This window comes from Chlorogloeopsis sp. ULAP01 (genome assembly GCF_030381805.1).
In the GTDB taxonomy this organism is placed as follows: domain Bacteria; phylum Cyanobacteriota; class Cyanobacteriia; order Cyanobacteriales; family Nostocaceae; genus Chlorogloeopsis.
In genome coordinates, this window is the sequence record NZ_JAUDRH010000011.1 from 115343 (window position 1) to 173013 (window position 57671).

40 protein-coding genes and 1 pseudogene (1 of these 41 cut by a window edge) are annotated in these 57671 nt (G+C 41.7%); 20 read left to right on the forward strand and 21 right to left on the reverse strand.

All coding sequences use genetic code 11. From position 1 onward, the window contains the following. Positions 1 to 38 precede the first annotated feature (38 nt). The 11 genes from QUB80_RS21675 to QUB80_RS21725 all read left to right on the forward strand — a co-directional run bounded on the left by QUB80_RS21675 (position 39) and on the right by QUB80_RS21725 (position 15746). Positions 39 to 1673 (forward strand): ferredoxin--nitrite reductase, encoded by a 1635-nt coding sequence (locus tag QUB80_RS21675; RefSeq protein WP_289791586.1) that lies wholly within the window; start codon positions 39 to 41, stop codon positions 1671 to 1673. 252 nt (positions 1674 to 1925) lie between these two features. After that, positions 1926 to 3251 (forward strand): CmpA/NrtA family ABC transporter substrate-binding protein, encoded by a 1326-nt coding sequence (locus QUB80_RS21680; RefSeq protein ID WP_289791587.1) that lies wholly within the window; start codon positions 1926 to 1928, stop codon positions 3249 to 3251. Positions 3252 to 3364: 113 nt separating this feature from the next. Further along, the gene (gene ntrB, locus QUB80_RS21685) at positions 3365 to 4207 is read left to right on the forward strand and encodes a nitrate ABC transporter permease (protein WP_289791588.1); all 843 of its coding nucleotides are present in this window, start codon (positions 3365 to 3367) and stop codon (positions 4205 to 4207) included. A gap of 83 nt (positions 4208 to 4290) precedes the next feature. Next, a complete protein-coding gene (locus tag QUB80_RS21690; protein WP_289791589.1) occupies positions 4291 to 6279 on the forward strand; it encodes a nitrate ABC transporter ATP-binding protein in 1989 nt (662 codons plus the stop codon). Positions 6280 to 6346: 67 nt separating this feature from the next. Further along, positions 6347 to 7186, forward strand: a complete 840-nt coding sequence (locus QUB80_RS21695; RefSeq protein ID WP_289791590.1) for a nitrate ABC transporter ATP-binding protein — start codon at positions 6347 to 6349, stop codon at positions 7184 to 7186. Positions 7187 to 7318: 132 nt separating this feature from the next. After that, positions 7319 to 8836, forward strand: coding sequence for an MFS transporter (locus QUB80_RS21700; protein ID WP_289791591.1), 1518 nt, complete (start codon positions 7319 to 7321; stop codon positions 8834 to 8836). Positions 8837 to 9629: 793 nt separating this feature from the next. Further along, positions 9630 to 11906 carry a molybdopterin oxidoreductase family protein gene (locus QUB80_RS21705; protein ID WP_289791592.1) on the forward strand — a complete coding sequence of 759 codons (2277 nt, stop codon included), beginning with the start codon at positions 9630 to 9632 and terminating at the stop codon, positions 11904 to 11906. Between the two features lie 268 nt (positions 11907 to 12174). Then, positions 12175 to 12627 (forward strand): phosphate-starvation-inducible PsiE family protein, encoded by a 453-nt coding sequence (locus tag QUB80_RS21710; RefSeq protein WP_289791593.1) that lies wholly within the window; start codon positions 12175 to 12177, stop codon positions 12625 to 12627. A 206-nt stretch (positions 12628 to 12833) separates the two neighbouring features. Further along, complete coding sequence (locus tag QUB80_RS21715; RefSeq protein ID WP_289791594.1) at positions 12834 to 13295, forward strand: nitrate reductase associated protein; 462 nt, start codon at positions 12834 to 12836, stop codon at positions 13293 to 13295. Positions 13296 to 13438: 143 nt separating this feature from the next. Then, entirely contained in the window at positions 13439 to 14041 is a 603-nt protein-coding gene (locus QUB80_RS21720) for a DJ-1/PfpI family protein (protein WP_289791595.1), read from the forward strand. Positions 14042 to 14372: 331 nt separating this feature from the next. After that, positions 14373 to 15746 carry a PrsW family glutamic-type intramembrane protease gene (locus QUB80_RS21725; protein WP_289791596.1) on the forward strand — a complete coding sequence of 458 codons (1374 nt, stop codon included), beginning with the start codon at positions 14373 to 14375 and terminating at the stop codon, positions 15744 to 15746. Between the two features lie 274 nt (positions 15747 to 16020). Here the strand turns inward: QUB80_RS21725 and QUB80_RS21730 are convergent, their stop codons facing one another. The 3 genes from QUB80_RS21730 to QUB80_RS21740 form a co-directional block, all read right to left on the reverse strand. Next, positions 16021 to 16665: a hypothetical protein gene (locus tag QUB80_RS21730; protein WP_289791597.1), complete on the reverse strand. Its 645-nt coding sequence runs from the start codon at positions 16663 to 16665 to the stop codon at positions 16021 to 16023. Positions 16666 to 16816: 151 nt separating this feature from the next. Beyond that, on the reverse strand, positions 16817 to 18391 hold the full coding sequence (locus QUB80_RS21735; protein ID WP_289791598.1) for a CHAT domain-containing protein: 1575 nt from the start codon (positions 18389 to 18391) through the stop codon (positions 16817 to 16819). Between the two features lie 155 nt (positions 18392 to 18546). Beyond that, entirely contained in the window at positions 18547 to 20880 is a 2334-nt protein-coding gene (locus QUB80_RS21740; protein WP_289791599.1) for a PP2C family protein-serine/threonine phosphatase, read from the reverse strand. 454 nt (positions 20881 to 21334) lie between these two features. On the opposite strand from QUB80_RS21740, the gene QUB80_RS21745 reads away from it, so the two are divergent. Further along, a complete protein-coding gene (locus QUB80_RS21745) occupies positions 21335 to 21607 on the forward strand; it encodes a hypothetical protein (protein WP_289791702.1) in 273 nt (90 codons plus the stop codon). A gap of 556 nt (positions 21608 to 22163) precedes the next feature. Here the strand turns inward: QUB80_RS21745 and QUB80_RS21750 are convergent. After that, complete coding sequence (locus QUB80_RS21750; protein WP_289791600.1) at positions 22164 to 22517, reverse strand: NAD(P)H-quinone oxidoreductase subunit M; 354 nt, start codon at positions 22515 to 22517, stop codon at positions 22164 to 22166. A 1314-nt stretch (positions 22518 to 23831) separates the two neighbouring features. On the opposite strand from QUB80_RS21750, the gene QUB80_RS21755 reads away from it, so the two are divergent. Then, positions 23832 to 24110, forward strand: coding sequence for an Npun_R1517 family heterocyst differentiation transcriptional regulator (locus QUB80_RS21755; RefSeq protein WP_289791601.1), 279 nt, complete (start codon positions 23832 to 23834; stop codon positions 24108 to 24110). A gap of 559 nt (positions 24111 to 24669) precedes the next feature. Here the strand turns inward: QUB80_RS21755 and QUB80_RS21760 are convergent. The 4 genes from QUB80_RS21760 to ctpB form a co-directional block, all read right to left on the reverse strand. Next, entirely contained in the window at positions 24670 to 25365 is a 696-nt protein-coding gene (locus QUB80_RS21760) for a response regulator transcription factor (RefSeq protein WP_289791602.1), read from the reverse strand. Between the two features lie 182 nt (positions 25366 to 25547). Continuing rightward, positions 25548 to 26234, reverse strand: coding sequence for a GAF domain-containing protein (locus QUB80_RS21765; RefSeq protein ID WP_289791603.1), 687 nt, complete (start codon positions 26232 to 26234; stop codon positions 25548 to 25550). Between the two features lie 584 nt (positions 26235 to 26818). Beyond that, positions 26819 to 27784, reverse strand: a complete 966-nt coding sequence (locus tag QUB80_RS21770) for a glycosyltransferase family 2 protein (RefSeq protein WP_289791604.1) — start codon at positions 27782 to 27784, stop codon at positions 26819 to 26821. 127 nt (positions 27785 to 27911) lie between these two features. Continuing rightward, positions 27912 to 29252 carry a carboxyl-terminal processing protease CtpB gene (gene ctpB / locus QUB80_RS21775; protein ID WP_289791605.1) on the reverse strand — a complete coding sequence of 447 codons (1341 nt, stop codon included), beginning with the start codon at positions 29250 to 29252 and terminating at the stop codon, positions 27912 to 27914. A gap of 305 nt (positions 29253 to 29557) precedes the next feature. Between ctpB and QUB80_RS21780 the strand changes: the two genes are divergently transcribed. After that, positions 29558 to 30283: a YdcF family protein gene (locus QUB80_RS21780; protein ID WP_289791606.1), complete on the forward strand. Its 726-nt coding sequence runs from the start codon at positions 29558 to 29560 to the stop codon at positions 30281 to 30283. A gap of 216 nt (positions 30284 to 30499) precedes the next feature. Here QUB80_RS21780 and QUB80_RS21785 read toward each other — a convergent pair whose 3' ends face one another. The 9 genes and pseudogenes from QUB80_RS21785 to QUB80_RS21835 all read right to left on the reverse strand — a co-directional run bounded on the left by QUB80_RS21785 (position 30500) and on the right by QUB80_RS21835 (position 42280). Then, positions 30500 to 32875: a single-stranded-DNA-specific exonuclease RecJ gene (locus QUB80_RS21785; RefSeq protein WP_289791607.1), complete on the reverse strand. Its 2376-nt coding sequence runs from the start codon at positions 32873 to 32875 to the stop codon at positions 30500 to 30502. A gap of 244 nt (positions 32876 to 33119) precedes the next feature. After that, entirely contained in the window at positions 33120 to 33755 is a 636-nt protein-coding gene (locus QUB80_RS21790) for a GNAT family N-acetyltransferase (RefSeq protein WP_289791608.1), read from the reverse strand. Positions 33756 to 33873: 118 nt separating this feature from the next. After that, positions 33874 to 34710, reverse strand: coding sequence for a PD-(D/E)XK nuclease family protein (locus tag QUB80_RS21795; RefSeq protein WP_289791609.1), 837 nt, complete (start codon positions 34708 to 34710; stop codon positions 33874 to 33876). A 208-nt stretch (positions 34711 to 34918) separates the two neighbouring features. Further along, positions 34919 to 37273: pseudogene (gene hsdR, locus QUB80_RS35080) on the reverse strand (EcoAI/FtnUII family type I restriction enzme subunit R). 231 nt (positions 37274 to 37504) lie between these two features. Then, positions 37505 to 38923, reverse strand: coding sequence for an ATP-binding protein (locus tag QUB80_RS21815; protein WP_289791613.1), 1419 nt, complete (start codon positions 38921 to 38923; stop codon positions 37505 to 37507). Further along, positions 38920 to 40179 carry a restriction endonuclease subunit S gene (locus QUB80_RS21820; protein WP_289791614.1) on the reverse strand — a complete coding sequence of 420 codons (1260 nt, stop codon included), beginning with the start codon at positions 40177 to 40179 and terminating at the stop codon, positions 38920 to 38922. Before QUB80_RS21820 ends, QUB80_RS21815 begins: the two co-directional genes overlap by 4 nt. Before the next feature lie 60 nt (positions 40180 to 40239). Further along, complete coding sequence (locus tag QUB80_RS21825) at positions 40240 to 40479, reverse strand: type II toxin-antitoxin system HicA family toxin (RefSeq protein WP_289791615.1); 240 nt, start codon at positions 40477 to 40479, stop codon at positions 40240 to 40242. Then, complete coding sequence (locus tag QUB80_RS21830; RefSeq protein WP_289791616.1) at positions 40479 to 40697, reverse strand: type II toxin-antitoxin system HicB family antitoxin; 219 nt, start codon at positions 40695 to 40697, stop codon at positions 40479 to 40481. The genes QUB80_RS21825 and QUB80_RS21830 overlap by 1 nt, the downstream gene beginning before the upstream one ends. Before the next feature lie 59 nt (positions 40698 to 40756). Continuing rightward, positions 40757 to 42280, reverse strand: coding sequence for a class I SAM-dependent DNA methyltransferase (locus QUB80_RS21835; protein ID WP_289791617.1), 1524 nt, complete (start codon positions 42278 to 42280; stop codon positions 40757 to 40759). Between the two features lie 680 nt (positions 42281 to 42960). Between QUB80_RS21835 and QUB80_RS21840 the strand changes: the two genes are divergently transcribed. The 5 genes from QUB80_RS21840 (at position 42961) to QUB80_RS21860 (ending at position 50672) form a co-directional block, all read left to right on the forward strand. Then, the gene (locus tag QUB80_RS21840) at positions 42961 to 44835 is read left to right on the forward strand and encodes a TnsB C-terminal domain-containing protein (protein ID WP_289791618.1); all 1875 of its coding nucleotides are present in this window, start codon (positions 42961 to 42963) and stop codon (positions 44833 to 44835) included. Between the two features lie 4 nt (positions 44836 to 44839). After that, positions 44840 to 45694 carry an AAA family ATPase gene (locus QUB80_RS21845; protein WP_289791619.1) on the forward strand — a complete coding sequence of 285 codons (855 nt, stop codon included), beginning with the start codon at positions 44840 to 44842 and terminating at the stop codon, positions 45692 to 45694. Beyond that, complete coding sequence (locus tag QUB80_RS21850) at positions 45648 to 46208, forward strand: TniQ family protein (RefSeq protein WP_289791620.1); 561 nt, start codon at positions 45648 to 45650, stop codon at positions 46206 to 46208. Before QUB80_RS21845 ends, QUB80_RS21850 begins: the two co-directional genes overlap by 47 nt. A 121-nt stretch (positions 46209 to 46329) precedes the next feature. Then, positions 46330 to 47445: a hypothetical protein gene (locus QUB80_RS21855; RefSeq protein WP_289791621.1), complete on the forward strand. Its 1116-nt coding sequence runs from the start codon at positions 46330 to 46332 to the stop codon at positions 47443 to 47445. After that, positions 47418 to 50672 carry a hypothetical protein gene (locus QUB80_RS21860; RefSeq protein ID WP_289791622.1) on the forward strand — a complete coding sequence of 1085 codons (3255 nt, stop codon included), beginning with the start codon at positions 47418 to 47420 and terminating at the stop codon, positions 50670 to 50672. Before QUB80_RS21855 ends, QUB80_RS21860 begins: the two co-directional genes overlap by 28 nt. Before the next feature lie 151 nt (positions 50673 to 50823). Here QUB80_RS21860 and QUB80_RS21865 read toward each other — a convergent pair whose 3' ends face one another. Beyond that, a complete protein-coding gene (locus QUB80_RS21865; RefSeq protein WP_289791623.1) occupies positions 50824 to 51126 on the reverse strand; it encodes a hypothetical protein in 303 nt (100 codons plus the stop codon). A gap of 220 nt (positions 51127 to 51346) precedes the next feature. Here QUB80_RS21865 and QUB80_RS21870 point away from each other — a divergent pair, with 220 nt between their 5' ends. Further along, on the forward strand, positions 51347 to 51607 hold the full coding sequence (locus tag QUB80_RS21870) for a helix-turn-helix domain-containing protein (protein WP_289791624.1): 261 nt from the start codon (positions 51347 to 51349) through the stop codon (positions 51605 to 51607). An 18-nt stretch (positions 51608 to 51625) separates the two neighbouring features. On the opposite strand, the gene drmC is transcribed toward QUB80_RS21870, so the two are convergent. The 3 genes in view from drmC to drmA are tightly spaced (at most 5 nt apart) and all read right to left on the reverse strand, a layout consistent with a single transcriptional unit that may run on beyond the window. Further along, positions 51626 to 52423 carry a DISARM system phospholipase D-like protein DrmC gene (gene drmC, locus QUB80_RS21875; protein WP_289791625.1) on the reverse strand — a complete coding sequence of 266 codons (798 nt, stop codon included), beginning with the start codon at positions 52421 to 52423 and terminating at the stop codon, positions 51626 to 51628. 5 nt (positions 52424 to 52428) lie between these two features. Then, on the reverse strand, positions 52429 to 54291 hold the full coding sequence (gene drmB, locus QUB80_RS21880; protein WP_289791626.1) for an MrfA Zn-binding domain-containing protein: 1863 nt from the start codon (positions 54289 to 54291) through the stop codon (positions 52429 to 52431). Then, positions 54288 to 57671, reverse strand: partial view of a DISARM system helicase DrmA gene (drmA, locus tag QUB80_RS21885; RefSeq protein WP_289791703.1) — the 3' portion only. The gene runs 153 nt beyond the window's last position; the window shows 3384 of its 3537 coding nt (coding positions 154-3537); its start codon lies beyond the right edge, outside the window; its stop codon occupies positions 54288 to 54290. Before drmA ends, drmB begins: the two co-directional genes overlap by 4 nt.

Below are 57671 nucleotides of genomic sequence, written 5' to 3' on the forward strand. Positions count from 1 at the left end.
TTTTTTTGGAAGCAGCAAATTGCAATGAGAATTTACTCATGACAAACGCAGCAACTACCACAGCCAGCCTCAATAAGTTCGAGAAATTTAAGGCAGAAAAAGATGGACTCGCCGTCAAGGCTGAGATTGAAAAATTTGCCTCTTTAGGTTGGGAGGCAATGGACGAAACGGATCGCGATCATCGCCTAAAGTGGGTGGGTGTGTTCTTTCGCCCAGTCACACCAGGTAAATTTATGATGCGGATGCGGATGCCCAACGGGATTCTCACTCATCATCAAATGCGAGTGTTAGCAGAAGTAGTGCAGCGTTACGGCGATGACGGCAGCGCTGACATTACTACTAGACAGAATATCCAATTAAGAGGCATCCGTATAGAAGACTTACCGGAAATCTTTAACAAATTTCATACAGTCGGCTTAACCAGTGTGCAATCAGGGATGGATAACGTCCGCAACATTACTGGCGATCCAGTAGCGGGATTGGATGCGGATGAGTTATTCGACACTCGTGAGTTGGTGCAACAAATTCAAGACATGATTACCAATAAAGGCGAAGGTAATTCAGAATTCACCAACCTACCACGGAAATTTAATATTGCCATTACCGGTGGACGAGATAATTCCGTTCACGCAGAAATTAACGATTTGGCTTTCGTGCCAGCCTTTAAAGATGACACGGGGACAAGGGGAGGTGGAGACACGGAGAATATTTTTGATAATTTCTCCGCGTCTGATTCACTCTCCACTTCCCAAAAAATCTTTGGCTTTAACGTTCTAGTCGGAGGCTTCTTTTCTGGCAAACGCTGTGAAGCAGCCATTCCTCTAAATGCGTGGGTACTGCCAGAAGATGTAGTTGCCTTGTGTAGGGCGGTTTTGGAGGTTTTTCGCGACTGCGGTTTACGCGCCAATCGTCAAAAATCCCGCCTGATGTGGCTAATTGATGAATGGGGTTTAGAAAAGTTTCGCCTAGAAGTCGAGAATCACTTGGGTAAGTCATTATTGCCCGCAGCGCCAAAAGACGAAATTGATTGGGAAAAACGCGATCACATTGGGGTACACAAGCAAAAGCAACCAGGATTAAACTATGTCGGCTTGCACGTTCCTGTCGGTAGGTTAACCGCCGATGATATGTTTGAAATCGCACGTCTAGCAGAAGTGTACGGTAGCGGTGAAATCCGCCTCACAGTTGAGCAAAATGTAATTATCCCCAATATTTCTGACTCACGCTTGGTGATGTTTTTAACAGAACCGCTGCTAGAGAAGTTTTCAATTACCCCTAAACAATTAACGCGATCGCTCGTTTCTTGTACCGGCGCACAATTTTGCAACTTTGCCCTCATTGAAACAAAGCAGCGTGCTTTAGCAATGATTAAAACCCTAGAAGAAGAGCTAGAACTCACTCATCCAGTGCGAATCCATTGGACTGGTTGTCCTAACTCTTGCGGACAGCCCCAAGTAGCAGATATCGGCTTGATGGGAACCAAAGTCCGTAAAAACGGCAAAACAGTAGAAGGGGTTGACATCTATATGGGCGGCAAAGTTGGCAAAGAAGCACATTTGGGAACTTGCGTGCAAAAAGGCATTCCCTGCGAAGACTTACAGCCTGTATTGCGAGACTTACTCATTCAGAACTTTGGGGCGAAACCGAGGCAAGAAGCTTTGGTGAGTCATTAGCTAATAGTTCATGGCTAATGGTTAATTGCAATCAACAATTAGCAATTAACCACTAACAATGTACTAACCACTGTACGGGCGGGTTTAAAAGATAAATTATCAGTTTGAACGGCAAGATTATCAACAAAACCCGCACGGCAGTCGCTACAACGGAGCGGAGCCGGAGACTCCGAAAGCTCCGGGGAACCTCCAAGGGCGCGCTGCCTCCTCTACTAACTACTAACCACTATCCACTATCCACCACCAACACAAATGAGCAGTTTTTCGAGAAGAAAATTTATTATTACTACAGGTGCAGCCGCAGCAGCTTCTATTTTGGCTCACGGTTGCTCCTCCAGTAACTCTAACTCAGCTACAACAAGTAATGGCACACCTTCCGCCGTACCTGCTGCTAATTCAACTGCTGTAGCTAACGCTCCCAAAGTAGAAACAACCAAAGCTAAGTTGGGATTCATCGCTCTCACTGATTCTGCTCCCTTGATTATTGCCAAAGAAAAAGGTTTCTTTGCCAAGTACGGCATGACAGATGTTGAAGTGAGCAAGCAAAAATCCTGGCCTGTAACCCGTGATAACTTAAAAATTGGCTCGGCTGGTGGCGGCATTGATGGCGCACACATCCTCAGCCCCATGCCCTATCTCATGACCATTAATGATAAAGTGCCGATGTATATCTTGGCACGGTTAAATACTAACGGTCAGGCTATCTCTGTTGCCAATAAATTGAAAGACTTGAAAGTTGGTTTACAGAGTAAAGGGCTAAAACAAGCTGCCGATCAAGCCAAAGCCAATAAACAAGCCATGAAAGTTGCAATGACTTTTCCTGGTGGCACCCACGATTTGTGGATGCGCTATTGGCTCGCAGCTGGCGGCATCGATCCCAATCAAGATGTGGCTTTGGAAGCAGTACCACCCCCACAAATGGTGGCAAATATGAAAGTCGGTACTGTCGATGCCTTTTGTGTGGGAGAGCCTTGGAACGCCCAATTAGTAAGCCAAAATTTGGGTTATACAGCCTTGGTAACAGGTGAGTTGTGGAACAACCATCCAGAAAAAGCCTTTGCTATGCGCAAAGATTGGGTTGATAAAAATCCTAATGCTGCCCAAGCACTGTTGATGGCAATTATGGAAGCCCAACAGTGGTGTGATGCGAGTGAAAACAAAGAGGAGATGTGCAAAATCTGCTCCGATCGCAAATACTTTAACGTTGCCGCCGCAGATATTTTAGAACGGTCTAAAGGCAATATTGACTATGGCGATGGACGCAAGCAACAAAACTTCCAATATCGGATGAAGTTTTGGGCTGATAATGCCTCCTATCCTTACAAGAGCCACGATACTTGGTTTTTAACAGAAGAAATTCGCTGGGGCTATTTACCACAAGATATCAAGATTAAAGAAATAGTAGACCAGGTGAACAGAGAGGACTTGTGGAAGAAAGCCGCTAAAGCCCTTGGTGTTGCTGATGCAGAAATTCCTACCAACACTTCTCGCGGTGTAGAGACTTTCTTTGATGGTGTCAAATTCGATCCAGAAAAACCAGAAGCATACTTAAAAAGCTTGAAAATCAAGAAAGTCTAATTATCACTTTCAAGGCTAGACAATTAGCATATTTACTAATGTCCTAGCCCATTTATTTGGTTTGTAAAAATATCTCAACAAGTCCACTGGATCGCAATTGGAGAATTAGGATCATGGCTGCTATTCTTGGAAGTCGTACTATCAGAAAAAAGAACCGTAGCAATTTTAATAAATTAGTATCTAGAAAAATCATTCCTCCCTTAGTAGCCATCGCTATTTTTCTGGTAATTTGGCAATTACTATGTTTAAACCCTAACTTTAAATTACCAGGGCCAATAGAAACAATTTCCGAAACATGGGATCCTTTTATAATTAATCCATTTTTCGATAATGGTGAAACTGATAAAGGCTTAGGTTGGCAAATACTTAATAGCCTTGGCAGAGTTGGTTTGGGCTTTTCGTTAGCTGCGGTTGTCGGTATTGTATTGGGAATTGTGATTGGCGCTAATAAATTACTCAATAATGCAGTAGATCCCATTATCCAAGTCTTGCGAACTGTACCACCTCTAGCATGGTTGCCAATTTCCTTGGCAGCATTTCAACAGGCAAATCCTTCAGCTATTTTCGTGATTTTTATTACATCCATTTGGCCAATTTTGATTAACACCATAGTAGGTGTGCAACACATTCCCCAAGACTACATCAATGTTGCCAGGGTGTTACGGCTCAAAGGAGTCAAGTATTTCTTTAAAATAGTTTTTCCTGCCACTGTTCCTTATATCTTTACAGGATTGCGAATTGGTATCGGTTTATCTTGGCTAGCAATTGTAGCTGCGGAAATGTTGGTTGGTGGTGTAGGAATTGGTTCATTTATTTGGGATGCCTACAATACAACAACAGAAACCAATTTAAGTGAGATTATCATAGCTCTCATCTATGTCGGCTTGGTTGGCTTATTTCTAGATAAATTAGTCGCTTTTGTCGCTAGCAAAGTTGTAGCAGTAGAACAGAAATAGTCATCATTAGTCAATAGTCATTAGCTAAAAATAAATGACAAAACACAAATAACAAATGACCAATGACAAAGGACAAATGACCAATGACTACTTTTGTTGAAGTTGACCATGTTGACCGTGTATTTGATATTCCCAATGGTGGTAAATATATCGCCCTAAAAAATATTGATTTAAAAATTCCGCAAGGGGAATTTATTTCCCTGATCGGACACTCTGGTTGTGGTAAATCCACCTTGCTTAATATCATTGCAGGTTTAGATCAAGCAAGTGTTGGCGGTGTGACTCTAGAAGGGCGGGAAGTCAAAGAGCCAGGGCCAGACCGGATGGTAGTATTTCAAAACTACTCGTTGCTCCCCTGGTTAACAGTTCGGGAAAATATTGCTCTGGCTGTGGATGAAGTGTATCAAGATAAGTCAAAGGGCGATCGCCGCAGTATTGTCGAAGAGCATATCGACATGGTGGGGCTGCGTCATGCAGCCAAAAAACGTCCCAGCGAGTTATCTGGTGGGATGAAACAACGGGTGGCGATCGCTCGCGCCCTAGCCACGCGTCCTAAGTTGTTACTGCTAGACGAACCCTTTGGGGCATTGGATGCCTTAACACGGGGTAGCTTGCAAGAACAATTAATGAAAATTTGTAATGAACACAACGTTACCTGTGTGATGGTGACACATGACGTGGATGAAGCTCTATTGTTGAGCGATCGCATTGTCATGCTCACCAACGGGCCAGAAGCTCATATCGGGCAAATTCTGGAAGTACCTATCCCCCGCCCCCGCCAGCGTTTGGAAGTAGTCAATCATCCCAGCTACTACAATCTGCGGAACGAAATGATTTACTTCCTCAACCAGCAAAAACTCCTCAAAAAACGCAAAGCTGGGCAGACTCAAACACCAGCAGTTATATCCTCTGGCGGTTTAGAAAAAGTCAACCTAGAAATTGGCTTTATGCCCCTAACTGATGCTGCACCCTTAATTGTGGCAAAAGAAAAGGGCTTCTTAGCTGCTTATGGATTAGAAACAGTCACCCTTAGCCGCGCAGCCAATTGGACGGAAATCGCCAAAGGTGTTGCTACTGGTAAATTAGATGCCGCTCAGATGCTTGCTGGTATGCCCCTTGCCCTGACTTTAGGCGCTGGTGGCAAAACACCCATCCCCGTAGTCAACGCTCTGAATCTCTCCCGCAACGCTAACGCCATCACCTTAAGCAAGAAATTGTACAGCGAAGGTGTCAGAACCCTAGCTGACTTAAAAGCTGCGATTAACGCCTCTCCCGATCAAATTCTGACTTTGGGAATAGTGCATCCAACGGCAATGCAGAATTTAATTCTGCGTTACTGGCTAGCTGCTGGTGGCATAGATCCTGATCGGGATGTCAGCCTGACGGTAGTGCCACCAACGCAAATGGTTGAGCAACTCAAAGCCGGCACTATTGACGGTTACTGTGCTGGGGAACCTTGGAACTCTCTTGCTGTTCATGAAGACGTAGGTTTTGTTGCCGCCACCGCTTTGGAAATTTGGTCGGGACAACCGAAAAAAGTGCTGGGAGTACGGGAAGATTGGGCGCAGAAATACCCAGAAACTTATATCGCTCTAGTCAAAGCACTGTTAGAAGCCTGCAAATACTGCGACGATCTCCGCAACCGCGAAGAAGTTTTGGAATTAATTTGCCGCCCTGAGTACCTTGATATCAATCCTGCTTACGCCCGTCCCGGTTTTACCGATCCCTACGATCGCGGCGATGGCACAAAACCGCAGGAACTAAGAGCATACAACCAGTTTTATCTCAATCAAACCAACTATCCAAACCGTACTGAATTGCTGTGGATGGTTACCCAAATGGCGCGTTGGGGCTTAGTACCCTTTCCTAAAAACTGGGTGGAAGTGATTGAACGAGTCTGCCGCACAGATGTATTTGGAGCGGCTGCACGCGATCTCGGCTTGCTCGATATCGGACAAGATGACCCTATTCACTTGTTTGATGGTAAAGTCTTTAACCCTTCTAAGCCGATAGAGTATCTCAACAGTCTGGAAATTAAACGTCAGATCCGTGTTGAAGAAGTATTTATTTAGTCATTAGTTAATGGCTAATGGTTAATAGTTAATCGCAATTAACAACCAACAATTAACAAATTACCTCATGCGAACCATCAATAAAAATAATCAAATCAATCAACAGCCAATCCAAAAAGTAGGAAATTTTCTGGAGATTGAGGGTGTAACCAAAATTTACCCAACTCCGGATGGCCCTCATACAGTGCTGGATGGAGTTAATCTCAAGGTTAGTGAAGGCGAATTCATTTGTATTATTGGTCACTCTGGCTGTGGTAAATCTACGCTGCTCAATATGGTGTCTGGCTTCAATACACCTACTGATGGTGTAGTCTGCTTACAAGGCAAGCCGATCGCCGAACCAGGACCAGATCGAATGATGGTATTCCAGAATTACTGTTTGCTACCTTGGCTGAGTGTCTTTGAGAACGTTTACTTAGCTGTTGATTCTGTATTTCCCAAAAAAACCCAGGCAGAAAAACGAGCGATCGTTAAAGAACATTTAGCAATGGTAGGGCTGACAGAAGCGGCTGAAAACAAACCTCATCAGATTTCTGGTGGGATGAAGCAGCGAGTCGCGATCGCCCGCGCCCTCGCAATCCGTCCCCAAGTTTTGATTCTAGATGAACCCTTCGGGGCATTAGATGCCATCACTAAAGAAGAATTGCAAGAAGAACTCCTGCAAATCTGGCGCGAACATCAAGTCACAGTGTTGATGATTACCCATGACATTGATGAAGCTATTTTCTTGGCCGACAGAGTTGTGATGATGACTAACGGCCCTGCTGCTAATATCGGTGAAGTCTTAGAAATTCCCTTTTCCCGCCCCCGCAATCGTCGCCGCATCATGGAAGATCCCCAGTACTACAACTTGCGGAATTATGCCCTTGACTTCCTATACCGTCGCTGCGCTCACCCTGAAGAGTAGTTTTAACGATTTCTAAGGATCTTACGCTTTGTTTCAGAAATTTTGTTCATAAATCTAGAAAAAATCCAGCTAGGGTAATTGCTCTATCGCTCCTAGATATCACTGTGTATTTTTTCACTTAGGAAGGCTTGCATGCTTAAAGGATTATTGTCATTTCAAGGCCGTTACCGCATCTTGCATCTGACTTGGTTTGCATTCTTTTTATCATTTGTAGTTTGGTTTAACTTTGCTCCATTTCAAACAGCAGTCAAAGAAGCGATCGGCTTAACTGAAGGACAAGTCAGAACTATTGCTATCTGTAACGTCGCCCTTACCGTACCAGCACGTATAATAATTGGTATGGTTTTAGACAAATATGGCCCGCGAATTACTTACTCACTGCTGCTGATGTATGCAGCTATTCCCTGTCTTGCCTTTGCAATGGCACAGAACTTCAGCCAGTTGGTAATTAGCCGCTTGGCGTTGAGTATTGTTGGTGCTGGTTTTGTGATTGGCATTCGTATGGTTGCCGAATGGTTTCCGCCCAAAGAGATTGGCATAGCTGAGGGAATCTATGGTGGCTGGGGTAATTTTGGTTCAGCAGCTGCGGCTTTTACCTTGCCTTCTATTGCTGTAGGAACAGCATTTCTGGCTGCCGGACAAATTAACTGGCGTTTTGCGATCGCTCTGACTGGAATTATCGCTGCTATCTACGGAGCTATTTATCTACTCAACGCCCAAGATACTCCCTCTGGTAAGGTCTATCAACGCCCTAAGCGCCACGGTGGGATGGAAGTTACTAGCCGCAGAAGTTTTTGGCTACTGATGTTGATGAATATTCCCCTCGTCGGCATTTTAGGCGTATTGGCTTGGCGGATTGCTCAAATTGGCTTACTCAGTCAAAGTCAATTGCTGATTGTCTACCTGCTGTTAGTTGGTTTGTACCTGTTCCAAGCCTATAAGTGCTGGGATGTCAATCATGAATTGATGGCAGGTAAGAAGCGTTATTCCCCTGATGATCGCTATGAGTTTTCTCAGGTTGCTTTACTGGAACTAACTTACTTTGTCAATTTTGGTTCTGAGCTTGCAGTTGTTTCCATGCTTCCCGGATTTTTTGAGACAAGCTTCAGTCTCAACAAAGTGTTAGCAGGAATGATTGCCGCTAGCTATGCATTTATGAATTTATTTGCACGTCCCGGTGGTGGTTGGGTTTCTGATACCTTAGGCAGTCGCAGATGGACAATGACTGTATTGACTGCTGGCATGGGGATTAGCTATCTGCTGATGAGCGGAGTGAATAGCAATTGGTGGCTACCCTTAGCAATCTTTGTAACTATGGCTTGTTCTTTCTTTGTTCAAGCTGGGGAAGGTTCAACCTTTGCGATCGTACCTTTGATTAAGCGACGAGTGACTGGTCAAATTGCCGGAAATGTCGGTGCTTACGGCAATGTAGGAGCCGTGGCTTACCTTACTCTATACAGCTTTTTACCTCCTGGTGAAGTCGGCAATCGAATCTTTTTCCAAACTTTGGGAGTTGCTGCTTTGATTGTTACTTTCTTGTGCTGGTTCTTTCTTAAAGAACCAAAGGGTTCTTTTGCTGAACATCATGAAGGTGAAGCGCCTGAATTAGCAGCAGAAAGACTTCCCATTCTCAACAAGGAATTAAAGTAGGGTAAAAGCGCCAATTTTCAGTTTGAACATAGTATGGGAGCATACCTAAAATTCCTTGGAATTTATCTAGGAAATGCTCCTTATAATATTAAGTTTATAAATTAAATTACAAAAATTATTTTTTAGACTATCAATTCAAGCAATCAGTTTTAGTAAAATATTTCCTCAGATTTTAATTAATTATTCATCACTTTTTATATCTAATTTCTTAGAAATATTTAACTATTCAGTTAGATATAAATAAATTACATTTTTGTTGATAGTGACGAAAAACAATCTAAAATCAGGCTTTTAAAGCTGTATATACTTACAATCTGTACTTAATTATTTAACTATTTCTACTGAGTCGTTAAGATGAGTAATAACTATCTAAATAATATAGTAGGTTATGTAAGTTTTGATTTTAGTTAGGCTAATTAATATTGCGATCATACAGAATTATAAGTATATTTTAAAAATTATGTATAACTAATTTTTATTGATTAAATAATATAAATTCAGACTAAAAATTACCTCTTAACTCAAAAATTGTATCACAGGAAACATTTTATGTGGTTGACTTGCTCTTTAATTTAAGTAAATATACTTTTGCCAGTAATTAATCTAATTTAAATAAACTAAAATTTTCCAAATTAATCTTTAAATGAATCAACTTCTAGATAAATATTTCAAGTTTTTTTTAAATAAATTGAATTGAATATAAAAGTATTGGAAATACAGCAGTTGTTCAAAACTTTCATTTACAAAACTTGACTTCAGTATTTAAATAAACAAGGAACATGGTGCGATTACCATGACTGAAATTACCAAAACTCTGTGTCCTTACTGTGGTGTAGGCTGTGGATTAGAAGTCTCCCCACCAGCGCAACCAGGCAAAGCAACTTATCGAGATAATCAAGGAAATCCAATTTGGCGGGTACGGGGTGATAAAACCCATCCATCCAGTCAAGGAATGGTTTGTGTCAAAGGTGCTACGATCGCTGAGTCTTTAGACAAAAACAGACTGCAATACCCAATGGTACGAGAATCCTTGGATGGGGAGTTCCGACGTGTCAGTTGGGAGGAAGCTTTTGATATCATCACCAAGCGTATTCAAACAGTGCGTTTCACCCAAGGGCCAGAAGCCATATGTATGTATGGTTCGGGGCAATTTCAAACTGAAGATTACTACATAGCCCAGAAACTTTTGAAAGGATGCTTGGGCAGCAATAATTTTGATGCCAACTCTCGCCTGTGTATGTCTAGTGCTGTGGCTGGGTACATCCAAAGCTTTGGCTCGGATGGGCCTCCTTGTTGTTATGAGGATTTAGAGCTAACCGACTGTGCCTTTTTAGTTGGTACTAACACAGCAGAATGCCACCCTATCATTTTCAACCGACTGGAGAAATACCACAAAAAGAATCGCAAAGTCAAAATGATTGTGGTTGATCCCCGACGCACACCCACAGCAGAAGCCGCAGATCTACATCTAGCTATTCGTCCTGGCACAGATATCGATTTGTTGAATGGGATTGCTCATTTATTAATGCGTTGGGGCTATATTGATGCTGGTTTTATTGATGAATGTACCAGTAACTTCTCTGCTTATGCTGAGGTGATTCGGCACTACTCTCCAGAAGTGGTAGCTCATCAATGCGGCATCAGCGTTGAAGATTTAGAAACAGCAGCTCGATACTGGAGTCAAGCCCAGCGCGTACTTTCTCTGTGGTCAATGGGTGTGAATCAGTCCTCAGAAGGTACAGCGAAGGTTAGAACTATTATTAACCTGCACCTGATGACCGGACAAATTGGCAAGCCAGGAGCTGGGCCTTTTTCGCTTACAGGTCAGCCAAACGCGATGGGAGGAAGAGAAGCCGGGGGTTTGGCACACTTGTTGCCTGGTTATCGATTGGTGAAAAATCCCCAACACCGTGCTGAAGTTGAAGACGTTTGGGGACTAAAGCGAGGACAGATTTCACCTACTCCAGGAATGAGCGCTTGGGACATGATTATGGGGTTGGAAAACGGCTCTGTAGGCCTATTGTGGATTGCTGCTACCAATCCGGCGGTGAGTATGCCGGATTTGAAACGAACTCAAGCAGCGTTGATGCGATCGCCTTTTACCATTTACCAAGACGCTTATTACCCAACAGAAACATCTGCCTATGCCCATGTCTTATTACCAGCAGCGCAATGGAGTGAGAAAACTGGCGTGATGACTAATTCCGAACGAACAGTAACACTGTGTCCGGCATTCCGCCGACCGCCAGGAGAAGCGAAAGCAGATTGGGAAATTTTTGCCGAAGTTGGTCGTAGGTTAGGTTTTGTGGGCGAGTTCGCTTTTGCTAATTCTGCTGAAGTTTACGCGGAGTTTGTCAAACTAACACGCGATCGCCCTTGCGATATGACGGGTTTGAGTCACGAGCAATTACAAACACAAGGCCCTACTCAATGGCCGCATCCGGAAGGGGACACGGGGACGCGGGGACAAGGAGACACGGGGAATGAAGAGGACGCGGGGACGAGGAGACGCGGGGAAGCGGGGAAAGAAAACTCCCTTTCTTCTCGCCAAGGCAAGCGGCTTTATACAGATTTGCGTTTTCACACTCCTGATGGACGTGCTCGGTTTGGAGCGTATCACTCACGGGGGCTGGCAGAACCACCAGATCCGAATTACCCCTTTGTGCTGACGACTGGACGGCTTTATGGACATTGGCACACCCAAACACGCACCGGTCGAATCGAAAAAACTCGCCAAATGCACCCTGAACCATTTATTGAAATTCATCCCCGTGATGCTGCTGTTTTAGGAATTAGTGATAACCAATTTGTAGAAGTGCGATCGCGCCGTTCCCAAGCTAAGTTTCCAGCCAAAATTACTAAGGCGATCGCTCCTGGTACAGTGTTTGTCCCTATGCATTGGGGGGCGCTGTGGGCAGACAATGCAGAAGCCAACGCTCTTACTCATCCAGAATCTTGCCCTGATTCCCTCCAACCAGAATTAAAAGCTTGTGCGGTACAGCTAGTACCAGCTAATATTGAGCTAACAGTTACAGAAATTTCACAGAGGGTTTATCAGCAAACCCATTGAACAAAGAACTTACAATACAGAATTTTAGAAGCCAGAATGACTGCACACCACTTACAAAGTAAGGTTTTCAAAGAAGAATCAGTAAATTCACCAACACTCTATAGGTAACAACTTCTCAGCCTCTATAGAATAAAGAATATTCTTGATTCTGACTTCTGACTTCTTTTTTCTAACTTCTCACCTAGTGCAACCCCTATAATGATAAGCTGCTAGCTAGGTAAACCCCTTCTTTCTGAATAAAATTTTTATCTAAAACGGGGTCTAGCAGATGCGGAAACTCTTTAAGCAAGTCAAAGAAACTAGCAAAGATGAGAACTTTATGCACCTAATAGAAAATATAGAGGTGCTGGTGTCTAAAGTTCTCTCTATTTTTATGGTGCTGGTTATTCTAACAGCGATCGGAGATTTAGGTTTTTTTCTTTTTAAAGAGCTATTTACCGCGCCATATGGAAAGTTTAATACCACATTATATAAAATATTTGGTTTATTTTTAAATATTTTAATAGCTTTAGAAATTTTAGAAAATATCACAGGTTATCTCAAAAAACACGTTCTGCAAGTAGAATTAGTAATCGTAACTTCATTGATTGCAGTGGCTCGTAAAATTATTATTCTTGACCTAGAGAAAGTATCAGGTGTTGATATTATTGGTTTAGGAGTGGCCATACTTGCTTTATCAATAAGTTACTGGATGATTCGTAGCACGAACGCTAGACATTAATTTGTAGTGTAGGGTTTATGCTAGTAAACCTTAAATTGTAAAGTACATTAAAACAACGCGTCAATTACCGCATTTCTTGGTGCTTTACGGCTAGCTCTCGCTCTCTTACACTCTCAAATACCTACGTAGCCATAACACACCCTACAACTTTCTATCTTCTGACTTCTACTTAATTAATTTCTACTAGTTCTCATTGGTTCTAGTTTATGACAGAATTTTTTCAATTTGAAGCAGATTTTGTTGAGTCTTTGCGTTGTATCCCTATGCAGGTGCGCTGCAAACTAGATACTTGTGGAATTAAGCTGAAATTATTAGATTGGAATCACATGACTCAGTTGGAACGCCAAAATTTAGTTGAATTACCTTGTTCAACAGAATCTGAAATTCAAGCTTATCGAGAATATATTCAAGAGTTGATTTTACAACGTACTGGCACACCAGCAAGCGAATTGCCGATTGAGTCTCATCCTGCATGGATGGATGTTAAAACTGTACCAACTAGCGTTAATGAAAAAGCTCAGGAAATAAGTATTGTTATTACAACTGAACAGTGGGCAAGCTTAACTCCATTACAACGTTTTGCCTTGATTAAACTCAGCCGTTCTGGACATGAGAATAAAAATTTTGTGCCTGCATTAAAGGAATTCAATCTGTTCAATAAATCGTAGTACATAAAATTAAAAAATTGCACAATTTAATTGTAAATTTAGAAAGTCAGCAAAGTGGATCAAAAATTCCAAGTTATAAAAATACAAAGATAGTGTAGATTTTGTATCGGTGATTTTTTAGCATCAAAGCGAGGACATAAAATATGGCTGCAAAGAAAATTTTGATGCTTGTTGGGGACTATGTAGAAGATTATGAAGTAATGGTTCCTTTTCAAGCGCTACAAATGGTAGGACACACAATTCATGCTGTTTGCCCTGATAAAAAAGCAGGCGAACAGGTACGAACTGCGATTCACGATTTTGAAGGTGATCAAACTTATAGTGAAAAACCTGGTCACAACTTCACCTTAAATGCAACTTTTGCAGAAGTAAAAGCTGATACCTATGATGCTCTAGTTATTCCTGGAGGGCGCGCACCAGAATATATCCGCTTGAATCAGAAGGTATTAGAAATCACTCGTCATTTTGCCGAAACTAACAAGCCGATCGCTGCAATTTGCCACGGTTTACAAATCCTGGCAGATGCGGATGTTTTGGCAGGAAAAAGTTGCACAGCCTATCCTGCATGTGGCCCAGATGTACATCGTGCAGGTGGTAGCTATGTAGAAATTCCAGCGCACGAGGCAATAGTTGATGGCAATTTGGTAACTGCGCCGGCTTGGCCTGCTCATCCTCGTTGGCTAGCAGAATTCCTGAAACTTCTTGGCACGAAGATTGAGCATCCCGAAATGGCAACAGTAAGTTAAGCGATCGCCCATCTGAAACCACAAGCTATTAGTATCCAAGGAACCGTATCGGCTTTTACTGATGCAGTTCCTTGCTCACACTACAGTTTTCATCCAATTGCGAGGAAGATTGAACCCACTATCATATCTTTTAGTAATCAACAGTTAACTAAAAGCAAAAACTGATAGTTAATAACCTTAATAACATTTTTATTTTGATTTCTTTAATTTCCATTTTCTCAACAAAGAGTAAAGCTATAGTTGTATTTAGCAACGCTGCTATTAATGTGGCTAAGGTTAATTCCTATTGCTAGTTATTGTTTCGATCTATTTATTACTACCCTGCAACTCAATGACGGGCAAAAACGCACGACGAAATGCATTTCTGCGGCTAGTGTCTGGTAATGTAACAGCTTACGGATCAGAATTTCGCTACTCGCTGTTCCCCAGTAAAGAAGTAGTAATTGGACGCGATCCCAGCTGTCAAGTTGTCTTAGATGCCATGATGTATCGCATGGTATCTCGTCGTCATGCGGTCGTTCGTCCTCTCCCTTCATCGACCGATAGCGAATGTAATTGGGTGATTTGCGATCTCAATAGTGCCAATGGTACCTATTTAAATGGACAACGCTTGCAGGGTTGTCAGCAATTGATGCCGGGCGATCGCATTACTCTCGGTTATGATGGGCCAGAATTTTTGTTTGAGTACACAATCAACCACCAACATACTGTAATATCATCTGTTTCCGACGCTACATCATTACCACCAGCAGGATATCAACCACCCACACTTCCTGATTCTTCAGTCAGTTTTACCCAACTGTTTCCAATTATTTCTACTGGCAAAGACCTCACTCGTAAAGCTTATCTGATACCAGGAATTCTCACAGTCGTCTTTGTCGTATTAATGTTTGCCACTGTAGGCGATCCACAAGCGAACCAAGTAATTGTCGGCTCTTATATTGCATTTGCCGCCTACTATTTTATTTACCAACTGTGTGGAAAGCGCAAGCCTTGGTGGGTTTTATTAGGTGCGGCACTAACAACGATCATCATTTTGCTCAGTCCGCTGTTAGATTTGTTTATCTTCGTATTTCGTGATCGACTACCGGGAAACTTGCCCTCAGATCAGGAATCTATTACCTTTACAGAATTACTAATCCGCTACTTTTTTGGTGCGGGCTTGATGGAGGAATTGATCAAAGCATTACCTATACTCATAGCCTATGCGATCGGTAAAGGAGTGCGATCGCCTTGGCGGGAAAGTATCGGTGTCTGGGAACCTCTGGATGGCATTTTGTTAGGAACCGCTTCTGCCGTAGGCTTTACCCTGTTGGAAACACTAGGCCAATACGTACCACAAATTACACAAAATGTTGCCATTCAAGCAGGGGACGGAGCCGGTCAACTGGCAGGGTTACAACTTTTAATTCCCCGGATTTTAGGCTCTGTGGCAGGACATATGGCTTATAGCGGTTATCTCGGCTATTTTATTGGGTTAGCTGTTCTCAAACCGAGAAAAAGCTGGCAAATATTACTAATTGGTTACCTAACTGCTTCTGGACTCCATGCTTTGTGGAACGCTACCGGAACTCTCAATGGCTTATTACTGGTAGTTGTAGGTGTGTTGTCTTATGCCTTTTTGATGGCAGCAATCCTGAAAGCACGGGCATTATCACCCACACGTGAACATAATTTTGCTACTCGCTTTCTTGGGCCTAGATAGGTAAATGAGGTGACAGGATACAGGTTACAGGCGGCAGTAGTCTACCTACAAATGGACTAGGTTTATAGAAATAAATAATTAATATTTAATAATTTCTGTCTGTAGATAGAGCAATAATGGAATTTACGATCAGCTTCTTGATGCTAAAAAAATGGCGCTTTTATAACCAGTAAATATATTTCAGATAGCTACTGAAAGCAATATGAAGCGCCACTTGTAGGCAGAACTACTTGCCAAAAGAATCGAATTAATCCAGATACAGCGTAGATTGAGTTTAGGCTTCTCCTTGCAAAGTGTTGATTTTCCGAAGCGCATAGTAAGCGATCGCGAAGCTGATTCTTGCTTGCTCAATTTCAGATAAATTTGCCCACTCGCCCTCTCCAACGTTATTAACTACATTTTCAGCTGTTTTTTGTGACTCGTTACTCCTCATGGCGTAGGCATAAGGACGGGCTAATACCAACAAATCCTCTGAACCCCAACCAGGTAGTAAACCCTGAACACAATCCACTAATTGCTCCGCCATTGACTGCTTAGAGTTAATCATTTCAGTTGTTTTTTGAGCGATCGCTCTCAACCATTCTTGGGGTACACGTGTAGCAAAACTAGTTTGTAAACTTTCTTGAAGTCTAGCAACTATGCTTTGCTTCATACTACAATTGTATTGCTCTGTATTAGCAGTCCACAGCGTATCTAACTGGCTGTAGAAAGCTTGCGAGCGGATAGTAAGTTCATCTTCCAGCACATCTTGAAGAGCGAACTGTTCTTCGAGTTGAGCAAAGTACTCATCTGACTGTTCTTGGATTGGATTCCAAGGATAAGTAGCATCTTCAGGTTGTAGTAGAGCTTCTAAGAATTCCAAATCCATTTGAGATGGTAGAGTTTGAAAATCATCTGAGCTGTTGATTTTGTTATTCATGTCTCGTCTCCCAATCAATTAATTCGTGGTATTTACAGCTACAACTGCTGGCACATAATTTCCGCACGGGAAATTTAATTTTGTTAGATATATCTGATATTTTTTACTGAATGCTACAACTGTAAACAACACGTTCTAAATATTGAAAAATTTAGGAGTCCTCGATTGTAAACTCCCAACAATGACTTCTCATACTACCAAACTTTAGTTGCATTCCTGGTTCTAAAGGCACTTCCTGTCGATGGATTTGCTGCCAACCATTAGGGCGTAAAATCCAAGTCGTACCATAGGTGGACTTTTCTTGTAGATAATAGGTTCGCACGGGAGTAGCGCCTGTGAAAGTATTGCGGCATAAGATTTCGGCATGACGCTTAGACACGGATGGTTCGGGAATGACAATATCATTATCTGCGGTGCGACCAATCCGAGTCACTCCACTTTGAAGCGTATAGGTATTACCAGCCGACTTTAACCAGGCAGCAGGAAACAAAGAACCGATCCCAGGTATAGAAGTTTCTGGTAGTTCCGTAATTCCTTCCTCATAGCTTCTGAGCAATTCGCCATCAAATTCTGGATGTAGGTATAAAACCGGCAATGTCCAAGCGGGTTGGTTGAATTTATAAACTGTTAACAGGTGTTGTCTTGCCTCTGCAACAGCATGATCTATCGGCAGTCGCTTTTGTAAACCTTGGACAAAGGACTGAATAAAGGAATGACTTTCTTGATCAGCTATTTGATCGCGCATTCCCAAAACAGCAGGCACACCATTACGGATCAAAACTTCTGCCAAACTACTTGAGGGTATAGCTTGTCCTTGAACAGCAGCAGGTTGCGCTCCCCAACAGGCATTGAAAACAGCGAGCTTTACACCAGTATGGGATAACACTTGTGCTAATTCCATGCCATTAAGACGCATTTCCGGTCGCAAAAACAGATATCCTCCATCGGGGCCTGGTAGACCATGACCAGCGTAAAAGAATATATTGTAAGCTTTTGTTTCTAGCTCTTTGATTAACTGCTGTGGGGTTGGTTGCAAAAGTGTCTTAACAGTACAAGGTGCGTATCCCTGGAAATTACTGCCAAATCCAGAGCCAGTGGCAAGGGTTTGTTCTAAAATAGCTGCTTCTTTGTCTAGCTGGAGGTTTTCATTTTCTCCCAAAACAAGCAAAATATTTAAATCGCGATCAAGTCGCAAACGCGGCAGAGGTTCAACTTCGCTTGTAGTACGACTAAATAAAATATTTTGGGACAATGACATTGCTGACTGCCCAGCTTCGCGTTGCATGATTTCCCAAGGCAAAGCTATTAACCTTGGATCGCGAATTTCTAATCGAAAGCGCAAACGTGTATTCTGACCCATAGCGATCCCGGAACTGCGTTCCAGACACCCCAAAATCGGCCCGTCGAATACCCAGCGCCACAGACTCATGCCTAAATATTGCATCAGACGACTGGTGTAATTGGTTGTCTGACTAGAAGTAAGAGGAAGCAACTCGTTTGAGGGTATGTTTTGGGTTTGAGGTGTGACTCCAAAAGAAATGTCTAAGCGACTATGAAGAGCAAACATCTGCTGCCACTCTTGCCATGCATGAGTTAAGCCCGGATGCCAAACGCAATCATGAATCACACGACCACTAGGATAAGGAGCTTCAAAAACGCAAATAGCGAAATTGTCAGGGCCGGTATTGACAAGATGGGAAATCGCCAAGTTCAGGGATGGATTCATTACATAAAAAGCGTAAGATGAAAAATTTCAAATCACAAATAATTATTTTATGAGACAACAATTTGCCTTTTTTAAGTTACTGATTCTGGCTTTTACTTGTACAAATTCGGGCTTTTACTAGTTTATCTATTTTTGACTCACTGCTGTTAACAGCATTAATATCTTGATGTTGGAACTTTATTTTCAGGTTTAAGTGTAGGAGTAGACTCAACGGATGATGGCTCTTCCCCAGCAGTGACAGCAGTATTACTTGCTAGGCATTGATTAATTTTAGGTGCGGGTGTAGAAATATTTGGCAATAAATTAAACTCGGCTAATTGTATCCTAACTTCTTGTCCCTGCTTTACCATCGGTTTTTTAGCGATGGGAGTTGATAGGGGATTGGATGGATTTGTAGATAGAGTAACTCCTTCTCCCACAGAGCAGACTCGCAAGTACACCCAAGATTTTGGATTTGTTTGTTGAATATCATTGAGAATCTGCAACACACTACCAGCTGGAACAATTACCGATTTTGAAGATGAGTCAATTGTAGTAAATGATATTTCATTTGCAGTTTGAATCAGCGCGGCGCGATCGCTTGCCACAGGTGGTGGTGAGGTGACAGTAACAGGAGGAATAGTGCTTGTAATTGGTGGAGAATCAGGAACTTTCCCCTTTAAATATCCTCCTTGGCGCAACAAGTATCCGACAAAACCACCAAGGAGTACTAATACTGAAATAATAACTAGCTGTAGTGGTACTTGAGAACGCTTACTAGGTGCAGTATCAGGAATTACTTGAGTTTTTTGGTTGTAGCTAAAACCCTCTGGCTTAATTTGTAGAGTTGGAGACGAAGCCTTTGTTACTGCTGAAATGCTAAAAAACTCAGGCAAGACTTTTGCTAATTTGGTTTCTGGTTCAGAGTATTGAACTTGATAGTGTACTAAAGAAACTGTGACATTATCATGTCCATTTACGGTGTTTGCTATCTCGATCAACCGCTCTGTAATACTTGCTATGTCAGTCTTTGCTTGCAGTAGGGGTAAAATTTCTGTATCCCAATACTGTTCGACGCGGTCAAAGTCACTCAAACCATCAGAACACAGCAGGAAAATACAATCTTCGTCAACAAGAAAACGTTCGGCAGAGGGATGCAATGAACTGCTAGGACTCATACCCAACGCCTGAACCAAAGAACCAGAAGCACCCTGTTGCACGGCATCCCGGTAAATTGCGTAGCCTAAGCGTACTTCACGGGAGGCGACATCGTCATCGAGGGTAACTTGATAGCAACCGTAAGGTGTGATCCAATAAGCACGACTATCGCCAACATGAGCAATATAAATTTCATGCCCAACGGGTAAAGCCATCACTAGGGTTGTTCCCATCCGTTGGCGTCCTTGGCGACTTTCACTGTCGTTGCGCTGGCTGATTTTATCGTTAGCAACAGCTGCTGCCCGTTGTAAGTCTTCTAGTAGGAGAATAGGATCTATATGGTCGTAAGGAACTTTAGTCAGTTCCTGTACCTGATGTTGAATAGTGTCAATTGCTAAATTCGATGCTACATTGCCACCCTCATGTCCACCAATGCCATCACAAACTATTGTCAAAGCACAGGAGTGGGGTGGTTTAGTAATGATGCTACCACTTTGAGGATAACAGGCATCTTCGTTACGTTGGCGACTTGGCCCTGTGTCGCTTTTAGTTGCAATTGTAATCTTCGGAGATTGGGCTTGCCCTAGTTCTGCCAGTCCTTTATCTAAAACTCTAATTAATTGCTCTGGGGCTTGTATATCTTTGTTAATTAAATAATGACAAATTTCGCTAACAAACTCGGCGATCGCACTTTTTGCTCCTGGCTGCAATTGTTGCCAAAATTCGCCTAACTCAGATAAGCTTGGGACAAAATCCTGAGGTGATGGTAATTCTAGCAACCGAATTAACGATCCTTCCACTCTCAATAATTGGGAGTTCAACAAGCTAGAACCAACGCCCTCACTTGCTAGGGGTTGCCACAGATGCGCTATCTGCCAAAGCCAATTTAGTTGGCGCATTGATGTAGCATTACACCAAGCAGAGGTAAATTCGCTATACAAATCTACTTCGCTTAAGGCTGTAACGTCTGTAATTTTAATTGGAGATTTTTCTAAAAGTAGTATTTCTCGTTCTTGCTGTCCATCAAAAAGTGGCAAGATTCCGTATACCTGCGGTATATGCAAGCGGTAGGAAAATAGTCTTAAATAAGGTCTAATAGCGTGTAATTTGTCTGGATCTGGTGTTTGAGGTAAATAACCAGGTTTGGTATCTAAAACAATAGATCTATTTATGACTAAATAGCGATCATCTAATATATCTCCCCTTTGACCCAAGTTCAATCCATCTGTGACAGCCCAAAGGAAGCGTTTAGGTAAGGGTGTAGAGCATCGCTGGCAGAAGTTGTGGGTAAGAGGATTGAGAGCCTGACAATTTTCATTTGGGCAGTAGAGCGTAGCCGCATCATTTTCCATAGTTTTCCCACCGATCTGCAATTGGCAATTTCTTCAACATTACTGGCAGCGGTACTCTCAACCGCTGATGTTTCCTTAACTAGATCTATCCAACTTGGATCATGATTTTAACTTGCAAAAGAAGCTAGGTGCTAAGGTCGGTCTAAACAATGTCCTCAGTCCACCTGAAGTTTCCTCTATGGGCTACTCCACCAACCAGACCGCTCAATTCACAACCAGCTATCAATCCATAAAACTACCATAATTAGATTTTTTAGAATAATTACCCCTATAGAAAGAAGAGAATGTACTGTTATTTCTTTTAGTTTGATAGGTAGTTAGGTGCCAATAAACTGATGAAGACAGCTAAATAGCTAGTCTTCACTTTGTGGCAATCTAGGATTGCCAAAGTATTAAGTTTATTTTGCCTGCTACTTTAACTGCAAATTTAACATATCTCATCTGTGAAAGTGTAATGGAAGATAACAAAGAAAAAAAAATTCATCGCACCGCCAATCCTGGTGATGTAATTTCTGATCAGCCACAAACAATCGAAGAAAAATCCCAACAACAAGCGGTAAACGCCCCCGATATCACAGGCGATCAGATCGAGGTACCGACTTACTTTGTTGTAGAAGAGCCGGACGGTGAAAAAAAAGCGTTACATCATGTTAAAGATGCTGAAGAAATATCAGATGTGATTCGAGAAGCGCGAGTTGATGAAGAAGGAAATCGGCAGTGGTGGTAAAAGGATGAGTGGAAATTAACGGCGAGAGATTAAAAGGTAGAAATAAAAATTAAAATTTTCTCAAAGTACCACTCACTATGGTATCAGTTTAACTTCTGATTCATTAGTAAATAGATAACAATCAGCCTCAGCCAAGCTTTTGCTTTGACTGAGGCTTTAATTACTGAGTCAAAATCGTACTATGTCTGAATCTAAATCAAAATCCAAATTTGATTGGAAAGATTTAGTACTATTTTTGCTAATTGATGATGTTGTGTAGGCGATCGCTACATTTTTTCATCATTTGAGTTAGCGTTTTGTCTTTAGATTTTGCTCCGCTCTGAGTTAGTTGTTGACAGCTAGGTTAAATTGGTGTAGGCAGAACTTTTCTTAATTAATTTTGTCTTTGCTGTAATGACTGGATGAATTTTACAACATTACTAACAGCACAATAATTTTCTTTAACTCTAAAAAGTTGTCTGTGGGGAAAAGTCAGACTAGATACAACCTACTGTTAAGAGATTTAGGAGTTGATCAAGCCATCACTGACAACTCCTAACTCATAACTGTTGCTATCTTATTCAGGTGCGACTTGGGGCAGTCCCATGCTGTAATTTGTGACGCGGGAAGTAAGATTGTAGCTAATTTCACCTTTTTGCAAAAGCGATCGCATAAAATGCTCCAAATCAGAGCCAATGCGACGTAAATTATAGTCTATTAGGTCTGCACCACTATATGCCTCCACCAGTTCATCAAATTTGTGATAAACCTTTTGCAAAGCATCTTCATTCCAGATAAATTCGTTGTCTGGGTCAACATCCAACGTTAAAACCTGATTGCTGGGAACCAACTCGCCATCCCGATCTAGTTCAGCCGCAAAAATACGGATGTGTCGGGTTGTGGACTTGAGGAGCATTGGGTTGTCGTCCATAACAGTGTCAAATTGGGGTTATCGCAGTTTCTTGTTTGAATAGAATACAAGCAAACACTTACGTAATGCTACGGGCAGCCTAATACTAATCGGGCTTTTGGTTTTTGATTGGGGATAGTTCCATCTTAATCCCTATTGGGGATTGACATGAAACAAAATCTTTACACTGAAAATTATTGCAGATGCTTTTGGTGAGCTTGAATCCCGTCGAATCTTTAGCTAAGATGGTCGCCAAAACCCTAAACAGAAGAGGCAATGCCTTTTTTGTCAGCATAGGCAATTACTCTTCCTACGTCAATTATCAATCTGTCTTGTGGGGTTGAAATTTTATCTCTTACCAAACTAAACGTGTGGTTAACCTATTGATTAATTTCGTTGTTAAGATTGACTGGCTCCTCTGTGAAGCCATGCCATGCGACGAGAAAAGCAAGAAAGAAAATGCTGTTGAGGAGGCTCTACATCGGTAAAAAAACAGCAGCACCAGCCGGATGCGCACTTGTGTACTCTTACAATTGGCTTGCCCACCTACCAAGTTCTGAGCATATAGTAACTTTGTTCGCACTAAGCGTGAATAGTTTATGGAGGGTTGTGCTAGAACTAATGGCGAATTTTTTCTTCCGACAACTTTTTATCTTTAGATGAACAAAAAAATTGCTTTTTGCTTTAGCAGCCAGGAATTCTACCTATGTAAATGCTAATGCATATTTATACTCGACTCCTGCAATTGGTAATGAACTAAAGTAAGATACTTGGCGAATCATTAAAATCATGTCTATAATTGTCTTCCCAAAAAGAATTTTAGTTTTTGCTAACTATGTCTATCAATCTTGTTTATTTAGTAAGAATGCAAAATTAGTACATCTAGTAATTTTACGTAATTTAGGCACAATAACGTCTGGCTTTCATTAATGTAGAAAAAATCAGCGATTTTACTTACGTAAAAATACTAAATTTTCAGTAAAAACTCAAACTGTTATTGACGTGGAGATAAAGTTGATGTAAAAACCTTTAAAAAGCTAGAACTAGTTCTTACAGAAACTTTATTGTATACAATCTTAAAAACTGAATAATAGTTATGGCTTGGTTCAACCACAGCTAGGCGCTGCAATATTTGAACCTTGACAAGAAACTTGACAGTAGTGAAGTTTAGCTATAAAAAATACGCAGGAGAGGAAAAGTGAGATACAAATTTTGTTTCTCTAAAAAAAAGGGTTAATTCAAATATTTTGGTTCTGAAAAAAACATAAAGATTTTTTGCTTGTAGGTATAGCTCTCTCACCCCATTCACTATAAAGTAAAGGAATCCTAACAGCTATGAACTCTAAAGCCTTACCACGTCAAATAAATAATATCGAAGTAGGTGTTTATGAGTGTGAAATACATCTGAAGTTCCGATTAATAGAAGAAAAAAGTTTATTAGGCGATCGCGAGCAATTGTTACAAGTGCTACTCGATGCTTTAACTGAAGGTGCTGATGACTTTTTAGAAACCCTACAAGCTTCTGTAAAAGCGCAAGAAATTTCAGAGCTTAAAGCTTCACCACAGATGCGACGCCAATTAATGCGTTTGCGAAATTCTAATGAAAATGCTTAATGATGAAAGCTGTAATTGCTAGCAGTGGTGTAACTTTTAACGAGTAAGTAGCAATTTTTTTTGGGTTTGCTCACTAGCTTATTCACTCTCTTAACAAGACAGTAGCCTTCACCTTTGTATGATGGATAGGTGTTTTCAAGCTTAGTGTGCCGTGCTTGTTGTTTTTCAAAGGTTTCAGATTTTGAAATTATATTTCCAGGTATTTACTAGAACCAGCCCTCTTCTTTCTACTTATCGAGGTATTAGCTATTAACAATTTTTATTACAGATTTTACTTATTTGACAGATTTCTGTTTTGCTGAGTCAAAGCTAAGGGTGCCACAGTTCTCAAAACTTGGGATTTTAAACCTGATTTGTGGATGGTGAATTGTTAAATCATGCCGAGTCAGCTCTTGAACTATCAATTTCAACTTGATAGATATTAATATCTAAAGAAGGTGGGATAGTTACAGTGGTTTCCCCATTATTATCTCAAGTGCGGTTTCTAACCACCACAATTATGAATAGTGTTGTGGTTAGAAGCCACATAAAATATAATTGACAAGACAAAATACTTAATTTATTTGGCAAGACCGTGTTCGAGGGCAAAACGAACTAGTTCAGTACGGCTATTTGTACCAGTTTTACTAAACAAGCGGCTGACATACTTTTCAACATTGCGAACACTAGTATCCAAGCGCCTGGCTATTTCTTTATTCATTAACCCTTCTGCTACCAAATTTAAAACACTTTGTTCTCTGGGGGTCAAGTCAATTGTAAAAGGTGGTGGAGATTGAGTAAGCGCATTTTTTTGAGTTAATAATGCCTTAATTTGAGCAATCTGATTCGCTAAATCGGCAATATCAGGTGTTTCGCCATCTTCGGTCGTAGTTTGAGTTTTGGTAGCGCGGCGAGCAAGCAAGTTTTCAACTATTGCGACTAATTCATCTGGATCGAAGGGTTTGGGCAAATAAGCATCCACTCCAGCTTGATAACCTTGGATGCGATCGGTTGTCATACCTTTAGCCGTAAGAAAAATCACTGGCAATAACTGGAAACGAGGATCTTCGCGCAATTGCTTGAGGAACTGATATCCATCTACCTGAGGCATCATAATGTCAGAAATCACAAGGTCAGGCATACTTTGTTGCATCAATTCCCAGCCTTCGCGAGCGTTACTGGCGACTTGAACGCTGAAACCGCTTTCTTGTAGATAATCTTTCACTGCTTCACGCAATCCCGGTTCATCATCTACCAGTAACAGTTGTGCTGACATCTAAAATTTCCTTTCCTCATCATTTATTTAAATTTAGCGAAAATAAGCAACTTATTGTGAAAGCTAATCAACTTAACTCTCATTTAAATGCTTGGGAGTAAATTTTTATAAAGTTTTGATGTCAACAGGGGGCATTCTACACCCCTGTATGGTTAGTTTCTAAATTTGTGTATAATCTTTTACTAATGATAAAATTGGACTTTTCCTTGTTTAGAGTGTAGATAAGTTTGAGCGTAGGCTGCGAATGTTAGTACCTGCTCTTTTAAAGTATAGTAACTTGACGCGAAGAGTTGGCGAATATTGCAGCCGATTGTTTTCAAGCAATGTTCTTGATTACGGTGACTGTACTCAAAATTTAACACTCCTGAATCTTTGATCATCCAACTGATACGATGCCCAACTAGTTGCAGTTGCTGCAAATCGTACTCAGTAAATAAATGAGACTTATAACTACCAATATGCAGCACTCCAATCATATTCCCTTTGATCGGTATTGGTATACCGACAAGAGATTTAAGCTTTTTGTGGCGCAGAATAGGGCTTACTATCTCTATTTCCGATAAGTTATTCACTGTCACTGGCTTCATGGTTGCGGCAATGTGACCGGCAAACCCTTGTCCAACAGGAATACGGATTTGCTGTACAATTTCTTCCTCAAGCCCTATTGTGGCGTACACAGCTAACTGTTGATGGTTTTGGACTGGCATCAAAAACGTAACAGTATCTACAGACAAATACTCTTTTACCCACTCTAGCTCCTTCTGTAGGGATAGAGTCAGTCGTGTTTTTCTATCAGTCGGTTTCTGACCTATCAATACCTTCCAACCTTTATAGAATCTTTGTAAACCAACATGGTCTGCCCAGAACATAGTCATTAACCTCAGTCGATGTAGAGTTGAAATGGTAATAACATTGCTGAAAATTATAGCTTTTTTAGAAATTTATCGAGATATGGCAATCATAGTATCGTGATCAAACTGAATATTATAACTATGAATGAATGTGTAGTTGCTCACTACTGCATTGGAATGATAATAGCTACAAGTAAACGATGTTGTATCTATCTTATTCAACTTCTAGTATATTTACAAAGTTTATAGTTGGATTGAGCCAGGCAAAGATAGCTCCTTTTTAAACTGCTGATCTGAAAATGGTTTTGCGTTTGAAGTTGAAGCGATCGCACCAGGTATTTTAAATGCTGCTTTATTTCAAAAAACTGAAAGACTGATTCAAGCTATCCTTGATTATTTAGATAACTTAAACAGTGGTGCAATTGAGTCAACGAACAGAAAACTAATACCAATTTGAAAAAAGAATGCGACAAATAGACATTGTAGAGACGTGCCATGGCACGTCTCTACATCAGGATGTGTTGCAAACATTTTTTGAATCGGTATAACTATTTATGAATAATCCACTCATATAATATTTGGTAGTGAGAAGTTAGAAATTATTACAACATTTCAATTATCTTTGCTGTTTCCGGTATTTTGGCTTCCCTTTGTCCGGTGGCACGCGCCATAGCAGTAAACAAACCAATGGGAGTATTTAATAAGTCTGTCGATGAAGCTCTACCAGCCAAAATTTTGATGCTATCTTTTGGTAATTCCTTTAATAACCAACGCACTAACCGATAACCGCATTCCTTAAGTGTAATATCCCGCATTAACTCCACGCCGTATAACTCATGCAAATAGCGGTTAGAACGCCCATAGCGTCGCCATTGACTTTCTAATTCTTTAAGTGTGTTACGGTGGCGATGCTGCACGATCGCTCCCGGAGCAAATTCCAAGCGCCCAATATTTTCTTGTTGAATTCGCCAACAGATATCCGCGTCGCCACCAGAATCAAGATAGGGACGAAATAAACCCACTTTTTGCAACGCTTGTCGTCGAATTGCTAAGTTTGCTGTTTGTCCATAGGGACAAAACTTATGGGTAAGGGTATGTTTTTGCGACAGAGTTTCTTGGCGCTCGGCAAATTTTTCTAGTAAGTTCTTTGGAGATAGAGACGTAATTTCACCGACAACGATCGCTATATCAAGATTCATAAAAGGTGCAATTAATACTTCTAACCATTCTGGCTGTGGACGACAGTCAGCATCAGTAAAGGCTATGATTTCGCCAGTGGCGGTACGAATACCTTTGTTGCGGGCGGCATAGGAACTTTGAATTTGGTTTTCGTTCTCTATATGAATGAGTGAGGGAAATTTTTCGGCAATTTCTTGCAAGATCACAGGAGTGCGATCGCTACTGTTATTGTCTACCAGCAAATATTCCAGTCGTTGATTTGGATAAGTTTGAGCTAGCAGGCAATTAATTAACTCTGGTAAATCAGCTTCACCGTTATAAATAGGAATAACCAGTGATACCTTTGGTAAAAAGGCGTCACTGGTGATTGCATGAACTAGTTCATTCATAAGTTCAAGTTTTGGATTTGGGATTATTAGTAGCTAGTAGTTAATGTTTAGTAGAATTTTTTACTAACTACTAATCACTAACTAATATTTCGTATTTAGTATTCCCAATTCTTCATCCTGAACCCATCTAAAATCGCAAATCATTAGCACGAGCGCTGATTGGTTTTTGGGATGGTTGATTTTGCAAAGGTTGAGCAAAGTGATTGCTAGAGAGAATAGCCAAGGCACGGTTGTAATGAGGATCGTTTCTAGTTCCCAATAAATCTGGGTTAGAGGCTAACTGACGCTGTTGTTCCTCTGTTAAATCTAGTTTTATATCAGGCGCAATGCCTTTGTGACTAATATCTGTTCCTTGAGGAGTGTAATAATGGGCAATGGTGATTGCCACGCCAGAACCATCTGCTAATTCATGTACTGATTGTACTAAGGCTTTACCAAAGGTTTGAGTGCCAATGACTGTGGCTCGTTTATTGTCCTTAAGTGCGCCTGCTAGGATTTCGCTGGCACTAGCTGAGTTATTATCCACAAGCACCACGAGGGGACGGTTAGTTAGAGCAGTTTGATTTGCTTTAGTTTGATCGCTGGCACCTTTTCGATCTACTGTACGAACGATGGGGCCGTCATTTAGCCACATCCGTGCAATTTCAATACTCGCTTGCAACAAACCACCAGGATTGCCGCGCAGATCTAATACAAAGCCATTAACTTGCTTACTATTCAAATCGCGGATAGCTCGTCGCATTTGATCGGCAGCATGTCCGCTAAATTCTCGTAAGCGGATATAACCAACACGGCGATTGCCTTCTTGCTTGAGAGCGTAACGCACCGTAGGCACTTCTATGGTTGCCCGTGTCAGCTTTAGGTCAAAAGCATTTTGCCCATCCCTTTGCAAGCGCAAGGTTATAATTGTACCCGCCCTACCTCGAATCAACTTGGAAGCATCTTCGATTTTCATTTGCAGGGTGGATTTACCATTAATCGCCACAATCTCATCTCCAGGCTTGACTCCCGCTTTGATTGCTGGCGAATTTTCTAAAGCTTCTACAACCGTTAATCGCTTGGTTTTTTCATTCATTTCCATCCTGATGCCAATGCCAGAGACTTCTCCTGATGTTTGGCTAGTCAGGGCTTCAAACTGTTTAGGATCCATAAACCGAGTGTACGGATCGTTTAACTGTTGTAAAGCTTCGCGAATAGCGGTGTAAGCTTGTTCACGGGTAGTATATTCTTTGCTCAAGAGACTGAGCCTTATTGCTTGCCAATTTTTTTTGTTAAACGAACCATCTACATATTCACGATTTACCAGTTGCCATACTTGGTCAACTACTTGTTTAGGGCTATCTTGTAGTGCTGCACGAACAGAACGACACCAAACTGTTCCAAATACAGATAAAGTAGCTGTGGAAGCGATCGCCCCTCCAATCAAAGCTACTTGCAGCAGCGAGTACCGTTTTGTAGATTGTTTCATGTATATTAGCTGGAATAATTGTGTTGTTGACAATGTAGCAATCGAGCTTTTTAGAAATTTATAAGTTTTCCTACTAAGCTATAACTTTTTTCATTTTTTTCCTTTAAAGATTCCTAAAAATACTGCGTTAACTTTCAAGAAGTTTCCTTGTCTTCGTCAACTTGCAAGTCAGCTTACTGTATTTGTATAGCACTTTCATCAGTGCTAAATTTGCACTCATTATTACCTAATAGTAGATTTTACTAGGCTAACTTAATTCTAAAGATTAAGAAGTTTCAGGAACTTAAATTTTATATAAATCCGTCATGAACCGTAAAGTTCAAGGTAGTCAAGTTCACCTTCGTAAAATCCTAGTAGGTAAAAAGTGGGGATTTTTACGAAAAATAGCGATTTGGTTGAGTCTTCTCCTTAGCATCTGGCTAGTGTTTATTACTATAACGTTAGTTTCAGCATCTTCCAAGCCAGTAGATGCCTTGTTTGTACTTGGTGGTAGTATTCGCAGGGAAATTTATGTTGCTAAATTAACAAAATACTACCCACAAACTCAAATTTTAATTTCTCAGGGTTCGGCAGATCCTTGCATTTGGCTAATTTTTCAAAGGGAATTAGCCCCAATGAATAATGTGACCTTGGAGAAGTGTGCTGATTCAACTTTTGATAATTTTTATTATGGTATCCCTATTTTGCGTCGCTGGAATGTGCATAAAGTCATGTTAATTACTTCCCCAACACACTTGCCAAGAGCTAAGTGGCTTGGACAAATTCTCTTTGGCGCACATGGAATGTGGATGGAAACAGAAATCGTCCAAGAGCTTGGAATTCCTGGTAATAGAGAGTTTTGGGTGAAAACTGGACTAGACATGACTCGCAGCTTATTGTGGGCAGGGCTAAGTCAGATTATTCAGCCTCAATGCTTGGAAGTAAAAAGATTAGAAGATGTGGATATGGAAACTTGGCAGCGTCAGGGTTTTCGCTGTGAACGGCAGGGAAATTTAAACTTACAAAGCGGTAATAGAATCAAAAATGATTAGGAATTCAATATTAGGAATTGAAAAATTATAGTTTATAGTAGTCTCCTAAGACATGGTATGCCTTTAGAGTATTGCATCTATCAATGACTAGCTAATGCTAGAACTGACAAAAAAGAGTAATAATTTTCATCAAGCTAGATTGTTTAAAAACGTTGAGGATTATTCTCAAATTTTTTACATTCTAAAGGAGATTGGAGCATATTTCAAAATGTAAAATTACCTTGCTTGAATATTAGACTGAACTGCGATCGCTACAATTGTCGATAGAGGCACTTCAGCAAAATATTGGTGTTGGAATTGTTCTTCGCGGACAGCAGCTAAAAATTGGAAAATGGCAGCTTCTGCAAGAGTTGAATCAGGGTTTGTATCCTGGCTAATTTGCAAATAAAGGTCTTGTCGTTGAACTGTAAAACCTAGATATCTTAAAGCTTTGAAACCCAAATGCAAGCTAGAGTTGCTGATTCCTAATTTCTGTAAAAGTTGAACACGCTTGACTATTTGATTTGTGCGGCTGAGATATTTAGCAATTCCTACAAACGTCAGCCAAATTTGCTCCGGTGGTTGGTGTTCTGGTTTCGACCATGCGATCGCTAAAGGTTGCTGGTTATGATGCGATCGCCTCAACCATGCCCGTAAATCGTCCCAGCTTGTGGGGCATTCTTTGAGGAGAAGGGGATGAGGGGGGGTGAAGGAGGGAGTGACGATATTACGCCAGTCTAAGATTGGTATAGATTGTTGAGTTACTCTTGCAAATTGCTCACTCGGACGTACAGCAATTAATCGAATTTCGTAACGTTTTTTGAAGGTATTGTAATCTAACTCTGCAATGCAATCACATTGCCCCGATGGTAATTCATCTTTATAATGTCCCCACCATATCCCAGGGAAAGGATTTTTTGTTGAATCATCTCGAATATCAAACTCAGTTTTAATGTACTGTACTTTTTTTCCCTGCCAATCTTGTTGGTTGCGATGCCAAGCATTTTCAAACCAGCAGTTTTGGATCAGTAATTTCGGCACAGGGTTACCCATGCCACAGGGTTCTAGCAGTTTTAGTTCCAAAAATAATTCTTTTCCCAAATCTGCTACTGACACCACTAAGTCTGCTTGGATTGTTGGTGTCAGCGTTATGCCTCCTAAAGTTTGCCGCAGTTGCTGGTTAATTGCCTCTGTAAATAAAGGAATATTTCCAACTGACAAACTTAAACCTGCTGCATAGGGGTGTCCGCCAAAGCGATGCAAAAGATGGGCTTGGTTTTTTACTAGTTGGTATAAATCGACTGAGTTGATGGAACGGGCAGAACCACGGGCGAGAAGAGGAGGGGGAGTGGGAGAAGAATTCTTCTCCTTGTCTCCTTGTCCCCTTGTCCCCTTGTCCTCTTCTGTCTCCGTGTCAGATTCCGTACTCAGCAAAATTGTCGGTTTTCCTGTCTCCTGTGCTACTTGCCCTGCGACTAAGCCCAAAACACCAACAGCCCACTGGGAATCTGATAAGACTATGACACTAGTCGTGGATAAGTCCATTTGGTTAAGCTTTTGCTTAACTTGCTCTACCACTTCTTTTTGTAGAGACTTGCGGCGAGAGTTGGCTAATTCTGTGACTTCTGCTAGTTGATTGACACGCTTGGGGTCGCGGCTAGTCAGTAATTCTACGCAGAAGCTGGCATCGCCTTGAATGCGGCTAACGGCATTAATGCGTGGCCCAAGACCAAAGGAAATATCTGTGGGGCGATCGCCACTTTTCTGACACAATTCTAACAATCGCCCTACTCCCGGACGCCGTCGCAGTGACTGAGGTTGCTTAAAATCTTCTTGCAGTCGCTCAATTCCCAACTGCGCCAAATAGCGACAATCTCCACTCAGCTGCACTAAATCAGCAATTAGTCCCACAGCTACTAAATCCAGTAAATCTTCTAAAGGTTGTTGCGGAACATTTGGCAAGGTTTGATAAAAAGCCTCCACCAATTTATAAGCCACTGCTACTCCAGAAAGATTAAATAATTGATGGTCACTTGGCAAATAGCGGGGATTGATAATAGCAGTGACAGGAGGACGTTCCGGTGGCAGGGTATGGTGGTCTGTAACAATAATATCTAAACCTAGCTGTTGAGCATAAGCAATTTCATCAATATTTGTGCTGCCCGTATCGCAAGTTACAATCAATGTGCAGCCATGTTTAGCTAGATTATCAATGCCTTGACAGTTAAGTCCGTGAGATTCTGTGAGGCGATTGGGAATGTAGTAAATTAACTGTGTATTTTGAGCAAAAAACTGTCCCAAACCATCCCACAGTACAGCCGTGGAAGTAATACCATCAGCATCGAAGTCTCCCCAAATCGCGATTTTTTCACCAGTTTCCCATGCCCTTTGCAACCGTTCCACCGCCAGTTGCATTTCTTGCCCAAACTCAAATGGGCTTGCTGGTTGATAAGCTTTTGGATTGACAAAAGCCCTCACTTGCAAAGCATCTCGTATACCTCGTTGCCATAACAACTGCGACGCAAAATTGCCGCTTGATGTAGGTGTATACTGCTTAATCGCTTGTAAGAACCACTCAGGTGGTTTTTCATCTGATGCAAGAATCCACTGCATATGGTTAATGGCAATGAACAATTAACTACTAACTACTGTACGGGAGGCAGCGCGTTGCGGAGCCAGTGCGCCCTTGCGGGTTAAGCGCGTTGTAGCACCTGGCGTCGGGTTAAGCGCGTCGAGTGCGACTGCCGTGCGGTTTTTAACAACAATCTCTCTATAATGGCGAAATATCTAAATAAACCCGTTCCTACCAATGACTAATGACGACCTTAACTAGTTAACTTGATTTATACCAACCTATTTAAACTGGTGTTTGTTCATCAGTGATGTGAGATTCACTGATTAAGGCATTGAGGGCAACTTCACTGGCAACGCCTTCGGGTTTGCGAGTGCGGATTGGGCGAGAGCGTTTATAACCAGCCCTTTCAGCTTTTTGGCGCTCGTAATCAATGAGTCTGCCATAATGCTCATGTCTGCTTAGATTCATCGACAAGAAAATATGCTGGCGAATATTACCAAAACCTTTGCGGGCAAAAAACTTGACTGCTGAATCATTTTCTGGATCGGTGTCTACTAACATGAATCTCGCCCCATCTTCAATCATGCGGGCGATAACTGTATCAACAAGTTTGTCTCCTACTCGGCGACGCTGGAATCTGGGACTAACTCCTAACCATAGAATATATCCGTAAGTCCAAGAAGCCTTAGTAATAATAGTTCCTAAAATAAATCCTGCTAATTGCCCGTCGATTTCGGCAACGAGACAGTATTCTGGATCGGTATTGTAAAGTCCAATCACCTCCCACTCATCCCAGCAACGGTATAGATAGGGATATAAATCACTAGTAAATAATTCTTCTCCTAAATGATAAACGGGGGCTATATCGTCAATTCCTAATTCACGGACATAAACCGCATCAAATTCTTGTGGAAGCATAAAATCATAGGGATTTGGGGTTAGAGGCTAGGGGCTAGGAGCTAGAAAATGAAAAAGTAAAAATTTCTAATTCTACATTTTTAATTTTTAATTGATTTGTCCCCAGTCCTTAGTCCCTTTACAGTGATACTTCTTGAATGTTAGCGAGATTCAGTAGGTTAAGGTTCACTGCATTAGAAGAAGACTTTGTCACTGATGTTAGTTCAGAGGTGGTGTGAGTGCGATCGCGATCGCATCTTGTTGCAAACTGGCAATACTCGCAAGCTTTGTTACCCTCTGGTACTTGCGGAAAATCTTCTCCCTGGTGGTAACGTTCTAGCCATTGGTTTAATTTACTTAATAGTTGTGTAAGCTTCTTAGCTGTTTTCTCGTGTTGGACAGTACTATAACTAAATTTAATACTTTGCGGTTTACCTTCAGACTGGACAAACCAGTAAGTCATGGAAATATTTTCTGGTAGATAATCGCTGGTTTCAGCTAATACGTAAGTATATAGACGTGTCTGCCAATTTTGTTCTAATTTGCGTTTATTTGGTAGTTTGGGATAAGTTTTCCAATCAAAAATTTGTGCTTGCTGGTGATCTGCTATTAATAAATCGTAGACAACTGTCAGTAAATAATTTTTAACTTGCAGCGTGCGGTAGTGTTCGCTTTCACGAAAAATTTGACTATCGACAACAGGCAATAAAATTTCTGGTGCAGCACTGGCAAAAGCTGTCATCCAAGTTTGCAATTGTGGATCTGCTTGCAAAAAACCATCAATTGATAAACCCAGTTCTCGCTGCTGCATCAACAGGTGAAAACGACTCCCCAAGGTTTGGTGTTCTTCCCGTTCTGGATCGGCGGGAGAATGAAGTTGTTCTAAATAGGTGTGTTGGAATTGGCGAGGACAACGTTCTAAGAGATTAAGTTGTCCTTGGGAAAGTCGCAGTAGTTGAGGTTGGGTTGACAGCATACTTTTGTCCACAGGCGATCGCTCTTAATATAACCGTAGTCATCCGGAGGTTATTAGATAATTCCATTCAGACGGAAATTATTACTAGCTAAAAGAATTTTGATGTCCCAATGAAGTATTGTGATAGGCGATCGCCATTTTTATCTATAGTTATCTAGTTTTAAGTTAATCGTCTAACTGGAATGCTTAATTGTAGCGACCTGCCCAATTAAGCTACTATATCATTTGAATACAAATACTGCTGAAACCCTATAAATACTTCATTGATATTCGCAACGCTCCCTAGCTCTTCCACGGCATCACGAACAGTATGATATTTTAACTCTAACAGTTGAGGTAATTTAGCGCGATCGAGTTCCCCCACCCCAGCTTTGATGTATTGTTCCAGTACAAAGTCAAGAAATTCTTGCTGTTTGCCGAGATACTGAGAGAAGATTAAGGACTTGTGAGCAAGGACGCGCTCTCTGCGGCTAATTGGTGGAGAGGCATAGGCGATATAAGCCAGGACATCATATAAATCGCTTTTCTCGGCATCAATCACGCCACTAATTTCTGTAAGTTGTTCCTCCCCGTACCCCTTCTCTGCCAGTCCTTCTAATAAAGCTCTACGGGTGTCAGGGCGGCTCCAGATTGCTCTTAATTCGTCTTCATTCTTAAAGAGTTCAGGAATTTCACCAAACAGACGTTCCACAAATTCTGCGGCACTCATGGGTTTACCATCTGAACTCCAGAAGCTGGTAGATATCCAGTGCTGAAGGGTGCGTTCTTTACCGTCAGCGAGTTTGATTTTGATGGTTTTGGGGCTGACAACTTCTGTACTTCCGTTGCTAGTTTTGCCTTTATTTATAACTACTATCTGGTGTAGAGACATTGTCTTTACCTGATTGCTCCCCACCTCTTGCAAGCTTGACTATTACAGGTTCTTGGGGTTCGCCGTCCTATTCAGGATCGTCGAAGCGTTCGTAGGCTTTGACGAAATCATAAATGGTGAAGTAGTCTTTCCCTTCAAATAGGCGAGTACCGCGACCAATAATCTGCTTAAATTCAATCATCGTGTTGATGGGGCGCATCAGCACGATGTTGCGAACATTCCGAGCATCAACGCCAGTAGAGAGCTTGTGGGAGGTGGTGAGAATGGTAGGAATATTCTTCTCGTTGTCTTGAAAGTTGCTGAGGTGTTGTTCGCCGAGTTTCCCATCATCGGCAATGACGCGGACACAGTAATTAGGGTCACTGCTAATCTTCATTTGGTTGATTAAATCCCGCACAGCTAAAGCGTGGGGTTGGTTGGCGCAAAACACCAGAGTTTTTTGATTTTGGTCAATTTCTTCCATGAACAGTTGCACCCGGTAGCGTTCGCGCTCGGCAATTTCGATGATGCGGTTGAAGTCGGCTTCAGTGTAGGTTCTGGCTTCGTCTACTGCACCTTCGATTAGTTCATCTTCACTGCTGTAAATGCATTCATCGAGGGTAGTTTCGATTTGCCTGACTTTAAAGGGAGTAAGAAACCCGTCGTTAATGCCGTCTTTGAGGGCGTAGGTATAGACTGGCTCGCCGAAGTAGGCATAGGTGTCTGCGTTGTTTTTACGTTTGAGAGTTGCGGTGAGTCCCAGTTGTACTGCTGGGGAGAAGTATTCTAAAATGCCCCGCCATTTGCTTTCGTCACTGGCTCCGCCTCGGTGACATTCATCAATGATGATGAAGTCGAAGAAATCGGGGGGATAGTCGCTGAATTTGGGCGTAGAATTGCCAGCGTCGTCCCGTCCAGTCATAAAAGTCTGGAAAATGGTAAAAAAGATACTGCCATTTTTGGGAACTCGACCGCGTTTTTTGATAATTTCGGGGTCGATACGGACTAGGGCATCGTCGGGGAAGGCAGAGAATGAGTTATAGGCTTGGTTGGCTAAGATATTGCGATCGCTTAAAAACAAAATTCGCGGACGACGGGCGGGTTGTCGGCTGAGATTCCAACGGCTTTGAAAGAGCTTCCAGGCGAGTTGAAAGGCGATGAAAGTTTTACCTGTGCCTGTTGCCATTGTTAACAAAATCCGGTCTTGTCCTTGGCAGATTGCTTCTAGGACGTGCTTAATAGCATTGTGTTGATAATAACGGGCTTCCCATATACCGCTTTTGTCTTCAAAGGGGATGGCAGCAAAGCGATCGCGCCACGCATTTTTTTCGCTAAAGGTCGCTTCCCACAGTTGTTCCGGGGTAGGATATTGGTTGATGCGGACTTCTGCCCCTGTGTGCATATCTACTTGATAGATGCCGATGCCATTTGTAGAGTAGGCAAATCGAGTTTGCAACTTTTCGGCGTATTTTTTGGCTTGTCCTAAACCTCGGTATCTCGTAAGTCGCGTTTTTTTGCTTCGATGACGGCGAGTTTTTCACCACAATATACCAGCACATAATCTGCGATATCTGATTGAGCGCGTTTACCATTGCCAACTAAGCGACCAGGGGCAATAACTTCGCGGCGGATGCGACTACCTTCGATAACTCCCCAGCCTGCGGCTTTTAGTGCGGGGTCGATTAGTTCGGCACGGGTTTCGGCTTCGTTCATATTTCGCTAATCTCGATTTGCTTTTAAGGACTTTTTTATTGTTTTTGCAAGGGTTTCAGGCTTTGAGAGTTCCTAACCTCGATTTGCTTTTAAGGACTTTTTTATTGTTTTTGCAAGGGTTTCAGGCTTTGAGAGTTCCTAACCTCGATTTGCTTTTAAGGACTTTTTTATTGTTTTTGCAAGGGTTTCAGGCTTTAAGAGTTCCTAATCTCGATTTGCTTTTAAGGACTTTTACGCCCAAAAAAGGAGATAGCGAGCATAGCGGGTAGAGGTTGATTCGGATTCATCTGCCTTGATTAAGCCAGCTTCTTTGGTGAATCCAATAATGTAAGAAACATTAGCTGCTTGTGACTCACTTAGACGAAACCGCTCTCGTAGGGTTTGGTTAGACATTCGTTGATTGCTGACATACAGCAGACAGCAGTGCTGGTAGCAGGCTCGAATTCTATCGCTCTTGCTCATATCGGCAAAATCTTGATGGGCAAACAGCACTGCTGTAGTACGTGTGTCACCTACTCGAAAATCTGGTGCGGGTAGTTGAAACATTTCTGCTGCACTTACAACTTTGTCAATGCCACTGCCTTTTTCTTCACATATATGGAAAAGTCGCATTAGGTTGGCGAGTTGTTCGTTACGGGAGCGATTTTCATCAATAAATCGCTCTACCTTAATGGGTGGGATACCAGGATTCGATATTTCAATGCGATCGCTATACATCTCGATCATCACTGAAGTACCTGTTGCTAGAAAATCCTGATGTACCAAAGCATTCGCAATAAGTTCTCGTAAAGCATTTCTTGGGAACATCTTTACTTCTTCTCGCACAACTTCCTCGATAAAGCGATTTTGCGGTGCTGCCGAGTGGACAAAATCCACTAACCCCTCAAAGCCAACAGCATATCCTCGCTTGTCTGTCTTGTCTTCACGAGTTTGTAACTTATTGATACCTTCGTAGATGACGATACGGGGTGCTTTCCGAGCCAATGCAGGAGAAAAGGCATCCAGTTTTTTTGCCAAAAGGATGGCAGCTAGGTTCGTGATTGTCCAACCATGTGCTGTTGGTTTAATTAAGTGTTGGCTCTGCAATCGTTCTAGGACAGCATCGCGGGTAGTTGGATAGGGAATTTTTAGCAGTTCAAAGTATGATTGAGTATCTAAAAGGGCGATTACATCGTCCGGGCTAACGTCACATCGAGCAGCTTGGCAAAACCAGTCTTGTTGGTCTTCAGCAAAAATTCTCTTGAGTACATCTGGTGTCATCGGCACCAAATCTTCTCCCGCCCTCATTAAGTAGGCTCCATCAAACGCTAATGGTTGCCCAACAGGACGGGTTGGCACTTCAAAAACCAGGACTCGTCCATCAGGATGCAGCAATTCTGTAACGTCTACCCGAAATCTGAGTTTGTCTACGATGCGAGATTTGATATCGTTGAGGTCGCTTGGGGATAGAAAAGCTTGGGAACCGACAACACGACGCGGGCGCTTGTCGCTTACGCCCAAAACCAGATATCCACCACCTTCGTTGGCTAAAGCCACGCAGTAACGCAACAATTTGGTTGTATCATACTGTTGCTTGGCTTCTTTGAATTCTAGGCATTCTGTTTCTGCGGGTGCATTTAGCCATTTTTCAAGGGTTTCAAGGGTAATCATGCTGCAATTTCTTCCTTAGCGGTTTTCCTCACTTGGTTGGCGGTTTCTGCGGTGAGTTCGCCAGTGAATGCTTTTTGCAGAATGGATTGTTTAAGTTCGTTAAGTGCAGCGATTTTTCGGCGGTAGATGGCTTCGAGGCGTTGGGTTTCAAATGATAATTCTTCTAATTGACCAGCAATAATTTTTTGTGTTTTTACATCAGGAAATAGGAATTTTTGATTAGCAAATGTGCCAATGTTAATATTATCCCGCGCCGTTCCCTTTCCCTTTTCTTTTAGCTCTGCTTTAAAAGATTGGAGAAGATACTCTACATAATCACTATCTGCTACTTCATTATTTACAATAATACCAATAACGCTATCTGGAAAGCAGGCATCAAAATCGAGAATAGCTGTCTCAGCGACGTTAGCTCCAACAATCGCAATGCAGACTGTTCCTTTAGACCACATTTTACTCTGTGCCAGCCCCAATTCATTATAGGTTTGAGAATAACTAGTAATTCTATGCTTAGAATTGCTGATATCGCCAGTCTGTATTAAGGGATATTTTCCCCCATATAGTTTTTTGTCACCTCTAGGTCTATGCTTTGATTTACCTCTACTAAATTCAATAGAGATTTCTTGAAGCGTTTTCTCTTTCCACCCGTCTCCTTTCTGCGTAAAGATGGTCTTTAGATAGCTTTCAAATAGTTCACTAGCGTTTGTGAGGTTCTTTTCGGTGTTTGCGATCGCTCTATCAATCCCTTCAAATGCCTCATCCAAAATTGCTACAATCCGCTTCTGTTCGGGAAGTGGTGGAATTGGGAATGTAATTGTTTTAAGGCGTACCAGTGCTAACTTTGGTTGTGCAGCAACACGAGTATTAATGCCTGTTTGTTGTATAAAATTATCTGTCTTTGTAAAAGAATAGACAAATTTTTGGTCAATTCCCTTGTGAAGCACCAACTTACAAGCATTTTCTGTTAAATTAGCTCCATCTAAGCTTTTAGGTACTGAGCCAGTTTTGCCAATAGTTCCAGCAATGCTTATATAAATATCTTGGGAAGATATTGTGTAATTTTTAATTTGCTCATATACTTCGTCGCTTATATATTTAAGATTTTTAGTACATACAGTTCCATCTTCAGTAAAATCAGCAACAGTTATGTAAGGATGTAAAGTTGGTGTTGTTTCAAACTTGTATCCTTTTGGAACACGCTTTCCTCCCTTGACTGTAGCAATTTCATCCAGAGATTTTATTTCCCAATCCTTCCTCATAACATCTCCCCAATACCAGCCAAAATCTCTGCACTCTCCGCATCCAAAGCCACTATATTTCTACAATTCTTCATAAGCATTAATAAAATCATCCCGTGAAATACCAGATTGAGTGCAGATACTTCTGAGGGTAGAACCTTTGATTAGTTTATGATTTGGCAAAGTTAAAGGAGTAGTTGTACCATCAGGATTTTGTCTAATCATAGAAATATGCTCTTTTTCTCTGATTATTGAAAATCCAAAACTCTCTAGCACCTTAATGACTTTTGATTTAGGGGCATCAACAGGAAACTTTGCCATTATACGCTTGTCTCTGCTACAAAAGCCTCTAGGATTGACGATTCTGATTCTAGAACCGATTCTCCGAAAGTTTCGACATGAAATAAAATAGCCGATCGCACATCATTTAAAGCTTCCTCATAGGTGTCACCCTCACCAACTACAACCCCTTGAATACCTAAAGGATAGGCAACATAACCATCAGTGTGCTTTTCCACAATGATTTTGATATTTTTCATAGTTACTTCACCTAAATTAATTTGACATCCAAAAGAAAACTAACATAGTCTGTCAATTGTCAACTGCCCACTGTCAACTGCATAATTCCCGCCAAAATCTCTGCACTTTCCGCATCTAACGCAGCAATTTCATCTAAAATTTCCTGCGGTTCTCGTAACGTCGATTCTTCAGCCTTATTCGGATTCTTCACCGATAAATCAAACGTTACCTGATCAATATCAGCAATATCCACTAACCAAGACTTTTCCGACTCTGCAAACGTAGCCTGTAACTCCACAAACTCGCGCAAATCATCATCATTCAGCGCATTCGTTTTCCCCGAACTACGCCCTGGATCGAGTTGGTAATACCAAATTTTCTGAGTAGCCATTCCCTGAGTTAAAGGTTTTCCCTGAGAAAATAAAGGCATCCCCTGAACAGCGTCGAAGGGCTGTCCTTTCTCAAAAAACAGCACCACCGTTTTTACACCCGCCCCGATAAAAGTCCCACTCGGACAATCCAAAATCGTGTGCAGATTGCAATTACTCAAAAGCTCTTGACGCAAAGCCCGCGAAGCATTGTCCGAATTTGATAGGAACGTATTTTTAATTACCACCGCAGCTTTACCGCCCATCTTCAGCATTTTGATGAAATGCTGCAAAAACAGAAACGCTGTTTCCCCAGTCTTAATCGGAAAATTCTGCTGTACTTCCTTGCCTTCCTTCCCTCCAAATGGCGGATTAGCCAAGATGACATCAAAACGATTCTTGTCTTGAATATCACTGAGATTTTCCGTCAGGGTGTTGGTGTGGATAATATTCGGCGCATCAATGCCATGCAAAATCATATTCATGATGGCTATCACATACGCCAAACTTTTCTTTTCTTTACCCGTAAACGTATGTTTTTGCAGAATCTCAAGCTCTTTTGTTGTCAGCTTACCCCGACGTAAATAGTCGTAACTCTCACACAAAAAACCAGCCGAACCGCAAGCACCATCATAAATGCGATCGCCAATCTTGGGCTTCACCACCTGAATCATCGCCCGAATCAACGGACGCGGCGTGTAATACTCACCCCCATTGCGCCCTGCATTGCCCATATTCTTGATTTTCGCCTCATACAGATGCGATAGCTCGTGTTTCTCCTGTTGCGATCTAAACCGTAGCTCATCAACATATTCCAGCGCATCTCGCAAGCTGTAACCACTTTGAAATTTGTTCTTTATCTCGCCAAAAATTTCCCCAATCTTGTATTCGATTGTGTCTGGACTGGTAGCCCGTTCCTTAAAACTTTGTAAATATGGGAATAACTTGCGGTTGACATAATCAATCAGATCATCGCCAATCAGCGCATTATCATGATCCAATGTACCATCCGGTTTTTTCGGTGCTGCCCAAGATGACCAACGATGCGCCTCATCAATAATAAATTCGTATGGCTTGCCAGCCAGTTCCGCCTCTAACGCTCTTTCCTGCTCCAAATCATCCAAATACTTTAGAAACAGCAGCCAAGAGGTTTGCTCCGTGTAATCTAACTCTGTAGTACAACCTGCCTCTTTCCAGAGAACATCATCAATATTTTTAAAAGTTTGCTCGAACATTTAGCTTTACTGTGGGATTTTTAATATTAATGGCTTGGCTCCTATCTTGCACCTAAAAGGTGAAATGAGGGTGCGATTCGTTGTGTGCTAAATCACGGTTAAAAAATCGTACATAGTTACTCCAATCTAAGACTCCCAAGTCTAGATTGAACTTTCAGATTGATGTAGGTGTACCTGGATTTCTCAGTCTTTGTGAGAAATCAATGTCCAAAAACTTTCAGGATATATATTATACAAGTCTTGCAGTAATTTTAACCATAACCCTTTAACTCCCCTGCGGCTTCTCACCAGGTTTCAAGGACCATCCCGTCTAGGGGTAGTTGAAAGAAGATTTGTTTTGTTACTAGGTGAGATATCTATTTCAATTAGAAGAGTTGAAGGGCGCACTTCGTTCGGGACAACTCCGATGCTGTTTATAGTGGAGATTAAAAATAATTTGTACATTCGCAAATTATATGTCGCAATTCGCAAATCATGTCGCGACTTGCTAAAAACTATCTAAGCTTTATTTTACAAGGCTTTTAGCTTTTTTGTGAATAAGATAAGCAAATTTGTAAATTTGCAAATTCTATGTCGTAAATCATGATTTCGCTAATTAAATGTCGTTTATTTAAGTTTTGTTAATTCGCAAATTATTAGTCGTATTCTTAACAAATAATGGTACATTAGTACCTTAATGAATGTTTTTCGCTCCAATGGCAGACGAAGAATTTGAATTCACACAAGAATTGACTGAAGCCCCAGAAACTATTTTCCTTGGGAAAAATAATTTCAGTGTAGATCCATCGCAAATTATTCTCGAAACTTCAGATAGGCATAAGCTAACATTTAACCTCATCCAATGGCTTGCTGAATCGCCAAATCGCACAATTAAGTCTCAGCGCAAACAAGCAGTTGCAAATACTCTTGCTGTATCTACTCGGCAGGTAGAGCGTCTACTCAAGCAATACGATGAAGACACCCTATGCGAGACAGCAGGATTACAACGCTCAGATAAGGGAAAGTATCGAGTTAGCGAATACTGGCAAGAATTTATTAAAGCAACTTACGAAAAAAGCCTGAAAGACAAGCATCCAATCTCGCCAGCATCTGTAGTTCGCGAAGTGAAGCGACATGCGAACGTTGACCTGGGACTTCAGCCAGGAGATTATCCTCATCAAGCTACTGTCTATAGAATTTTAAATCCTTTAATTGAACAACACAAACGGAAAACAAGAGTTAGAAATCCGGGATCGGGTTCTTGGATGACAGTTGTAACAAGAGATGGGCAGCTATTAAGGGCTGAGTTTAGTAACCAAATTATTCAATGCGACCATACACAACTGGATCTGCTGACAGATGATATTGATCATGTGTTGCTACCTGAGCGACCTTGGTTAACTACTATTGTGGATACTTTTTCTACTTGTGTCCTTGGTTACCACTTATGGATCAAACAACCAGGTTCTACAGAGGTGGCTTTAGCTTTAAGACATGCTATTTTACCCAAGGAATATCCTGAAGATTATGAGCTAAAGAAACCTTGGGAAATATGTGGACCTCCTTTTCAATATTTTTTTACTGATGGTGGAAAAGATTTTCGCTCAAAACATCTAAAAGCCATTGGTAAGAAACTAGGATTTAAGTGTGAACTACGCGATCGCCCACCCGAAGGCGGTATTGTAGAACGGCTTTTTGGAACAATTAATACTCAAGTTCTCAAGGACTTACCTGGTTATACAGGATCTAATATTCAGGAACGTCCTAAAAATGCAGAAAAAGAAGCTTGTTTGACCATACAAGATCTGGACAAGATTTTAGCTAGTTTCTTTTGTGACATTTATAACCATGAACCTTACCCCAAAGATCCCCGCGAGACACGATTTGAAAGATGGTTAAAGGGAATGGGAGGAAAACTACTTGAGCCTCTGGATGAGCGAGAATTGGATATTTGTTTAATGAAAGAAGCGCAACGAGTTGTTCAAGCTCATGGCTCTATCCAGTTCGAGAATCTGGTTTATCGAGGAGAATCTCTCAGGGCACATAAAGGTGAATATGTGACTCTGAGATATGACCCAGACCATATCCTGACATTATATGTCTACAGTTGTGATGCAAATGATGATCTGGGAGATTTCTTGGGCTATGTTCATGCAATCAACATGGATAACCAAGACCTAAGTCTAGAGGAATTGAGAAGCCTTAATGAAGAGCGTGGCAAAGCTCGTCAGGAGCATTCTAATTATGATGCTTTATTAGCATTAGGTAAGCGGAAGGAGCTTGTAGAAGAGCGGAAACAGGATAAAAAGGCAAGAAAGCAATCAGAGCAAAAGCGTTTACGTTCTGCTTCTAAGAAAAATTCAAATGTTGTTGAACTTAGGAAAAGTAGAGTTTCAGTTTCTTCTAAGAAAGATAATCAACTTGAACTATTACCAGAGAGAGTTTCAAGGGAAGAATTACAGCCTCAAAAAATAGAACCAGAAGTGGAGGTATCTGATAAAGCTGAGACTCAAGAACAGGAGAGACACAAGTTGGTTCTCCCTGGACGTAAACAAAATTTGAAGAAGATTTGGTGATTATATGGTGCAATCGCAACTAGCTATTCAGCCTTCTGTCGAGACCTTAGCTCCTCAGCTAGATTTAAATACTCAACTGGCTAAAGTCGTTGAAATTGAAGAGATATTCAGTAATTGCTTTATACCCACAGATCGCGCTTGTGAATATTTTAGATGGCTAGATGAGTTGCGGATATTAAAGCAGTGTGGTCGAATAATTGGGCCAAGAGATGTGGGTAAAAGCCGAGCCTCTGTTCACTATCGGGAGGAAGACAGGAAAAAAGTTTCATATGTCAGGGCTTGGTCAGCATCGAGTTCTAAGCGTCTATTTTCGCAAATTCTTAAGGATATTAACCACGCAGCACCAACAGGTAAGCGACAAGATTTACGTCCTAGATTAGCTGGGAGTCTGGAATTATTTGGGATAGAACAGGTTATTGTTGACAATGCCGACAATCTCCAAAGAGAAGCACTGCTAGACCTCAAGCAACTCTTTGACGAATCTCATGTTTCTGTTGTCCTAGTTGGAGGACAAGAGCTAGATAAAATTTTAGACGATTTTGATTTGTTAACTAGCTTTTCTACACTTTATGAGTTTGATCGCCTAGAACAGGATGATTTTCAAAAGACACTAAACACCATTGAATTTGATATTCTGGCTCTACCCGAAGCTTCTAATTTATATGAGGGAGCTATATTTGAAATTCTAGCTGCAAGTACAGGTGGGCGAATAGGATTGCTGGTAAAAATATTAACAAAAGCAGTTTTACATTCTCTCAAAAATGGCTTTGGCAGAGTTGATCAAAGCATTTTAGAAAAAATCGCTAATCGGTATGGCAGAAAATACATTCCTCCCGAAAACAGAAATAAGAATTCATGATAATCATGAAGGCTTTCCCAGGTTGGGCTATGTTGAGCCATATGAAGGTGAAAGCATTAGTCATTACCTGGGGCGTTTGCGCCGATTCAAGGCTAACAGTCTTCCTTCTGGCTACTCTTTAGGAAAAATTGCTGGTATTGGTGCTGTGACTACGCGGTGGGAGAAGCTTTATTTCAATCCATTTGCTAGTAATGAAGAATTAGAAGCTTTGGGCAAGCTTATTGGTGTACCAGCCAATAGAATTTATGAGATGCTGCCACCCAAAGGCGTAACGATGAAACCTAGACCAATTCGGTTATGTGCGGCTTGCTATGCAGAAGTACCTTGTCATCGAATTGAGTGGCAGTATAAGGATAAAATGAAATGCGATCGCCACAATTTACGCTTGTTAACAAAATGTACTAACTGTGAAACACCTTTCCTAATTCCCGCAGATTGGGTTCAAGGTGAATGCACCCATTGCTTTTTGCCTTTTGCAAAGATGGCAAAGCGTCAAAAGCTTTATTCACTTTAAATGTGATAGATAAGTATAAGTCTATGAAAAGTTCAAGTATTATTTATCACCTATACACTCCAAAATTAGGTTGTTAAAATTTAATAGATTACAGTTTACTTGAAACAAGGTTTAGGCGAAATTGGACTGGTCTAACTTTAACCTTCACGGTGATGCCCCTGAACGTGCATTTGAGTCTCTAACAGGAATAATTTTTGAGCGATGGTGTTACCGTGAGTATCCTTCACAAGTTAGCCAAGTAATATTTGTTAATGGGGCTGGGGGAGATGGTGGGGTTGAAGCATATGCTCGACTGAATAATGGAGATATTATTGGTCTACAGGCAAAATGGTTTAGAGAACCGCTTGAATCTTCCCAAATTAGTCAGATTAAAGGTTCCCTTAGCACAGCTGCGACTCAAAGGAGTGGGTTAGTCAGATACGTAGTTGCTGTTCCTCGCGACTTGAGTGAAGTCAAAAGAGTTGGTAGAAACGGACAAAAAGTTGACACCGAACGTGATCGCTGGAATAACTTCATAAATTTTGCTAAAACAAATCATCCAGGGATCGCTGTTGATTTGTGGGATGAAACTCGTATTACTGCGTTACTAGCTGAACTGGGCAGTGAAGGATTACGTCGCTATTGGTTTGAAGGCTCTGTCACTGACCTAGAGTACCTTAGCCTGAAGTTCAATCAGGCTCAAAATGGTTGGCTCCGTAACCGATATACCCCTGATTTGCACCAATCTGGACAAATAGAGCAGGATTTAAAGATCCGCTTGAATGGCCCTGGTGTTTATCCCGCTTGGCTTCAAGGCGTTACGAAAATGCGTAATCTCCTAGAGGACGCACAAGTTGCAACAAATCTCCTGAGACGCTACCCAGAATTTATGGATCTGCCAGATGCAGAAAATCTGATTCAAGCAGCTCAAGATTGGTTGATGGAAGCGATCGCTGAACAGGTAGAGCTAGAACAACGTCTTTCTCCAGATAATTCATTCCCTATTCCTGATTTTGAGAGCAAATTTGACATTACTGGAACTAGGGATTTGCAGAATTTAATTAATGTACTACTGCCTGAAGACAGAAACGCCTCACGAGAAAACGCTGTTGAACCTATTGGCAGGAAATTAGAGAAGTTACTGCAACGTTGGTACGAGCGAGAAATTACACCTCAAAAGCTACGGGATTGGGATCAGCCAGTTTTATATATCGGTGAAAAACTGATGCTTTGGCAAATGCAGTTCAACAACATCTAGCGCAGAGAAAACCTGCTGTTTTAATTCGAGCTAGGGATATTGATTTAGCCCAAAGTTGGGATTTACTAATAGCAAATGCTATTGGTCAGCCTACTTGGAATCTACGGCAAGTTTTTGATGCTCTTGTATCGGCAGGAATTCAATCTCAAGTTCGTTCCGTTGCCAATGCTGTTGACATATCTGAACGTTTACCAGTTCGAGTGCTGATTGCAGTAGATGGTTTAGATGAGGCAACTAAAGCAGAACGTTGGGCAGAAAAACTTGGGGAACTAGCCGTAGTAGCTCAAAAATATCCAAGAATCTTATTTGCATTCTCAGTTCGGTCAAGTTTGGTTCGGCGAATTGGTCTACCTAAGAATATTAATAGGATTTGGTTGAGAGGTTCTGACGCACCACTTGCCTATGTTTTTAAAGCACATTGCCAAATTAATGGTATTCAATGTCCACCTCTTCTGCGGTGGGCGTTGCGAACCCCATTAGCAATTCGCCTTTTTGCTGAATTGTATCGAGGACAAATAATTGACAACATTTCGGCACAAAATTTTTCCTTAGTCGAATTAATTAAGCGGAAAATTAATAATGTCGAACTTTCTATAAGGGAGCGTGAAGGTGAAAACTGGCCTAGAGATATAAAACCAGTTAGTACATCTCTCCGTGCGATCGCAAAAGCCAGCTTTGCAAAAGGAGCAGCACTGCTAGAAGAGGAGACAATACAAGTGGTTGACTCAGCACAGTCACCAAAAGGTATTTTGACTCGTCTACAACTGTTGCAAATTCTTCAGCAATGCCGCGATCAAGGGCTACTGCTGCTCAGAAGTTTGCCTTCTGATGATCCTTTCGAGCCAGAAGTCCACACTTGGGAGCCAGCATATAAAACTTTGACAGATTTTTTGTTGGCCTGGGAAGCATATCAAAATATTAAAGAATCCCCCAATAGCCCTGATATGCCAACATATCTGGTGGATAGACCAGCATCTATCAGATTAGCAGTGTATCTCCTTGGAAGGGATGGACATAATTTCTTTACTTCAGAATTGTGGAAAAATAACTTAATAGGTCAGGAGCGAGAAGATTTTCAACTAATGGCACTATCGATGATGCCTTCTCAGCAAGGAGAAGCATACAGAGAATGGGTGCTTAACCTGTTTAGCCGAAATATGCCAACCTGCCGCAGAGTTTTAGAACTTCTGATAGTTCCTGGGCTAAGAATTCCTGGCTATATCTACGGTGCAAAATTTGTTCATGATGCTCTTTTGCCTATGGGAGTAGCAGAACGAGATTTATTTTGGTCTGGGCCACATCAAATACCCCATAATCATGGAGCAAAATGGGAAGGTTATGCCTCTGCGGTGTTGGAGGAACTTGAATTAGATGAAGATGATCCTTGGAATTCAGCACCTTTGCTTTTAACATGGGCAACTACCACTGTGAATAACGATAACCGAAGACGAATTCGGTCTGAACTTGCAGCCTGGGGTCATAATAAACCAACTGAACTTCTGGCACTTCTAGAAACTGCCGTTCTCACAAATGACCCTCAAATGAGAGAGGATCTATTAGTAGCGGCGTATGGTGCTTCTTGCCTTGTTAGATCTAATGAAACATGGCTACTACTTTGCGAGTGGATAATTAACAGCTTTTTCACTCCCAATGCACCGTATCGTACACATAACTTAATCATCAGGCACTCTGCTCGTAGCCTTATTGATAGATGTCTGGCTTGTGGTGTTTTAATATCAGAGGAGCTTCTAGTACATCTACGCAAACCGTATGTAGATGCAAACGAATTACTCCCAGTTGATAGAGATTGTGTTAGTAGCATTAATGAACATCATGGTATTGAGCCAGCTACTGGTGATCTAGCTTGGTATGTTGTGCCTAAACCTATAGAACCTTTCTTTGAAAACAGTCATTTTGGAATAATGGCTTTTTCGAGTGTTAATTACTCTCCGTCAGCTAAAGCCTGCCTGAAACGTCATAGCATAGCTTATGACCTCCCAGACTTAACTCACAAGCAGCTTGCTTTTGCTTTTGTTCGCGCTTATGTTTTAAATCTAGGCTGGTCTAAAGATGTTTTTATTGGAAAACCTCAAGGTGGTGAGCCTGGTGAGATTTTAGGGGCAGATATTGCTGTTTTACGTAAGTATGGCCGCGCAACACATGGTGAACAAAGTTCAATAGCTACCTTCGGCGAGAAGTATGTTTGGGCAGCCAGACATGAACTTACTGGTTTTTTAGCTGATCGTGTTACAGCTTATGATTGGAACAAAAAAGCTCATGAACCTCCTGTGAATCTAGGACTTTTGGCTGAAGTGAATAATCCGGCAACAGATATTGGGTATGGTCAGTTAAATTCTGATGTGATTTTAGATTTTTCAGAGCTTGTTCCAGATACTGATTTAGGTGAACCACTTCAGATTGATCGTGTCAATGAGTGGGTAAAAAAAGCACCTTTACCAGCAGTTGAGCCATTACTTTTACTTCAATCAAAACAATTGCCAGATTGGGCAAAAGATCATGAATGGTTAGTCTTGAGGGCATATGTAAAGAGGCACAATGTAGATAGCCAAGCTGAATCAATTTTCTGGGGAGCAAGCTATGTTTTCCCATTATTTGCATCGTCCCTCATGGAAGAAAGTGTGCGTCATAGAGAAACAAGGGAATTACATGATTTTCAGGCAATTGTAGATGCCATAAATTTTTATAAAGATCCATGTGAGGTAGTTTGGGCATCTTGGATTCCAGAGAAAGAAGGGATTATTCATCATGAAGTAAATAATTCAGCCGGAGAATCCAAAATCGTTCCCTTACTGGCGGGAACCTGCCAAGTTTATTGGCGCAGCCCCGATGGTGAAGCAGAGGAATGGGTGCCAACAAAGTGGCTGAGAAGAATCTTGGGGGTTGTTGACTTCCACAAAGGGCAATTTTTGAATGCGGCTGGTGAAGTTTTAGCTTTTACCCTAAAACAACCTGGCCAAAGTTGCGAGAAGCATCAGTGCTATCTTCTTGTTGCTCGACGTGATGTAGTTATAAATGCCTTAACTGCAAGTAATTTAACTTTGGCTTGGGGAATTCGGCTATATCGTGAGCCATCATATCCGCTTATTGCGCTTTCAGATGAAAAAAGGATGTATCGAGACTGGTATGCAACTGTGTTTTACACAAGTGATGGCTTGAAAACTACTAAATATAAAGATTTTATCCGTCGCTGGGGAGAAAATTCTTAAAATTTTAGCCAAATATCTTAAACATCCTGACCTTTCGCTATTTTTATTCTTGTAAATCTTGAAAATTAGAGATGCGATCGCATTTCCACTCATCAGTAAAAAAGAGACGGGTCTAAACCACGTCTCTAGGCGATGTAAAAATTGTTTAAGGCTAGGCTACATCTGCAACCAGTAAGCCATTAACAGCTACGATTAGCAACTGCGCTTGCAAACCAGTGCCAAGAGAGGGTCTTTTATCACTATTACAAGGCTGCGCTATCCATTTACCCTCCAAATTTTCATAAAAAGTACCTAGCAATTGCGAACCATTCCAAACACGATAAAGTTCACCAAAATCATCGGTCACAGAATCAATCTCTATTTCTGGCGGTGCTGGGTCAGTTAGCTGGTCAACGTATTCCTCAAACTCTGATTGCGTCAAAGTTTGTTCGTCAACTGCCTCTTGTATAATCATGTGAATGACCTCATCAATGGGGTTTGACAAAATGCGATCGCAGTCTCTTCCCGGAGGGCGATCGCTTTTATTTTTGTCTACAATTTAATCTACGTGTCACGTAGATTAACGTCAAGTGTAGATTAATAAAACTTAGAGTGTTATATATCTACCTGTAATCAAAAATACTGACAAGTAGATAAATCTACATCTAGGAGTGACTAAACTGGTGATGTAGTGTATGTCTGAGAATCAAGTGATTCGTTGGAAATTAAATGAAGTGATGGCGCGAAAGCGGATTAAGAATAAGGATTTAGCTAAGATACTAGGTATAACTGAAAACTCAGTTTATAGATTGCGTAAGGTTGACGAAATGCCAAGATTAGCACCAGAACGATTGAATGGCATTTGTAAAGCGTTGAACTGTCAACCAGGGGAACTGTTGGAATATGTGTCAGATGAAGATGAAGGGAACATTATTTCTAAGGTTGATATAGTTTGAGTGCGATCGCAGAAACAATTAGATCCCAGGAATAGGACGCAGGATTTTGTAGGATACCAAAGTGTCAAACTGCGCTCGCAATACTTGGGCTATTGTTGAATCAGTGAGTAACACACCTGCTTCAATATTGCGTTCGTGGGCAGCCTCTGTAAAGTTAGCTGATGTGACTAGCACAGATTCCTCATCTACAATAATGCACTTGGCGTGGAGAGATGATTTCTGTTTAACATCCACTGCTAGCGATCGCGAATCATAATAGACTTCTGGTAATCTCTCTCCTGCCCAAATATCGTGGCGAAAAGTGTGTGCAAATTCTCTCAATAAAACTGACTCTGGTACTTCACTGTGATGTGGACGTTGGATGTTAAGGAACATTTGTACATATAGTTCCGGGTTCGCATCCATGCGTTCTGCAAGTACCTGGAATAATTTTCGTGCTTTCTCGCCTTTATCGATGGCAAAGCTGGAAATGAGAACACTTTTTTTGGCGTGATTAAAAAGTTCGCGTACAACAACGCTAGTATCACGGCTTTGAGAACCAGTTATCTCTGGGCCAGTCCATACCAACTCAATGCGATCGCGTATTTGTTGAGATGCACTTCGCTCTGCTGCCAATAAGCGGAGCGTATAAGCAATATGGCTACACTTTACGCCTTCACAAGTAAGGTGATTAAGTTCATCAACTACTATTTGGCTTAAGGTTGCGGGTACGTAGTTAACGATGACCGATACGAGAAAAGGAGGTGATAGCCTGCCGTTTTCTAATGCTATTGCTAGTTTCAGCAACGTTGGGCGGCTCAGTTGCAAAAAAGCCATTGTGTTTATTCTGGGAAAAACTCTGCTCCTAAACCTTCAACTGTAGAGACAACCAAGGCGCGGTCAAGAAATTCATTGCGGCGTTCGCAGGATGTTTCTGCAATTAGCAAGCATCCATGACAAGCGGAACCGTGTAGAAAACGCTCCTCTTGCTCGTTATCAGGTCGATGTTGAGCGCATACTGGGTCATTTGAGCATAATCTTCCTTGCTCTAGTGCTACTTCCAAATGGTATTCAATGCGTTTACCAACTTCTACCAATCCGCCTAAAGTCCCTTCTGAACCAGATGAACCAGTGTATAAAAGAATTCCATAACCTGCTTCACCAGCATAAATGCGCTCGCGGATGGAACTGGCAGCATAGCCGCATTCTAACGATACAGCCACAATTAATAAATGTGATAGTGAATGCAGCATAATATACGGCAAGCCAGGAAACTTAACTTTTTCTTTTTCTTGGTCTATACCTTTACGCGCACACCAGATATCAAATCCTCTTGATAATTCTCGTCCACGTTTTTTGACGGCTTCTCTCTTTAACCAATCTTCGATCGCTTCCTTACGGAAAGCAATAAATACACCTTCGCCTCTATTCTCAATTGCAGGAACCCAAGTAGGTTCAATATCTAAAGCAGCACGCCTGACACTGATATCAAGTTCCCCGTCGATATCTGGCATTTCGGCTTCAAAGCGAGTAAAACCTACCTGAGCAATTACTTCACGTAAGCGATGTACTAAAACAATGCGTTCAATTCTGGAGGAAAACACAGGCTTTAAGTTATTTAACTGGCGCGAACGAGCATAAAAATCACCTTCTGGGACATCTTCCCCAACTTCGACAGAACTTGCTAGTAATGTCTCAATTTCCACTTGTTTAATTTTCTTATCTCCAGTTGACGCTCCGCTTTGTCGTCTTTTTACTTCTTCCCAGACGGCTTCATCGCTAAATTTTTCTAAAGCTACAGCTACTTTTTGTTTTTTGCGTTCTTTCTTAATTTCGCTAGCACTTTCGGCATATTGCAGAAAGTCTTCGTAAACTAAATTCACTGCATCTCTTAAATCTGCATCTAGGTCAGGGAGAGAAATAACGCTGAGAACTTGCGAAAAATAAGCGTTGCTGGCTGACCTAACTAATAAGCGATTGTATTCTGGTAGACCTGTAGATTCACGAATGCAGTAAGGCTCTTGGGCACATGAGCCAAGCCAAGGGCGATGTCCCTGACATGGGCCTAAAACTTTACCATTGCGGACTGTTGCATCGGCAAGAGGACGGCGTTTTTTACAGGCTTCGCAGCGCACATAAATTTCAGCGAAGTCATTACCTGAACCACCTTCATCTAACCATAGCTGACCACGACACTTACTTTCGGGGTCATTATGTACAAAACGATACCAATCAATATCGCTAATATGGCCTTTAACACAGGCTTGCACGAAGCGGACGGGTACAACTGGTACTTTCTTTTTTTCAGAATTAAGATATTGACCACTAACTAAATTACCCCACGGTAGCAGGGGACGAGTGCGGAATGTTTTTTTGGTTTTAGTGTCATACCAAGTCTCCTTGACTTGGGCTAAAAACCAAGTGGGAAACATGAAAACATTAATTCCTGTGCGGGGAGCTTTAGGATCTTGTTCGTCAACTGGTGGCGTGTACAGCTTGACATGACTGGCTTGTAAAATTTCGGCAACCCTCGCTTCTAGTCGGTCTTCAAAGATGCGTCTTCTATCACCACGCCAGTGATTTAAACCAGCAACTAATACGGAATGTTCAGGTAAGTCTACCATTGCGCCAGGCCCAAAGGTAGAGAGAACTTGACTTTGCCGTACTTGTCCGGCTGGAGGAATTTTTTTGTTAGATTTACTCATTTTTCTTTCTCCTCTAACTCATTTCCGTAAGGGTTAATCACCCAAAAATTGACTGTTGGTTCGACATCGCGCAAACTTCGCTGTGCTTTAAACCTTTGTGCTTTTTGTGGTTGATTCTCTAATTCGGGGTCGAGGGGGTCAAATATTAATGGTGGTGCTTCGCCTACTTCCCGTTGATATTGGAGGCTAATTTTGCTATTAGCGATATTTGCCCAATCATCGAGTAAATCTATAACTTGCTTTTTCACCTTACAACGCAGTGCTTCGGCTTCATTTGCATCTAGTTCCTTATCGTGCATTTCTGCGCGTTGAGCTATAGTATCGGCAACAAACTCTAAATCTTGGCGATGTTGAGTAATATCGAAAGCGCGAGTTGGTACTGTCATTCCAGGATGTCCTAGACGTGCTAAAGCAACGGTAATGGCTGCAATACCTCGGTCAATAGCGCGAGGTGAAAAGGGAGTTACACTGGTAGCTTCCACAGCCCGGTAAAATGTTGAATGCCAAGCAAAAAAGCGTTCGTAATGAGAGCGATCGCGTGGACGATGAATGTTCAGTAAGGTCACTACTAAACCCGGTCTTTCTTCATCCCGTCCTACACGGCTGGTAGCTTGGATATATTCGGCTGCTGTCTTGGGTTGACCGAGAACTACCATTAAACCCAAGCGGGTAATATCTAAACCTACGGAAATCATGTTTGTTGCTAAAACTACATCAACCTTGTCGTCTTTATCAAAGGTTGATTCCATTCGCCGCTTAGTATCTGCAACTTCGCTAGTACTGACACGAGATGTTAATTCTTCTGGCTCATCATCAATTTTCCGGTCAGCAAATAACCCTGAAGCTTCACCTACTCGCTGACGCTGGCTGTAACGCAATAGACGAGATTTGACTTCATCCTCAACAATCCGCCGACTACCACCTAGTTCACGTAGAGAGTTAAAGTATCCTAACAGCGTCATGTAAGGGTCGGCTGGGTTATCAGAGTTCTTCTTTCCTCCTTGTTCTAGCCATTGCTTTTGGGCTGCGCCTAATAATGCTAAATAGGTACGCAATAATACTACTTTTAAACTGCGTCCTTGAGCAGCAATTCCTACATAGGTACGGGCGTTTTTTACTGTGGCGGGGACGGTTTTAGCAAAGAATGAATCGCGTTTATCTGGCCCTGGTGGTGGAAATATATCAACTTCGTTGCGACCGAATAATGCTTGAATTTGTTTGCTGGCGCGGCGCACTGTCGCAGTCGAAGCAACTATTTTTGGACGAATTTTTTTACCCTCTATTTCTTGGCTGCATAAAGCATCAATGGCGGTTTCGTATAGACCTACCATTGTTCCCAAGGGGCCGGAAATTAAATGTAATTCGTCTTGGATAATTAGGTCTGGTGGTGGTAAATAACCGCCAAGGGGTCTACCGCGACCTGGTTGAGTGGGGCCGTAAAAACCATCATTGTCGTAGCGGTCTACTCGTCCAAATAATGCACCTGTTTCTCCCACCCAAGGCAGGCTGGCGAATTTATCTACTGTAGAGATAATAAAACAAGGTAGGCGGCGGTATATTGGCTCGTCTACGGCGACTATTGGTAAAGGATGATCGCCACGGAAATTACAGCGACGGTTAGCACAAAATACTTGTAAATTGGTTGGTTGATCGGTATTTGGTAGTAATTGGAATGAGTTGCGGTTAAATTTTGTTCCACACCAAGGACAATTTTCTAAAGGAATGGGTGAGGGATTGCGATCGTTATTTTGAAAAGCACGAGTACGTTCTCTAGCACTATTTTCATCGTTATCTCCCTTTTTACCCATGCGGTTGGGTGTTGCGGCTTGTCCTACCCATAGCCCAATTTCAAACGGCCAAGTTCCCAACTTCTGCGGGTTTTTTTGACGTTCCAATTCTAAGGCGCAAATCATCGCCGCCGCCCTTCCAAGTTGGTCGAGGGTCAAAAGACGCAGGGTATAGCGCATGAGGACGCTTAAACCAGCCGATTTGACACCAGGATAACGCAGTCGCCGCAAGACAAGGGTAAAGGCTGCGAGTCCTAAGTAAGCTTCGGTTTTACCGCCACCTGTGGGGAAGAATAGCAAATCGACTAATTCGCGATCACTATTTTTGGGGTAAGCTATCCCTACCAAGTTCATCAGTAAAAACGCTAGCTGGAAGGGTCGCCATTTGGGTGGTGCTTCTGTTTCGGGAGTAGTGCTTTTACCATGAGTGTTACGCTGGCGAATGGCTGTAGCAATGGCACGATTAGCGATGCAGAAAGCCTCAAATATTTGTGGGTCATTTAACGCTTGAATACCTGCGTTGATGCGCTTGTTAGCAATTTCCGCACGGCGGAGTAAATCTAGGGCGACATTTAACCGTTTGGGTTCGGTGGGACATTTTGTGTGTTGTTCTTTAATCCAATCAGCGTAAGCATCCACCATTGGACTCAGCATATTTTGCAATGTTGCTGGTGTGGGTGCGTTGGCTAAGGTTTCCATTCCTAATTCAACGTCTTTTAGTTCCTCTTCTGTAGCTTTCACCTTTTCCACATCAGCTGTTGGTATCCAAGCAGTACGTATTTCCTGACAGCTACCATCGGGATTGGTGAGTGCGATCGCAGAAACGTTATGACCTACCGCATATTCATAATCATCGCGGTATTGTAAATCAGCGACGTTTTCATCCCAATCATGATTATCTCGTCCGCGTAAATTGGGACGGGCTACTAATGGTTCTGGGGTATGGATGATTAAACTGATTTGAAAAATATAGCTAATATCGCGCTGTTTATCTGAGGTGGGGAGGCGATTATTGACTAGAAATACAGAAACGGAACGAGTCCCAGCTGGGACAAGTTCTTTGGATGTTACAGAACGGATGGAGACAACGAGTTGTAAACCGTTGCTATCAGGTATGGGAATAGTTTTGGTTGATTGGCTTTGATGAAGCGATAATTTTAATTGTTTAGGACTACTTATACCTAAACCCAGTTCTAATTGTTCGGGCTTGCGATCGCCAATTAGAGGAACAGTGATTTTGGCTTGGCGTGGAATCCGCTTCCAGCATCCCGATAAATTGTTATTTGCTTCGTCTTGGGGGTTTGTAGTTTCTAGTTCTAGGGGTGAAACAATTTCTTCCGCACCAGAATCATCTTGAGATTGTGCAGCAGTATTATCTTTTATTGGGAAGTAATCACCCCATTGCACTGTGAGATTAAGTTGACTGGCGTTTTCAGCAACCAGAAAACTTAAACCCATCGATGAAGGGAAAAAAGCTTTCTTGGCGAATGGCTTGTCTGGCACAGTTTCATCCTCACCCGCGCTACCCCTTTGTAATTGGTCTAAATCATCATCAGCCGTATCATCTCCACGCTGTTCGATGGGTGTGCCATG

Coding starts and splice junctions, on each gene's coding strand:
- QUB80_RS21760 (WP_289791602.1), bottom strand. CDS start 25,365: ATGTCAGCACAACTGTTACTGGTAGATGATGAACCGGGATTGCGTGAA.
- QUB80_RS21700 (WP_289791591.1), top strand. CDS start 7,319: ATGCTTAAAGGATTATTGTCATTTCAAGGCCGTTACCGCATCTTGCAT.
- QUB80_RS21865 (WP_289791623.1), bottom strand. CDS start 51,126: ATGATTATACAAGAGGCAGTTGACGAACAAACTTTGACGCAATCAGAG.
- QUB80_RS21675 (WP_289791586.1), top strand. CDS start 39: ATGACAAACGCAGCAACTACCACAGCCAGCCTCAATAAGTTCGAGAAA.
- QUB80_RS21845 (WP_289791619.1), top strand. CDS start 44,840: ATGGTGCAATCGCAACTAGCTATTCAGCCTTCTGTCGAGACCTTAGCT.
- QUB80_RS21730 (WP_289791597.1), bottom strand. CDS start 16,665: ATGAATAACAAAATCAACAGCTCAGATGATTTTCAAACTCTACCATCT.
- QUB80_RS21705 (WP_289791592.1), top strand. CDS start 9,630: ATGACTGAAATTACCAAAACTCTGTGTCCTTACTGTGGTGTAGGCTGT.
- QUB80_RS21825 (WP_289791615.1), bottom strand. CDS start 40,479: ATGGCAAAGTTTCCTGTTGATGCCCCTAAATCAAAAGTCATTAAGGTG.
- QUB80_RS21710 (WP_289791593.1), top strand. CDS start 12,175: ATGCGGAAACTCTTTAAGCAAGTCAAAGAAACTAGCAAAGATGAGAAC.
- QUB80_RS21725 (WP_289791596.1), top strand. CDS start 14,373: ATGACGGGCAAAAACGCACGACGAAATGCATTTCTGCGGCTAGTGTCT.
- QUB80_RS21795 (WP_289791609.1), bottom strand. CDS start 34,710: ATGCTGTCAACCCAACCTCAACTACTGCGACTTTCCCAAGGACAACTT.
- QUB80_RS21720 (WP_289791595.1), top strand. CDS start 13,439: ATGGCTGCAAAGAAAATTTTGATGCTTGTTGGGGACTATGTAGAAGAT.
- QUB80_RS21740 (WP_289791599.1), bottom strand. CDS start 20,880: ATGGAAAATGATGCGGCTACGCTCTACTGCCCAAATGAAAATTGTCAG.
- QUB80_RS21790 (WP_289791608.1), bottom strand. CDS start 33,755: ATGCTTCCACAAGAATTTGATGCGGTTTATGTCCGTGAATTAGGAATT.
- ntrB (WP_289791588.1), top strand. CDS start 3,365: ATGGCTGCTATTCTTGGAAGTCGTACTATCAGAAAAAAGAACCGTAGC.
- QUB80_RS21785 (WP_289791607.1), bottom strand. CDS start 32,875: ATGCAGTGGATTCTTGCATCAGATGAAAAACCACCTGAGTGGTTCTTA.
- QUB80_RS21770 (WP_289791604.1), bottom strand. CDS start 27,784: ATGAATGAACTAGTTCATGCAATCACCAGTGACGCCTTTTTACCAAAG.
- QUB80_RS21820 (WP_289791614.1), bottom strand. CDS start 40,179: ATGAGGAAGGATTGGGAAATAAAATCTCTGGATGAAATTGCTACAGTC.
- QUB80_RS21735 (WP_289791598.1), bottom strand. CDS start 18,391: ATGAATCCATCCCTGAACTTGGCGATTTCCCATCTTGTCAATACCGGC.
- QUB80_RS21750 (WP_289791600.1), bottom strand. CDS start 22,517: ATGGACGACAACCCAATGCTCCTCAAGTCCACAACCCGACACATCCGT.
- QUB80_RS21780 (WP_289791606.1), top strand. CDS start 29,558: ATGAACCGTAAAGTTCAAGGTAGTCAAGTTCACCTTCGTAAAATCCTA.
- QUB80_RS21715 (WP_289791594.1), top strand. CDS start 12,834: ATGACAGAATTTTTTCAATTTGAAGCAGATTTTGTTGAGTCTTTGCGT.
- QUB80_RS21690 (WP_289791589.1), top strand. CDS start 4,291: ATGACTACTTTTGTTGAAGTTGACCATGTTGACCGTGTATTTGATATT.
- ctpB (WP_289791605.1), bottom strand. CDS start 29,252: ATGAAACAATCTACAAAACGGTACTCGCTGCTGCAAGTAGCTTTGATT.
- QUB80_RS21830 (WP_289791616.1), bottom strand. CDS start 40,697: ATGAAAAATATCAAAATCATTGTGGAAAAGCACACTGATGGTTATGTT.
- QUB80_RS21695 (WP_289791590.1), top strand. CDS start 6,347: ATGCGAACCATCAATAAAAATAATCAAATCAATCAACAGCCAATCCAA.
- QUB80_RS21850 (WP_289791620.1), top strand. CDS start 45,648: ATGGCAGAAAATACATTCCTCCCGAAAACAGAAATAAGAATTCATGAT.
- QUB80_RS21840 (WP_289791618.1), top strand. CDS start 42,961: ATGTTTTTCGCTCCAATGGCAGACGAAGAATTTGAATTCACACAAGAA.
- QUB80_RS21745 (WP_289791702.1), top strand. CDS start 21,335: ATGGAAGATAACAAAGAAAAAAAAATTCATCGCACCGCCAATCCTGGT.
- QUB80_RS21765 (WP_289791603.1), bottom strand. CDS start 26,234: ATGTTCTGGGCAGACCATGTTGGTTTACAAAGATTCTATAAAGGTTGG.
- drmB (WP_289791626.1), bottom strand. CDS start 54,291: ATGAGTAAATCTAACAAAAAAATTCCTCCAGCCGGACAAGTACGGCAA.
- QUB80_RS21755 (WP_289791601.1), top strand. CDS start 23,832: ATGAACTCTAAAGCCTTACCACGTCAAATAAATAATATCGAAGTAGGT.
- QUB80_RS21835 (WP_289791617.1), bottom strand. CDS start 42,280: ATGTTCGAGCAAACTTTTAAAAATATTGATGATGTTCTCTGGAAAGAG.
- QUB80_RS21870 (WP_289791624.1), top strand. CDS start 51,347: ATGTCTGAGAATCAAGTGATTCGTTGGAAATTAAATGAAGTGATGGCG.
- QUB80_RS21680 (WP_289791587.1), top strand. CDS start 1,926: ATGAGCAGTTTTTCGAGAAGAAAATTTATTATTACTACAGGTGCAGCC.
- drmC (WP_289791625.1), bottom strand. CDS start 52,423: ATGGCTTTTTTGCAACTGAGCCGCCCAACGTTGCTGAAACTAGCAATA.
- QUB80_RS21815 (WP_289791613.1), bottom strand. CDS start 38,923: ATGATTACCCTTGAAACCCTTGAAAAATGGCTAAATGCACCCGCAGAA.